We start from the raw sequence: 57671 nt of genomic DNA, 5'->3' as shown, positions 1-57671 counted from the left end.
GGTGCCGCGAACGAGGGAACGACGCCGAGGAGCATCCCCACCAGAGGGAACAGGGGCAGCTGCGGCCATCGCAGCGGCTGCACCGATGGATGGAGCGCTTGTGGATCGGTCGACGACGCCACCACGAGCGCGGCAGCCACCGCGACCCCCACTGCGGCGACCAGCCACTCCGGTCGGGCCCACGGATCGGGTCGGTAGCGGGTCCGCCGGACCCGGCGGTTGCCGAGCACGAACCCACCCGTGGAGAAGACCAACCCGAACCCCAGCATCGACGGACCCATCGCGGTTGGAGCGGTGCCGTCCAACAGCCCGTAGGTGCCGACCGCCGCACCCAGCAGCCCGGCGAGCACCAATCCCGTGGTCGTCCGGCGGAGCGCCGGCGCGACCGCTGCCGTACGGCCGTAGCCACGAGCGTCCATCGACGCCGCGAGGAACAGCGAACGGTCGAGGGCGTCGGCCAGCACCGGTACGGCCCGCGACGGAGCGAACCGAACCGACCGTTGCTGGCCCCCTCAGCGCGGTGGCCCGGCGTACCCTCGCCACGCTCTCCACCAGCTGGGGTGCCACCGAGAGCGTCACCGTGAGAGCGACCCCGAGCTCGTGCAGCGCGCCCGGCACCGCCTTGAGGAGCCTCCTGGGATCCGCGAGCAGGTTCGCCGCCCCGAGGCATATGAGGAGCGTCGCCAGCCGTAGTCCGTCGTAGAAGGCCGCGAGCAGGCCTTCGGCCGACACCGGACCACCGATGCGTATGCCACGCGCTGCCTCCGGCAGCGGAAGCTCGGGCAACGTGACGAGCACGTGCTCTCCGTGCTGGCCGTCGAGCAGGGACCGGAACACCACCCGCACGCCGATGATCACCAGCCCGAGGATCAGGTAGCCACGAAAGCCGCGTGCCCACGTGTCCTCGCTCCGACGCGCCGCCACGACCAGCACGACCACAGCCAGGACGACCAGCAACAGCAGCGGGTTGGTGGTGCGGCTCGCCGCCACCGCCATCCCGACCGCCCAACACCACCACGCCACCGGGTGCAGTGGCCGGGGAAGCATCCGTCGGCGACTCGCTGCGCTCCGGCCGTCAGGTGGACGCACGACGCTCGACCCCCGGTGCGTCGGTTCTGTGCCCCAACCGGCGGCGAGAGACGGTGAAGCCGACCAAGCCGAGTGCGGCGAGGATCACCACGGCAGCGATCAGCGGTACCGGTGACCCCGAGGAACTGCCGTCGCTGCTCAGGTCGACCGTTCCCGCCACGTCCGAACCGGGTGATTCCTGCCCGGCAGCGTCGGCCGGTCCAGCTCCGGTGTCGGCGCCCGACGCGGCCGGAACGGTCGAGCTCGGCTGCGCCTCGGAATCCTCGCCGGTGTCCGGGGCGGTGTCCCCTTCGGCCTGTGGCGCCGACCCCGAGCCTCCTCCATGTGGCGGGAGCGATGTTCCGCTGACGCCGCCGTCGGGGCCGAGGGATCCGTCAGGGTCTGGCGCGGGCGCGGGCTCTGTCGATCCGACGGTCGGGGCCGGGGCGGGAGCCGGTTGCGGGACGGTGGCGACGGGCCCTTCGGACGGGGTGGTGCACTGGTTGGCGGGGATCGGGTTCGCCTGGCCACCAGGGAACGGTGCCGGCACTGCGAATCGTGGTGGTGGAGTGGACCGGCCCGATCGGTGCAGCGAGAACGACCAGCCCTCGATCGATCCCGGCGGCGGAGTGCGTGAGCCTGCTCCGAGGTTGCTGTAGCACCATGTGCCTCCACGGCCTGCGATCCAATAGGACCAGTAGGCCGAGGCCGGCGAGGCCACGTGGCACGGGTCGTCGGCTGGGAGCCCGGCGATCCGGCACACGAACCCCGGCGATCGAAGGGCTGTCTGGTAGCTGATGCCGGCACGGTCGAGGGCGTCCAGCCCGGAACCGACCGCTCCCGGGGCGCACCGCACGTTCACACCACCGCCCAGGTCCTGGAAGTCGATCACCACGGTCACGCCGTCGGGCGTCGAGCACGCCTCGTTCGCTGCTGCCCGCCCGGCGCCCTCCGCAGCTCCGGATGTCGCCGGTGCGCTCCGGCGCACCGGCGACGCACCCAACGGTGACGCCACAACTGCGACCAGCAAGGCAAGGGTCATCAGACATGACGCCGCGAAGTTCGGACGCGGTGCGCGCAGCGCCATCGACGGGATCCCGAGCGCGATGTCGGAGGTCCTGGAGGGAGCGTTCCTCATCGGCCAGTTCTGATGCGGTACCGCTTCGTCGAGATCACCGCGAACCCTGTGGCCAGCACGATGACACCGAAGGCGGCCGTGGTGGTCGTCGTCGCGCCGGTCCTGGCGAGGGAGCGACCGCCCGTGCGGTTGCCGCTCGCTGCGCCCGACCCGGGGCGGCCGGAACCATCCGGTCCTCCCCCGGTCGATCCGTCGGCGGGGACGTCGACCTTGCCCACGACAGCACCCATCGACGGCAGACCGAGTCCGAGCACGGCCTGTGTAGTGGAACGGGTCCACTGGTCTCGTTCCATCGGAGCGATGCCCTCGGCCTGCGCGGCCGCGAAGCTCGCAGGGTTGTACGCGATGGCGCCGGCATCGGCTCCCTGCGCACGTGCGACGAACGGGTCGGCGAGTTGCATCGTCACCAGCCAGGCTGCCGCAGCGTCGGCCTCGGCGGTGCGCCCGGCACCGCGTAGCGCCTGCGCCCCGAGGCCGGTGCTGTTCGCGTTGAGTGCGGCGGTCACCCCGGTGCCACCAAAGCCGCCGGAGGGATCCTGACGGCCCACCAGCCAGGCGATCGCTCGGGCCCGGGCCTGGACCACATCGGCGGTCAGATCAGGACCGGCTGCGCCCCCCGACACCGCCTCCAACGCCTGGATCGTCACCGCAGTCGCGTCGAAGTCGGCAGCCGCGTCATCTGTGCATCCGCCCGAAGCGCTGTAGTCGATCCTGAAACCGCCTGCCGGGCACTGCTGTTCGAGCACGAAGGAGATGGCCGGGAGGGGGACGCCCCTCGTGCGAGCGAGAGCGACGACCGACAGCGCCTGCGTTTAGCCGTTCGACGTGTCGCCGATCTGTCCCGAGTCGCTGAACCGGCCGGTGTCGACACCGCTGCTCTGCATCGAACCCTCGAGCCGGGCTGCGTACACGTCGACGTCCAGGGACGGCTGCGCTCCAGCCGAGGTGGACAGGGCCAGGACCGTCTTGGCGAGCGGGCCGGCGAAGTACGAGTCGGGCTCACCCCAGTCGACGCCCGACGTGTAGCGCTGCACCTGGGAGCTGAACCGGCGCCAGGCCTCGTCGACCTCCGGCACGTCACTTCGGCCCCCGAGTCCCAGAGCCACCAACGCGTCGAGCGTGAGACCCCAGTCCGGCTCCGAGCCCACAGGAGCCGGCAGGGCTCCACCCTCGCGGCCGAGCTCGGCCTGCAGCCAGTCGAGTGCCGCGTCTGCCGATCGGGAGACGGGGTTAGCAGGGTCGATCGGGGTCGGGCCACCCTGGGAAGGAACGGTCGAGGTCGTCGAGGAGCTCGGCGTGGTGGACGTCGAGGTGGTCGCCTGCGGAGCCTCGGTCGTCGTCGTCGTCGACGGGGCGGTGGTGGGTGGCGGCGCCGTCGTCTCGTCGCCCGCCGGCGCCTGGGACCGGAAGTCCTGGGCCCAGTACCAGCCCTCGACGCTGTCGACCGGAATCGGGCCAGCAGTGGCACCTGCGCGACTGAACGCCCACGCCTCGCCCCAGCTCCCCTTCTTCCAGTACGACCAGAAACCCCCTGTGGTCCAGCAGTACGGGTAACCCTCGGCAGGCACTCCGTCGAGGGTGCACACGGTTCCGGCACCCGCACCGGCACCGACCGAGAACCCGGCGGCTGCCAGCACATCGAGGCCGCTCGCCTGCTGGCCGGGGGCACAGCCGACCTGCACGCCGCCTCGCGAACCGAAGTCGACCACCACGGTCACGCCTTCGCCTGGAGCGCACCCGTAGCCGGCGCCCGCAGCCGACGCCGATCCCACGTAGACGGGACCGACGACGATGATCATGCCGAGTGCGACCACCGCCATGGCAGCGATCACCGCAACGACGCGGTGCAGGAGATGGGCAGGGAGCGGCGGGCGACCGCCAGCGGCTCCAGGCGATCCACCCTCGACCGCCGCCCGCCCAACCACCGGTTCGAGATCGCCCTCGCCGCGTTGAGGGGCAGGCGGGACGGGGGCGGGACGCATCGACTTCTCCTGGACATCTGAGGTCGGCGGTCGACCTCCGAGGCGATGATCCACGTCTGCTTCACCCCCGCCAAGGGGCGCCTTTCGGCGCTAAAGCCGTCCTTCCAGCGGCCCGGGACTCCGTCGGACTTCGCGCCAAATGACCCTCCTTCCCGGACGGGGTTGCACACGTGTAGTTACAAGGACGACATCCGACATCTGGTGTCGGCGGATCCGCTTCATCGTCGAACAGTCGAGGCAGCGGGAGCTGGGTCCACCGGTCGGGGAACCACTGGGGCGCGCGTCCGGTCATGGCGGGGACCTCCCGAGGGTCACGCCTCCACCACCACGGCGAAGGACACCTGCAGACCACCAGCGCCCGTCATCACGGGCACCACGCCACGCCCGAATGCCGCCACCGTCGCCGTGCCAAACCCGGTCGACCCACCGCGCGCCGTCACGCGGCCGTCGTCGGGAGGGTGGGTTCTAGGTTGCGGCTCGCCGTGGGTCGATGCCCATTTTCTGGTGTCGGAGGGGGGACTTGAACGCCGCAGTTTCGGGTGACAATGCGTGCCGATGCGTCCCTATCCGTGCAGGTCAGAGCGGGTTTTCGTCTGGGTCTCGTACCAGCCCGTATCGCTGAGAACCCCCGTTTGTCATCACGTTTGGTGACAAGTCTGATGACAAGTCGGACTGCGGAGTTGCGATCCTTCGCCCGTCGCGACCAGCCGTGACGGCCCGCTCCCCCGCCCGACTCGCCCACCTTTTCATCACTTGTCATCAGCACGCCGGCGCCGAGCAGTCGGGTGTGTCGCGCAACTCCCCTGTCCGACGATGCGGCGAGCGCTCAGGGTTCGTCGCCCTCCGTCGAGGCTGCTCGCAGAGCTTCGAGCTCGGGCAGTGCGTCGTGATCTTTCTCCCGATCGGCGAATCGCTTCGAGTCGATGATGTCGCCGAGACCGGCGAGGCGGATCTCAACGTCGTTGGTGGAGATCGCGATCGAGCGCTGTTCGAGCTCCACGTACGAGCGCCGCCCTCCGTCGAGATCTCGAAGCGAGCGGAGCACATCGAGGTCGCCGGCAGTCGTCCGCCAGGTCGAGACTTCCATCCCTCGCAAGGTCGCCCCGTCGAGTTGGACTGGGAGCGCCCTGGCTTCGTCGTCGCTCAGGCCACCGACCCGAAGGAACGCGCCCAACTCGGTGAGGGCCGCTCCAAGGCGACGTAGGTTCTCGTCGTCGTCAGCAGGCAGCACGTCGACGTCCTCGGTAAGCCGCGTTGCGCCGTGGAGGCGAGCCGCTACGCCACCGACGAGCAGATACCGCACGCGGTGCCGATCCAAGATCTCCACGATCCGGTTGACGTCGAGCGGCGGATGGTCGCCCACCAGATCAGGCCGAACGCTCGGCGGCTTCCCGCTCTTGCCGAAGGTCCTCGAGGAACTCGAGAACGGCCTCGGCGCTGTCCAGCCGACGACCGTCGTTGGTGATCGAGACATCGTCGTCGGTCGCGGGACCTCCGCCAGCAACGAAGGCCGCCAGCTCACCTGGGCCATAGACACGCTTCACCGGAGCCATGGGATCAACGCTATCTGCCTGCAGTCGACGGTCGATCTCGTGGAGCCCTTCGCAGGAGGATCTCTTCCTGATCAGCGAACGACCTGGAGGTGGGCGTTCACGAGCGCGAGGTCGAACGCTGCGGGATCGACCGGGCCGCCGACCCACTGGCTCAGGTGCTCGTGCTCCTCGTGGGTGGGGTCCGCAAGCACGGTGAGGAGGTGCTCGTAACCCCACGAGCCGCCGACATCCTCGGGCGGGCATGCGTTCGCGCCGTCGAGGCAGACGGCGAACTTCAGGCCCTTCGGCATCCGCCACACGCGGTGGACGGTGATCTCGTGCTCCCACGAGTCGCCGAAGTCGTACTCGTAGGTGAAGCGCTCGTTCGCGCCGACCGCGGTGACGACGGTGAAGCCCTTCTCCAGCAGCTCACCGTCGGGGTACTCGTCGAACTGCATCCCGTAGCGCTCGCCGCCGATCTCGAACGCGTGGAGGTGGCAGTCCTCCCACCCCATCGCCGCTTGGAACATCCGGTGCAGCTTGTCGAGCGAACGCTCCCCGGGACGAGCAGCCGGCGCCAGACGCGCGGCTCGACCTCACGCAGCTCGATGGTGCAGTCGACGACGGGTTGACCGGGCGGCGTCGGCATGGCTCCGACGCTAGACGGCCCCAAGGATCGGACGACGGGGCCAACGACACCTGTGGCTGCGGTGACTCAGCTGCGAAGTGGAGTCGTGACCGGGCTCGGCCTGTAGTCCCAAGAAGGCCATTCTTGGGACTGGGCAGCCTCGATTGCAGCAGCACTCGCTTGGCCACCGATCGGCTCGCCATCCGCCCCGAGGACGGCGAGTGGGTACGCCATGGAGTCCGCGTCCACCACGACCGTCACGACCTCGCCGTCATCCGAGACCTCGGCCCAGATGTCGGCTCGGTAGTGGACGAACACCGGCGCGGTCACCAGCCCGGCACCCATCCGGGCCACATCTCGGACTCGGCGATTCGAATCGCCTCCTGGCGCACCTCGGATGGCGGGTTACCGCCATCGGCAGTGACCGCCAGTGGACCCTCGATGGCTTCGTCGTCGAGGTGGACCGCGACCACCTCGCCGGCCGCCACCTCGATCTCGGCGACCAGCGGCACGTTGTAGTGGACGTAGATCGACATCGCTACCTCCAGGATCGATCGGTTCACCGATCATCGCTCGAGACGACCAGCTCCTCGAGCGACCATCGAGACATGGATCCTTCGCTTCGCCGATACCGGTTCACCATCACGGTCGACGTGGAACCCGACCACCCTGCGTACGACGACCCCGAGTGGGTCGCCGACGCCGCCTGGGGTTCGCTCACCAACGAGTACAGCCTTCGAGCCACGTACGAATCGATCGAGGAGCTCGCCGTCGACGATCGGATCTGATCCATCACAGGCCGAACTCCCACACTGGCCACGAAGCCTCATCGGCGACCGCGGCGCCTCGGGCGAGCAGCTCGGCCAGATCCTCGCCCTCAGCTCCGGCGACGACCTCGACGGGTCCCTCCGCGCGCTCGTCGTCGACCTTGACCGAGAGCACGGCACGGGCGACCTCGTCGACCTCGACGTGGACTGGGACCTTGAACACCAGCGTCATCGCCATGCCCCCATCATGACCAACCGGTGTGACGACGAGGTCGGGACCGGCATTCAGCGCGTCGTCGCGATCAGTACCCGAACAGGCACAGCCCTCGGACGTTCGTGTAGTTGCCTTCCTCGAAGAAGGTCCGCAATCGGCGCTCGACGGTCAAGTACTCCCGCCGGGGCGACATCGTCGGGTTCTGGCGTAGCTCCTGCGGCACCATCAGGAACAGGTAGTCCGCGTGGGCGCAGATGTGACACTTCCAGAAGTCCAAGAGGTCCATGTTGTTGATCGTCGTCTTGCCGCGCTCGACCTCCAGGATGATGCCCGTCCCCGCGATCGGCATGAAGTAGTCGGGCCGAAGGGCGCTCGTGTACTCGCGGAATAGACCCTTCGACTCGTCTCTGAAACCCAACTCGCGCGCCTGAGCCAGGAAGACGTTCTGGACCTCTGCGCTCGATCGCCCGGGCTGGTTCGCCAAAAGGATGCTGGACATCACGTCCGGCTCTCGGAGGTGAGCGAGCAGCCGATCAGCGATGTCGACGACGGCGTCGTGCTCGGGCGTGCCGGCGTATCCGGCCTGAAAGAAGTCGACCCGCTCCACTCACGGGAGCTCAGCCGATCGAACATGAGCTCGCAACTCAGGCGCGGAAGTCCCTCGAGCCAATTGGCAGCTCCTGCGTACCCATGTAGGCGTCACCGGTGAGGTCGACGAGAAGGTCAAGCAGCTCAGTACCAATCTCGTGAAGGGCGTCCTCGACGGCGGGCTCGGCTCCAGTTTCGACGTCGTAGAGAACCTCGCCGGCCGCGGAACGCACCGACCGAATGCGGAGGACCTTCAACCAGTCCTCGTTCATCCAGCCGTGGACCTCGACGGCCTCAGCGCCAGGCAGCACGGCCTTCACCTCACCCAGAGCAAGTCGCTCGGTGAGCTCTGCCAGACGTTCGGCATCCTCGGCATAACGGGCCAGGGCCACGTCGAACTGTGGTCGTAGGCCTGTTTCGTCCAGTTGATCATCCATCCGGTCCTCCTCGGTCGCCGGCCCGCGTGTGTTGGGGCCGCTCGTTCGGATCATCCCCAGGACATGTGACATCGAAAGCGAACCCGGTCGGTCCGCGGCGCCAGCGCGACGGTCCGAGACGGGCCTGCCGGTGCCACGCCTGCTGGTCTCAGGAGATGCAGGCGGGGCACCGAGTTGGTTTGCGGCCCCGAACGCGCTCCCGCTGCCAGACCCGACCGCAGCTCGTGCAGGTGAGCAGTTCCTGTGGTGGAACGGCTCCACCGCCGAACTGGGCCGGGGTTGGCGGTGGAGGCGGCAGCGAGGACTGCAGCGCAGGCGGCACCTGCTCCGCCTGGTGCTGGCTCCCGGCGAGTGGCGATCCGACCTCGGTCGTCCCTGGATCTGGACGAGACCGTGAGATCGTGGCGCAGTCGGTGCAGCGCTTGGACCGTTGCTCGGACGATGTCGCGGTCACGGTCCAGGTCGTGAAGCAGTCGGGGCAGGTGATCACCTTCAATTCGGCGACGGTCTTGCCGGCGCCTTCGAGGGTGTCACCAGCTCGCATCGAGGCGAACCGCTCAGCTCCGATCACGGGGATGCCGTAGCGGCGTGCCTTGGCGGCCTTGCCGCTGTTGCTCTCCGGGTCGGCTGCGACGAGTAGATCGGTCTTCTTCGTCACTCCGCTCTGGACCTCGAGACCGAGAGATCCGGCGTGGGCGACGAGGTCCGAGCGCTCGAACCTGGGGTGGTCACCGGTGAACACGACGCGAAGTCCGGCTTCAACCGAGACAGACGAAGTGGTGGCCCGGAGGTCACGTGTGCGTTGCTCCACGACCTGTTGGTCGACCCCGAGCGCCGCCGCGGCACGGACGAGCGTCTCGTACTCATCCGACGTGATCTCGTGATCGTCCAGTGCCGCGTCGATGAGCTCGTTCACGAACCTGCGATGCGCCAACGCGATGTGACCCTCGTCGAGGCCGAGACCGCGGGCGAGCTCGCTGAGCTGCCATCGCTCCTCGGGGTCGAGGTGGAGGTCCGCGATGCAGCGGTCCACCAGTTCGAGGTAGGCGAGAACGCTGACTTCAACGCCCCGGTGCGATAGGCGCGAGGCGAGGTAGGCGATGAGCGGTGGATCCGGCACGACGACCGGAGCCGAGTCCTCCCGCCGGAACACACGGCCCTGACGGGGCAACGGCGCTGCCAAGGCAGTGGGTCCTCCTGGCTCGCAGGTGCCGCGCACCTTGAGCAGCAGGTTCGCCGCCGCTGTCGCATCGGCGAGAGCACGGTGAGCATCGCTGAGGGCGATCTGGTGCTGGGCGCAGGCGTCGATGAGTCGGGATCGGGTCGCTCGCAGGGTGTCGATGCCCTTCGGGATCGACACGTCGATGCCGACTCGGTCGAACTCACCGCAGACCATCCGCGCGTCGAAGGGAAGGTTGTGGGCGGCGACGCACGCTCCTTCCAGGCGGACTGCGATGTCGCCCGCGACATCACCAAAGGTCGGCGCGCTGGCGACCATCGACGGCGTGATGCCGTGGATGTGGGTCGCCCCTACGTCGCGCTCCGGTTGGACCAGGGTGTCCCAAACGTCCAAGACCGCACCGTCGAGCGACAGCGTGATCAGCGCTATCTCCACGATCCGATCGGTCGGATAGACGCCCGTCGTCTCGGTGTCGACGACCACGATCCGGTCGGCCCCGCCCACGATCCCGCGCAGGTCGCACCGCGGCGCCTTCAAGAGTTGATCCACGGTTCCTCCCCCGCTGCCTTCCCTCGACCGATGGTACGTCGGCGCCGCGACCGGAAAGCTAAACCCCTCCCACCAGGTCAGAGCGACAGGCCCGGGGCCTCGCGCTCGATGCCTCGACGGGGGATGCCGATGGTGTTGTCGAGGTCGTGGATGGCTTGGTTGGCGGCGTAGAAGGTGAGGCGGTAGTCCTCGTCGTTGTCGAAGTTGGGCATGTGGCCGACGAACGTCGGCCCGGCGGGCTCGCCCCAGAGGGCGTGGTGCTGGGCTACGCGACCAGCGGTCTCCACCCATCGCTCACGTGCCTCAGGGCTGCTCGGGATCGGGCCGAGGTGGTCCAGGTATCGGGGGTTGGGGTCGGCTGCGATCTGTTCGCCTCGGGTGCGGGCGTCATCGCCGAGGGTGGCTTCGGTCTTGTCGATTTCGTAGTCGTCGGGCCGGGCCTTTGCAGCGGCGATCGTTCGGCGCTGTGCCTTCTTCTCGCGGTCGTACCTCGTGTCGAGGTCGGTCAGCTCCTGGCTGAGCTCGCTGAGATTGCGGGGCAATATGGCGACGTCGTGCTTGGACTGGCGGATCTGGGCACGGTGCTGGCGCCGATGAAGCGGCCGATCGTGCTCGGCGAGGGTGCGCCTCGCGTCGGCGAGTTGCTTCTCGGCGCTGCGGTACTCACGGTCGGTCTCACGAGCCCAGCGGGCGAGGTTCGAGAGGTTCTGTTTGTGGTCGTCGAGGGCGGCCTGGTGCTTGTCGGCGGCGGACTGTTGGCGGATGGCTCGTTGGACCAGGTCCCGCAGGTCGTCGACTGGTAGCGGCACCTGACCGCTGGCTGCCGGGCCGGCCGTCACGCCGTGGCCTTCTCCCCTGCCCGTGTCCGGTGGTGCCTGCAGGCGGTCGAGGCGGAGGGCGGTCGCGGGCTGGTCGATCCAGGTCCGAGCTACGCACTCCGCAACCACCTCGGCCGCGGTGCGGTCATCGCTCAAGACCACGAATGCTTCGTTGGTGGTGCGGCCTCGGGTGAGCGGGACGTAGATGCCTCGGGTGTCGGTGGGGCTGTCGAGGTAGAGGAAGGAGCGGTCGACGGTGCGGCCCTGGGTGGCGTGGCTGGTCTCGGCGTAAGCCAGCTCGACGTCCCCTGCGACGTAGTCGGCGGGCAGGGTCACCTGCCCCGTCGTGCCGGCCACGATGAGCGCCCCATCGGGGTGGACAGCCTCGATGGTCCAGTGGTCGCGGTTCTTGACCATCCGTCCTCGGTCGGTGAGCAGCGTCCGGTCGTTGCGGCGGGTGGCGATCAGGTCACCGACGTGGGCTCGGATCGGTCCGAGCTTCACCGATGGGCTGCTGGCATCGACCTCGCCGACAGCGAAGCGAAGCTTCTGGGCGATCTCGTTCAGCACCGCGACCGCCTCTCGGGTCGGGGCCATCATGGCGGCGCTCTCGCCACCCTCGATGGCGCGTCGCCAGGCGTGGACGGTGGCGATGGCCATCTGGCGGGAGGTGCCACCGTGGAGGCGGTCGTTGTGGTCGTAGAGGGCGACGACGTCGGTGTCGCCTCGGCGGAGCCGGAGGCTGGCGTCTCGCTCCCAGGACGCGTCGAACCGGTGGACCCGGTCCAGCTCGACGGCGCCGATGGTGTCGACGAGGTGGCCGAACATGCCGGAGCGGCCAACGGCGGAGAACTGCATCGGGTCACCGACCAACGCCAGCCGCCAGTCCCGCCGCTCGGCCAGGTCGATCAGCTCGGCCAATCGTGGGGTCGCCACCATCGCTGCTTCATCGACCACGACCGTCGCGCCGGTCGGGAGGTCGTAGCGATGCTGGGGTGGTCGGTCGAGGCGGTGCTCGATGAGGAGCTTGTCGAGGGTGTCGGCGTCGATGCCGGTGTCCACAGCAAGCACTTCGGCAGCCGTGGCTGACGGGGCGACACCGAAACATGGGCGGCCCTGGGCATGGAGGCGGGCGACGGCCGGCGCCATGGCGGTGGTCTTGCCGGTGCCCGCCGGCCCCACCACGAGCACGAGGCGTCGCTCTCCTGCGACAGCCCCAGCGGCGTGCTGCTGGACTGCGGTCAGTTCGCCGTCGGGATCGATGTCTTGGACGTCACTCCCGCCTTCAACGGCCCAGCGACGGGTGAGGTCGAGGATGTGCTCCTCCTCGTCGAGGATCGCCCGCGTGGTGAGGATCCGATCGAGGGCTCCTTCGGTGACCGGTCGCCCGTCCCGGCGGATCGGGACGTGGTCGGGCACGGGTCGGGAGATGTCGACGGTCAGTGTGTCCTCGACGTGCGACGCCAGTCGTTGCGCTCGTTCGACGGTGTCGGTGGCGGTACCGCCGAGCCGGGTGGGCAGGGCGGCGGCGATCTCTCGGGTGATCTCGGCGGGTCGCCACGTCGACTGGGTGTCTCGCAGCGAGGACAAGGCGTCGATGACGGCGTCGCGGTCGGTGGTGGCGTCAGGCTCGATCGGACGGGTACGCCCGATCACCTGGTCGAGGTAGTCGCCAGGGGTGTGGCCGAGGGCGTCGAGCTGGTCGAGCCACTGCTCGTGGAGGGTCTGGGCGTCTTTGCTGGTCTTGGACGCGCGGCTGTCGATGGCGGCTTCTCGTTCGATGCGCCACCGCTCCCGGGGCGTGGGCCGTCGTCCGAGCTGGTCGACGAACCGGTCGGTCTTCTCATCCAGGCGGCGGGCCATCTGGACGGTGCGCTGGGAGAAGGCGTCGAGGACCTCGCCCGGGGCGTCGGCCATCTCGGCCTGACCGTTCACGACGTCGTTCCACCGGACGCCGAGCCGGGAAGTCAGCTCGGCCCGCAGACCAGCCGCGTAGAGGGCCGAGATGGTGCGCTGGTCGTGCTTGAGGGTCCGGGCATCGAGCGCCAGCCACCGGCCGTCGGGGGCAATGACCCGGTTCGGGATCACGAGGTGAGTGTGGAGCTGGGGGTCGTGCGCCCGGCTGGTGTGCTGGCGGAACGCGGCCGCGACGAGGCTCCGGGTGTCGACGGTCCACACCTCGCCGTCGACCCGGTGGCGACAATGGGCGTGGTCCTCGATCCACCCGAACGCGGCAGCAACTGCCGCGTCGTGGGCTTCGAGGACCTCCTGGCGGACTCGGTCGTCGCCGATGGCGAACAGGACCGATACCGACTTCGGCGCTGAGCACGTGACGTCGAAGCCCCGCACGGTGCGCTCGTGGTGGCTCGTACCCAGCTACTCACCGGTCGTCGGGTCCCGGCCGTCCATCAACGACAGGAAGTCGTCGTCGTCCACCTCCCCGGCGAGGCCGAGCGCGGCGGCGCCACGACCGAGCCACCGGCCGGGCGGCTCGTCGCCGTCGAGGTAGTACCGGCCGGGGCCGTCGACGTAGTACGCGCCGGCGTCGGGGCCCTTGAGCGTGGTCACCCGGGCGGTCACGGCCGCCTCCCGCACGTCCGCGTGCACTCGTCTGTCTGTTGTTGCGACGCTTGCGCTCCGGTCGGGGTGGTCACGGGTCGCTCCTTCAGCCGGCGGGGTGGGTGACGGTGATGCCGGTGCCGCGGAGGTGGACCACGTAGGTGGGCCGGTCCATCGGTCCGGTCCGCGGGAGGCCTTCGAGGACTCCGGCTCGGCGGAGCTGGCGCAGCCGACGGTGGGCGCTGTCCTTGGACAAGAAACCGAGCCGTTCGGCAACGCCCCGAGTGCTCACCGCCACCACCAGCCGCCCGTCGACCGACTCGGCCTGGGCGACGAGGACCTGCAGCACCGCCACCGCATCGGGCCCGTGCTCGCGCAGGAACCCGAGGGCTTCGGGATAGCGGTGCTCGATCAGCACCTCCCCCGCCACCAGCTCCGCAGCGCTATCCGCCGCTGAGGGCTGGGCAGCTGCGGCTGGACGCGCCCGCGGGCGCGCAGGCTCGCGAACCGGCGCCTCCGGTTCGAGGTCCAGAAACGTGAGCTGCTCGGCTGCCATGGCGACCTCCGAACGGGCGCGAAGATCCCGTCACCTACGTAGGCCGATTTCGGAGCCAGATCCCGCGTAGAAATCCGCGATTCCTCCCGACTTCTTGTCCTCGATGTGCGACGCAACCGCCCGGTCGGGCGTGCGACTGGTCAGGTCGACCGTGCCGTGCGACGATGACAAGCGATCCTGCCCACACCGATCCGGAGCCGGCGGGCCCCTCGTGACGGTGGGAATCCGTCGCCTTCCAAACCGCTCCGACCTTGAGTCGGACGTGTCCACAGGAGAAGGCGATGACCACCGGCCGCAACAACATCCGCAAGCGCGGATCGACCTGGACCTACTACCTCTACGTCACCGAAGGCGACGGCACCCGCCGCCAGGTCTCCAAGGGCGGCTTCGCCACCCGCAAGGAGGCCGAGACCGCCCGGGCCGAAGCCCTCACCGCCATGGCCACCGGGAGCTGGGTGAAGCCAGACCGGCTCACCGTGGCCGAGTTCCTCACCGACGAGTGGCTACCGACCCAGCTGCCACCGACGCTCGAAGAGAGCACCTACGTCAGCTACTCCCGCAACATCGCGCTCCACGTCGTCCCCTACATCGGGGGCATCCGGCTCCAAGAGCTGACGCCGATGGACCTCAACGCCCTCTACCGAAAGCTCCTCGACTCCGGTCGACGACCGCCTGGCGTTCCTGCCCGCCACCACGACCCCGCCGTGCTCGACCTCATCGCCAAACTGAAGGCCGACGGCAACACCTGGCAGCAGGTCGCCGACGCCGTCGGCGAAGCATTCCCCGCTGAGGTCGGCATCACCCGAGACGCCGTGGCCGCCGCACATCGACGTGCCCAGCAGCCGAAGCCAGCCGAGAAGAGCGCGGGCCTGAGCAACCGGATGGTCCGCTACGTCCACACGATCATCCACGCCGCGCTGCGAGACGCGATGCGCTGGAACCGCGTGACCCGCAACGTCGCATCTGTCGCAACTCCCCCACCAGTCTCCTCGACACGCAAGGGCCGGCCACCTGCGTGGACCGACGAGCAGCTCGCCAGGTTCCTCGACTTCGTCGCCGACAGCCCCTACATGCCGGCCTGGATCTACCTCGCCACCTCTGGCTCCCGTCGAGGCGAGGTGCTCGGACTGAAGTGGGAGGACGTGAACCTCGACCGTGCCACGGCGATCATGTCCCGCCAGATCTGCATGGTCCGCCACCGCGTCGTGGTCAAGGACCTGCCGAAGACCAAGGCAGGCCACACGATCGCTCTCGACGTCGGCACCGTCCAGATGCTCCGCGACCTCCACGAGCGCCAGGCCGAGCTGAAGCGGATGCTCGGCGCCGGCTACCGCAACGAAGGCTGGATCTTCTGCCGGGCCGACGGCGTTCCTCTGCACCCCGAGCGGTTCAGCCGGGAGTTCCTCCGCAAGCAGGACGCCTACAACAAGGCCAACCCCGAGGATCCGCTACCGAGGCTGAAGCTCCACGGCCTCCGCCACACGTGGGCGACGCTCGCCTTGGAGGAGGGCATCGACATCCACGTCGTCAGCGACCGCCTCGACCACAGCAGCACCCACATCACCAGCGAGATCTACACCCACGTCCGTCGCCCCCTGCAGTCCGACGCCGCCGACCGCGTAGCAGCGAGGATCTTCCGCCGGGGTTGGAACGCCGACAGATGATCTCCTCCGCTCCGCGACCGGATCTGGCTGGCATGGCACGATCGAGCGACGCGAGCTGCCGGGGGTGAACACGTATCTCCAGAAGGTGACAATCGGCGGCGATCGGGCCGCGTGCGATCGCGAGTGGCGTCGCGTTGACGTGGCGCTCGACACCAACGCCCAGCAGGCCGTGCAGACCGGGCTCGACAGCTCCGACGAGAACCACCGCAAGATCTACGTGGGGTTGACGCGAGCGAGCCATGCCACCCGAGTCCGCGGCGCTTGAAGACCCTACGGTCAAAGCGGCGGACCTGTGGTTGCTGGGCCGCCACGTGGGCGGTGCCGTCTGACGCACCTGCGTAGGCTTCCGCCATGACGAAGACACGGAGGCGAACCGGTGACCCTGGCGTCTACCAGGCGATGCAGGTCGTGATCGACGAGGGCCTTCGACAGGACGGGTCCGCCTTCACGCCCGGACAGACCGTGTGGACTGCCGCCAACTTCGCGAGCCTTCGGCAGCACTTCATCGAACAGCCGGACCTTGGCAAGGAGCCTCCGAGAAGCTCGAAGGACAGTTGCGAGGTGCCGACGACGCGGTGATCCAGCTCATGGCGGAGCTCCACTACATCCACTTCCTCCTGCCGTCGACGGTGACCGGCAAGAAGAAGCTCCAGATCATGGCGGTGATCCTCTCGTTCATGGACAGTCCGGTCGAGGTGCCCGCAGCGCTACACGGTGCCCTCGACCACGGCTTCATCAACCCGGGGACCTTCTACTTGACCCGGCGCGACCTGCAACTGAGCTTCCTGATCGAGTTCGGCGAGGCATGGAAGGCCCTCTCCGGCGCTGAGCGGGACAAGAACCTGTCGGACCCATGGTCGTTCAAGAGCTTCCTCTTCGACCTGCCGATCCACAGCGCCTACGCGCAGCGCGAGGGCCTCCTCCACCTCGTCCACACCGAGGCGTTCGAGGCCATCGTTTCCCGAGAGCACAAGCAACTGATCGCGAAGCGATTCTCCTCACTCGCCGAAGGCGCCGGTCCGGACATCGATCGCCAGCTCGAAGCGATCCGTGTCGAGCTCACTCCGACGTACGGCGAGGAGTTCGACTTCTACGACGAGCGCTTGCGGCCGCAGTGGCAGGGCGGCGGTTCGGGCGCATGGGACCATTTCGTCAAGTGGACGAAGAAGTTCTACGAATCACCGACGTTCGATGCCGACGAGCGCGACTACAAGTTCAAGGCCGTTGAGCCGCTGGAGAAGGCAAAGGCAGCGCTCGCCGAGGGAAACGAGTGGCGGCCGTCGCTTCGTACCGGGTTCCAGAACTCGCACAACAACCTCACCGACTGGCGGGTCCACGATCGGTTCCTTACCTGGATCGACGCCGATGGCTCCTCCGAGGCCGCGCTGGCCGCAATCTGGGGTGAGGGGGACATCGCCCCCAGGATCGACGCCTTCCTCGACTTGGTCCCGGCGAGTGAGCTCGGCGCAGTCGGGGCCAAGCTCAACATTGCCTCGTACCTGTTGATGGCCGATGACGCGACTCAGTACCCGACCTACAAGCCCCAACCGTTCAAGCGGGCTCGCGATCTCGCCCAGATGCCCTCGCCCGCAGCAGGTGCATCACCGAGCGAGGTGTACCTCGGCGCGCTGGACTTCCTCGACCGCTTCATCGAGGAAGGGGCAACTCGGGGACTGGTCCTGCGCGACCGGCTCGACGCCCAGGGTCTCGTCTGGTGCGTCACCAAGTACCCGGCGCAGGACACCTGGTCAGACGAGGACAAGCTGGCCTTCGACCGCTGGCGGGGCGGCGAAACCCCCGAGGACGAGAGCACCCTCGATGAGCTGGCGCGCTCCCTCTACCTGGCCGAGGGCTCCGACTTCCTCGATCGCGTGACGCAGCTCCTGGGCCAGAAGCGGCAGATCATCTTCCACGGACCTCCAGGGACTGGAAAGACCTACGTCGCACGGAAGCTCGCCGAGCACCTCGCCGGGACGGACGGTTCGGTCGAGCTCGTCCAGTTCCATCCGTCGTACAGCTACGAGGACTTCGTACAGGGCTATCGCCCCTCAGACGGCGGCGGAGGCTTCAGCCTCCGGGACGGACCGCTGCTCTGAGCAGCTGAACGGGCGATCGAGAGCCCGCAGGGCACGCACGTCCTAATCATCGACGAGATCAACCGGAGCAACCTGGCCAAGGTCCTGGGCGAGCTGTACTTCCTCCTCGAGTACCGCAAGGAGGAGATCACGCTCCAGTACGCCGACGCACCCTTCCGCCTGCCGGAGAACCTCTGGGTGATCGGGACCATGAACACCGCCGACCGCTCGATCGCCATCGTCGACGGCGCGCTCCGCCGACGCTTCTACTTCGTGCCCTTCTTCCCGGATGAGCCACCCGTCGAGGGGCTGCTGCGCCGGTGGCTCGAATGAAATAAGCCCGACCTCGCGTGGATCGCCGACGTCATCGAGCGGGCGAACGCGCTGCTCGAGGACCGACACGCTGCAGTCGGCCCGAGCCACTTCATGCGTGATGACCTGGACGACGATTGGATCGACCTGATATGGGAGCACTCGGTGCTGCCGTACATCGCTGAGCAGCTGTTCGGCGAAGACGAACGGCTCGGGGAGTTCGCCCTCGACAATCTCAGCAGCACACCTACAGCTCCCGAGGACGCTGATGCTCCACAAGCCGCTGAAGCTGACTGAGTACGTACCGGCGAAGGCTGTCGATCTCACGCCGGATGAGGCAGGGAGTCTCCGCCGGCTGCTGCCGAGCATGTCCGTCTCGCCGTCGTGGGAGGCACCCGGGACCTACGACATCGTCCCGGGGTCGGAGGTCGGCGTGGTCGCCCTCGACTCGCGAGTGGTGATCGTGCGTCCGAAAGTGCCCGCGGATCGCGTGCTGTTCCTTCTCTCCTTTGCTCTGGACCCAATCCGATGGCAGGACCGCGAGGCGACGTACGCATCCGAAACCGACCTCGTCGAGGGCATGGCCGCTCTGTACGGGCGCGAACTGAACCGGGCGCTCAGGCGAGGAGTGCTGCAGGGCTACCGGGTCGAGGAGGACTCGTTGACCACGCTGCGGGGCCGGGTCCGCTTCGACGACCAGCTCCGCCGACGCTTCGGCATGAGCGCGCCCATCGAGGTTCGGTTCGACGACTACACGACCGACACGGACCTCAACCGCCTGCTCCTTTCCGCGCTGCGGCGGCTATCTCGCCTTCCGATCCGGTCACAACGCGTGCGCTCAACCTTGAGCTTCTGCTCCTCCGTCCTCGCTGAGGGTGTGACAGCGGTCGACTTCACGCCCGCCACCATGCCCGTGATCGCATGGAACCGCCTCAACCGGCACTTCAAGGTCGCGGCCGATCTCGCCGAACTCGTCATCCGATCGACCTCGATCGAAGTCGCCGAGGGGACCCGCCAAGGCGCAGGGCTCGTGGTGGACATGAACCAGGCGTTCGAGGACTTCCTACGGGTAGCCCTACGAGAGGCACTTGGCCTCAGCTCCTCGTCCTTCCCGGAAGGGAGGAAGGTTCGGTCAGCGCTCGATGTCCACGGAAAGATCAAGCTCGAACCGGACCTGTCGTGGTGGCAGAGCGGACGCTGTCGATTCGTCGGCGACGCGAAGTACAAGCGGATCAACGTGTCCGGGATCAAGCATCCAGACCTCTACCAGCTGCTGGCGTACGTCATCGGCCTGGACCTCCCCGCTGGCCTGCTCGTCTACGCGGCCGGTGAGGCCGAGGCCGTCGAGCACGTCATACCCCACGCCGGCAAGCGGCTGGAGGTCACCACGGTCGACCTCAGCGGCAAGCCGACCGCGATCCTCGGTCGCGTCGATCGCCTCGCCCGACGAGTGCGATCTCTCGCTGCGGAGGCGAACCCGACCGACCTCGCGGGAGCGCACCACACAGCAGTGATGACAAACCAATGACAAGAGCCCGATCCGGGCCGCCGCAACTCGCCCGAAAACTGCGCTGACCAGGGCGTTTGCCCTGGTCAGGTGGTGTCGGAGGGGGGACTCGTACCATTACCCCACGAGCCCCCGCAGCAGGAACGTTCCTGATAGCCGCATAGAAGCCGGGCAAGCTCCCTGGGTTGCTCCCCGAGCCACTCCCCCGACGGGCCCCTACTGGGCCGGTGATCGTGAGCAAGAGTTCGGCACCGCGCGGAAGTAGGTTCCCCGCATGCGGTTCGACCAAAGCGGTTCGCAGGTCACGCTGGTACCGGCCCGTGGCAGATCGGTGACCAGATGACTCCAGTGTCCACCCGATTGACAGTCGCCCTGATGATCGATGGGATCTACGCGGCCGTGCTGGCAGGGGTGGGCTGCACCTTTTCGCTACGGAGTCGTGGCCTCTGGCGTTCGGGCTCGACCTTTGGGGTGACCGACCCCACTCGTTCCCCAACGGCACGATCTTGACCCCGCTACTGGGCATCGCGATCATCGCAGCCGCAGGCGGGTTCGCTTTCGTTCTCAACCGCGCCGCAAAGCACGAACTGTGGGCTCATCGTCTCGGGGTGGCTTGCTTCATCGTCGCGGCGACCGCTGCAGGGGCTGTCGCCCACGAACTGAGCGACGAGCGCCGCTGTGCACGCGTGGAGTACTCCAACGTGGACAGTTGCATGACTCCGGTCGCGTCGGCATCGAGAGACTTCGTGATTCTTGGAATGCCCGCCGTGGTCGCAGCAGTTCTGCTCGCCCGCGAACCGACGGGTTGACGCAGCCAGAAGTCCGCGATGCTGCAGGTTCAGTGAGAGTCGACCGATCTGGCCAGGCGCTCAGCGGCGTGCGCCGTGTTGCACTGGATTCGGAACTGGTCCGACGTCGTCGGCCAGGTCTCCCAAGTGCTGCCGGCCTCGTCCCGCCACGATGTCGACTCGTCCCGAACGGCCGGGCAGATCCTCCATCGAGCGCCACGTGTTGGCTGCGGGGTTCCAAAGTGCGACGTCGGTCCCGTTCGCCACCACGACGCCGTCATCGACCGCGACCGTCCGACGATCGTGGTCCACCCCGACCTCGGTGATCGGTCCTGGACTCATCATCCGCCACGAGCCGGAGGCGACGTCGAATGCCGCACCGTCCGAGAACGTCCTGTTCTGGCCCGATACGCCCTGGTTGAACGCCTCGATGTCGCCACCCCACACGACGACCTCCCGGCCTGTCCACGCGATGGCAACATCTTGACGAAACTCCAATGGAACCTGGTCGAGTCCGGGCGTCGTGGGTTCTGTTGGAACGTCGGAGGACGTGGCCGAAGCAGGGGCGCTTGACGAGATGGTCGACGTCGACACTGCCTCCAAATTCTGCGAGTCGCGACCGTTCGACACGCGGATCCCCGTCGTCACGGCAATCACTCCCACGGAGCCAGCCGCTGCACCGATCATCAGGATGCGCCTACGCCGACGAAGCCACATTCGCCGTCTCGCCGCTCCGACTGAGTCGACGACCAACTCGGTGATGCCAGATGTTCGTCCGCCGCGTCACGCAGCAGGGCACCGATCAGCGCGTCCGTTCCTTCGGCGGCGAAGCCTGAATCATCACCCCCGCCTGACGAAGCGTCCGAGGAGTGACCGGGGGCGCTCGAGTCAGGGCGAAGAATTCGGGGTGGGCGACAGCCTAAGTGGCCGATCCGTCAAAAGGTAAGATCACATCGAACGTCGGTCTCAACGCCCATCTTTATCACCGTGGCCGTGCCATCACTCAGCCAACGGTATCGAGGGTTGTTCCTTCGCTGATAGTCGCCCGCAGTCTCGGGAACACTTGCGACGTAATCCTCAATGTCATATCCTCGGCAGTGCAAGTTAATCCGCCAGACATACTCTGCCCACTCGGTGTAGCCGTACTCTGCATTTCCGCAGTGCTCTCGAAGATCGTAGTGCGCTGTACCGACGACTAGGCTCCCGTACACCGCGCTGCTGGCGGACCCGTACGCAGGGTCACCATAGTAGCGCATGTGCCTCCAGTCGTAATTCAACCACGTGCAACGCCACGGCCCTTGGTCCTTCGAGCCGGTGCTTCCGTGCTTCCAAATGTCATCGTCTACCTGGTTGCCGATCATCCACATCTTGGACGTACCGGAACCCTCATTGCCCCCGCCGGCCTGTTCTAGGGCAGTCTTAACTGTGCCAAAGTTCGAGTATTGAAACAACATGGCATTGGGCCAATCAGCGTACTCGAATCCGTGGTCATCCTCGCTTATTGAGTCCCACGCACCTGTCCACATCCCGTAACTATCTGTCGGCATACAGGCTGCACACAATGCCAGTATAGCGAGAAACTGTACGCGGGCTACCCGCCGAACCGACACCACAGTGCGTCCTCCAATGGCATAATCCATACCGGCTCCGCTCGTTCCAGATCAACAACAATGTCCGCTGCGCCGGCACTGCGGAACAGGTCACGATCAGCTTCAGATTCGACTGGTCGCGTCTTGCGCACATCATCCTCGCTAAATACGCGCAACTCATCCCCGGGTTGATCTCCAGGAGGCAAGCCAAGGTCGTGTGGTAGTTCGACCGGGTCCGTGAAGACAAAATGCACTGTGACAGAACGCTGCAGCGCAGTAAAGGGTTCAATGAACACGATGCTTTCGACGCCGACCTGCAGTCCATGCGATTCGAGATGACGGGAAGAAATGTCAATCGCTTGATTGGCGTCGGCTAATGTGACCTCACGGGGTCTTGGTTCTAAACGGTTTGGGGGAGGGATCGCCCGGCGCCCAGACTCATCGAGATTCTCGTATGCATCGATCGTCATGCAACCGACTGCGGTTGTGGGGTCGATGATTTCCTCGACCGTCAATCCAACACTCGGCAACCTTCGTCCACCCTCGCCAGGGTCGTAAGTGGGAGCGGGTATGGTCTGAAAGGTGGGAGAGGGCGGACTACCCATCCGTAGGTCATCGCTCGGCGCGCCACAAGCGGCCAGCACCGCAGCTGAGCACAGGGCCGCCAATGCCTCGAATCCGGGTTTCAATCGCCGTGACATTTCTCGCCCTTGGTCGCCACACGTGCCGCCCGGAAGCTAACCTAGCCCTGACAGCCCGTCAAGGAAACGACCTGCCTCACCAGACTTTGAGCGCGTGATCCCGGGGTCAGTAGAAGGCTCGCCCGTGCATGGAGGCAGATCGACATGGCTGCTCGGCGTCAGGTGTGCGGGGCCATAGGGGTTCAGGCCCCCTCGTTCAGCTGAGGATCGGAACCGCCCGAAGACCCCGAGGGCGCTCCTAGGTGGAAGGGCTCGGGTCTTCGAGGTACTCGCTCCGGTGGTGCTGGAGTATTTCTGAGTGATGGAGCTAGCCGTCGACGAGGCGACGGTCCCAGGTCCGATATGTGTGCTGCGTTCCGCGCGTGCGAGAGCGATGAGGTAATCGGGCGCTTCGGATCTGAGGGGGAAGTGATCGGCGGCTGAGGGATCCCGGGCGCGGTACAGGGGTCCTGCGAATCTGGCGGTTCTCTACGCCAACCAGAGCCGAGGACCCCTGTGATTGTTGACCCTACGCGTATCTGTGAGCTCCTCGTAGGGCTGGGTGACGTGACCGTGCTCGGAGCTGACGACGAGCACGGTGGCCCGGTCCGGGTGCACGTCCAGACCCGCAGCGAGCGGCCGGTGTGTCCTGGTTGTGGCGGGCCGGTGTGGTCGAAGGACCAGCGGCCGGTGGAGCTGGTCGACATGGCGGCGTTCGGGCGACCGGCGCGGCTGGTGTGGCACAAGCACCGGTGGTCGTGTCCGGCCCCGGCGTGTGCGGTCGGGTCCTTCACCGAGACCGCCGGCCACATCGCGGCGCCCCGGTTGGTGATGACCGATCGAGCGGGGCGGTGGGTGACCGAGCAGGTCGGCCGGTTCCGTCGCAGCGTCAACGAACTCGCCGTCGAGCTCGGGTGTGATGGCACACGATCAACAACACCGTCATCGCCTATGGGACACCGCTGGTCGAGGACCCTGAGCGGATCGGCGAGGTCGAAGCCCTGGGCCTGCATGAGACGTTGTTCGCCCGGCTCGGACCGTGGCGCACCCAGCACTGGTCCACCTCGATCGTCGACGTCCGCCGAGGCCAGCTCCTCGACGTGATCCCCGGTCGCTCCTCGATCGGGGCCTGTGAGTGGCTGGCCGGCCGGGATCCGGCGTGGCTCGACGCGATTGACTGGGCAGTGCTGGACCTGTCAGGGCCGTGGCGGCTCGCGTTCACGACGATGCTCCCCGACGCGGTCCAGGTCGCGGATCCGTTCCATCTCGTGAAGCTGGCCAACACCCGCCTCGACGAGGTTCGCCGCCGCGTGCAGCACGACACCCTCGGCCACCGAGGCCACAAGAACGACCCGCTCTACCGATCGAGACGACTGCTCACCAAGGCCAGCGAACGCCTCGACGACAAGGGCAGGACAAGCTGATGGGCCTGCTCGAAGCCGGTGACCCACGAGGCGAGGTCCGCATGGCCTGGCACATGCTCCTATGTCAAACGGTCATGCCGCCGAGGCGGTTTCAGCGCTCTCGCGGTGGTCCAGATCGTCGCGGAGCCTGCGGAAGACCTCGTCGGAGATGCGGCGCTTGAGAGCGCGGATCGCGGATCGTTTCGGGTCACCGCCTTCGATCCGTCTTGCGATGTAGTCGTGCCCCGGGCCGTGGTCGCGCCACTGGCTGATCGCGATGCGATGGATCGCGGCGTTGGCTTGACGGTTGCCGCCGCGGCTGAGGCGGAACTTCTCGTTGCCGGTCCAGACCGGGATCGGTGCTGTCCCGTTCCATCGGGCGAACGCCGAGCGCGATCGGAACCGGTCGATGCCAGCGGCCTCAGCAACGAGCTTCGCAGCGCTGAGTGGCCCGCAGCCCTGGAGCGCGAGCAGCGTTGGCGCGAGATCGGTAACCATGGCGGTGATCTCGCGGGTGAGCTCGTTGATCCGCACCGTCAACTCCCGGGTGCGGTCCACCAGCTCGACAGCGATGGCGGCCACCGGGCCATCGAGCGCGTCAAGGCGGGCACGAACGTCCGCGAGAACGTGGAAGCGGTCCAGAGTCCGCAGCGCTACAGCATGCTCGGGCATCAACTCGTGCAGGTGCCAGCGAAGACGCGACTGGATGCGCGTCCTCTCTCCGACCAGGTCTTCTCGGTGATCGACCAGCAACTTCAAGTGCCGCTCTCGCCCGTCGAGACGAGCGTGAGGAAGCCCGGGTTCACGCAGCGCGGCACGGGCCACGGACATGGCATCGATGGGGTCGGACTTGCCGGGCTCACGGGCCGAGCGCCGGGCCCCGGCCATCAACTGAGTCGGGACGCGCAACACGCTGTCGCCGCCCCGCAACAGGTCGCCTTCGAGCCGGCGGGTGACCTGCCGGCAGTCCTCGAGCGCCCAGCGCCGGTCGGGCCACTGGCGAGCCCAGTCCAACGCGGCGAGATGGCCGTCGCTGGTCGCAGCGACGGTCGTCTCGGCGATCTGGCGTCCGAGATCGTCGACCGCGACGAACGTGTGCGTCCGCTTGTGTGAATCGCCTCCGATGGTGATCATGAACATGCCTCCTGGCCTCTCGATGATGGTTGGCGAGGCGCCAGGGACCGTCTGGTGGGCATGCGTCTGTTCGGGTTCTGATCAGGCTCCTATCAAGCCACGCCGGACGGTCCCGACGCGTCCCGCAGAGCCGCACATGTGCCAAGCGGCCACACCCGGAGGCAGGCAGCTAAAGAGGGAGCGAACCCTGCGGGACAACCCGACGATGACACAGACGCCAAGGAGGTCGTCCGGTCGATGTATGACCACCACGACCCCGACCTGGCCCTCGAGTTCGTCACCCAGCTTGGTGCGGATCTCCAAGACGAGTCCTGTCCTCCCGAGATCCGCCAGCTCGGCCGGACGATCACGAAGTGGCGGACCCAGATCGCAGCGTGGCATCAAGCCCACGTCTCCAACGGTCCCACCGAGGCAGCGAACAACCTGATCAAGGTCGTCAAGCGCATCGCCTACGGGTTCACATCGTTCCGGAACTACCGGATCCGCACCCTGCTCCACGCCGGCAAGCCGAACTGGGACCTACTCCCCACCATCACACCCACTTCCCCGTGAAATCCGAAGCGCCGGTAATCGTCGTCCGAGTCCCGGGTGGTCGGGCCGATCTCATCTGGGTCTTCGACTAGATCCGCTTCGGTTCCAAACCGGTCGAGCAGAGCTCGGGCATCGTCCAGGCTGATCCATCGACGTAGCTTCGGCCGCTCGGTCAAGACCTCGGCGACCTCGGGGCCAGCAGCTGAGGGCAGATAGTCAACTCGAACGGTCGGTGGGCCAACCAGGTCCTGAAGGATGCGATGCGGGGCGCCGTTTGCTGATCGCAGCGGACACGACCACGTTCGTGTCCGGCATCACACGCATCGAGCCGCGGGTCAGGAGGTGCGCCGACGACGACGGACCGCTCGAGACTCCTCCACCGCCAGCTTCATCGCTTCTTCCTCGGTCAATTCGGCGTTGGAGTCGACGTTGAGAGCCAGGCGGTCCCGCAGGTCGCGGTTGAAGTACTCCCAAGCAGCCTGGCGGGTGACACCGAGAGCCGCACCGATCCGATCCCACGACACACCGGCCTCGCGTGCAGCCCGGACCCGTTCCAGCCGCACCCGTTCCAGTTCAGCTTCACCACGGGTGAGTTCACGAAGCGCCTCAACCGGGTCCGCTGGAAGTTGGTCCAAAGCGATCACACTCACGATTGTCAGGATCTCTTGACAAACCATCCCTCGTCCAGCAACCGCCCCGCAGTGGCAGGCTGGACCCCTTGACCTGCTGGGCATGCGGCTACAGCACTCCGTCATCGGCGTGCGAGAACTGCGGAGTGTGGGTGATCGAGCTGGATCGTTCCGCCGTGCCAGCGTCGATCGCGCCCCTGCTCGATCTGGCGCGGACATGGGGCATTCCCGACGACGGCTACTGCAGCGATGTCGTGGCAGCAGCAGACCCCACCGCCGTACAGAACTTGCTCGATGCTGTCGGCCCAGCCCCACAATCACTGTGGGACTGGCTGGTAGACGAAGCAGCGACCGCCGAAAGCTCGAACGAATACGTGGCCCTCACCTGTCTCACAATGGCATTCGACGAAGCGCTAGTCCGTAAGCCACCGGTCCCCGACTGACAGTTCCCACTCATCCGGAATGTGTCAGCACTTGTGAGACAGGTCCCGCCGGGACCGTGGGGGTTCAAGTCGACCGAGAGAAAATGCCCTCTGACCTGCGATTCTGCACCATTTTCGTGTCGGAGGGGGGACTTGAACCCCCACGCCCCTAAGGGCACTAGCCCCTCAAGCTAGCGCGTCTGCCAATTCCGCCACTCCGACGTGGCCTCTCCGGGTGCGCCCGGTGAGGGTCGTCACTGTAGCGCGCGGCCCCACTCCCCCAGCAAAGGCATCCCCATGGTCCGCCACGACGACTGGTTAGTCGCTGGAAGTTCCAAGCTCAGGGGGTTCGGCCGATGAAGGCCAGGAGCTTCGTCTGAGCGGTGGCGTTCTCCGGCACATCCACCTTGGGGCCGTAATGGCCGCTCTGGCGCAACACGTCGTCCATGGGGAGCATGCCTTCGAGCATTCCTGCGCATCGGTCGGGGTCGAGGGTCTCGTCTTGGCCAGTGGCGCGGGCCAGATCCCATCGGTGCAGGAACACGTCGGGCGTGTAGATCATGTCGATGGCCTGGGCCAACGACATGGCACCGATGTGAGGGAACTCGTGGACCCGATCGGCCACCGCTGCGTCGTCCAGCAGAGCCTGGACCGCGTCGGCGTGCACCCGCCAGGCGCCAGCGGGGTCCTCGTCCACGCTGGGTCCGACCGGAAACCTGATGTCGGTCTGTGACTCCAGGAACGATGGCAACCACTCGACCAGGTGACGCACCACATCTCGGGCCAGCCACCCCTCCGGTGGCGCCGGGCGGTCCCAGATGTCGTGGTGTTGCTCGGCGTCGACCTCGATAGCTCGCACCGTGGCCGAGAATGCGGCCGCTATGTTGCGATGGTCGCCGGCCTGTGACGTGCTCACAGGTCACAGACCAGGGCGTCGAGCTTGGCGTAGCCCTCGTTCACGCCTGTTTCCATGCCGCTGGCCAGCAAGGCATCTCGGTCTTCGAAGCTGTCGACCAAAGACTGGGCGTGTAGTCGGGTGCGGCCGTCACCCAGGTCTTCGAAGGTGAGCGTCTCCAATGCCACGCCCTCGGGCATCCCTTCGTAGGTGAAGGTCTGGACGATCCGGCGCTCGCTCACCTCGTGGAAGCAGCCTCGGAAGCCGTACTCCTCGCCGTCACGGCCAGCGACGTAGCGCCAACGACCGCCGTCGGTGGCATCCCAGTCGAGGATGCGGGTATCCATGCCGTCGGGCCCGATCCAACGGGCGTAGACCTCGGGGTCGGTGTGGGCTTTGAGCAGTTGAGCAGGGGTGGCGTCGAAGTCGCGGGTGATCCGGATGACCGGGACCTCGGTGTCGGCCTCGATGGTGGCCTGATAGCGGGTCGGGGTGGTCATGATGCTTCTCCTTGTCTGGGTACGGTCACTTCAGGGTCCTCCGCGGCCGCCATCTCGGCCAGCACCGCGTCGAGTCGTTCGAATCGTGCCTGGGCCTGGCGTCGATAGCGCTCGATCCAGCGAGTCATGAGGTCGAACACCTCCGCTTCCAGATGGCAGGGGCGTTTCTGCGCATCTCGCCGCTGGGTGATCAGGCCGGCATCGACCAGGACCCGGATGTGTTTGGACACCGCCTGCACCGATATGTCGTAGGGCTCAGCCAGATCGTTGACGGTGGCATCGGCCACCGCCAAGCGGGCCACGATGTCTCGGCGGGTCGGATCGGCCAGCGCCGCGAACACCTTGGAGATCTGCGCTTCTTCCATCCCGACACATCACCTTCATCAACCGTTTGGTTGATGAAGACGGTATGCCCAGGGAGGCAGGTTGTCAACCAACCAGTTGAATAACGGTCCGGGCGCGGGCCACCGTTGCGCCGACCAGGTACCCGCCGAATTGTCGACCCCGAATGGTCAGGTGGGGGTGCTCATCATCAGGCCGAGAGCGAGCGAGGTGAAGCCGAAGGCCACCGCGAACGCCACGGTGATGCGATCCAGGTTCTTCTCCACCACGGTGGAGCCCTGCGCCGCGGCGCCCATGCCGCCGCCGAACATGTCCGAAAGGCCGCCGCCCTTACCGCTGTGCAACAACACCAACACCAGCAGGCCGATCGACACGATCACATGGATGACTACGAGAAACGGGACCACGATTGACCTTTCAGTGCGGTATCCCCGTTGCCAGGGACCGAAGCAGGATAGCTGGCTGCCCCCGCCCGACCGGCATCATCGTCGGCCGTACTGTGCCCCAGCACGAGCGGGGACGACGCTCCCGACCACCTCACCCCGGGGTTAGAGCAGACCGAGCTGGAGGCGGGCTTCCTCGGACATGCGGTCAACCGACCACGGCGGCTCCCACACCAGGGTCACATCGACCTCGTCCACGCCAGGTAGGGCAGCAACCGCACGGCCAGCATCGGCACGCAACACATCGCCCATGCCGCAGCCCGGGGCGGTCATGGACATGTCGATCTGGATGTGGCGCTTGCCGCCTGCATCGATCACCTCGTCACAGCGGTAGATGAGGCCGAGCTCCACGATGCTCACCGGGATCTCGGGGTCATAGACCGTGTGCAGCGCCTCGGTCACCTTGTCCATGTTGAACGGGCCACCCGACAGGATCTGAACCCGCCGCTCGGGAGCTTCGAGCCCCAAGGCGTCGCAGTCGGCGCCGTCTATCCGCAACAGGGTGCCCATCTCGGTACGCACCGTGAAGCTCCCGCCCAACGACTGGACCAACGTGACCAGACCGCCGGCCGACAGCGAGACGCGTTCGCCCTGGGGGACGGTGGTGGCCAGGCAGTCTCGGCGCAGGGCAACGCTCTTGCTACGTCCCTTCCCGTCGGATGGGGCGGGGTCTGACGCGGTCATTGTGTGCCTCCAGAGTGGGACCCGAGCTCGGGCAGGACGCTACGAAGGTGGTCACGGACCTCGACCTGATCCACCATCTCCACGATCTCACCGGTGAAGGCGTCGATCAGCAGTTCACGGGCAGTGAGCTCAGGGATTCCTCGACTGCGGAGGTAGAAGAGGGCGTCATCGTCGAGGCGTCCCACCGTGGCTCCATGGCTGGCCCGGACGTCGTCGGCAAGGATCTCCAGCCATGGGCGGGTGTCTGACCGGGCAGACGAATCGAGCAGAAGGCTGCGGTTGGACTGCTGGGCATCGGTACGGACCGTTCCCGGACGGACCACCACATGACCGGTGAAAGATCCTCTCCCACCCGCGCTCACCACGCCCTTGAACCGCTGGGAGCTGTTGCAGTGCGACGAGGCATGGTCGACGGTGACCAGATGGTCGTGATGGCGCCCAGCGGTGGGCAGGTAGAGGCCGTCTATCTCAGCGGTGGCGTGCTCTCCGGCCAGGCGCACCAGGGTGGCGGCTCGGGCCAGGGTGGCGCCGGCGGTGAAGCTGGTCGAGCGCAGGCTGGACCCGGCCGCCAGGTCGAACTCGGTGCGACCCAGGTGGGTGGTGGCGGTGTCGTCCAGTTCTATGCGGTGGTGGTGGAGGGTGGCTCCCTCCCCCACCGACACCGAGGTCGAGGCATTGACCAGCAACTCCCCTGGCCCGCTCAAGTAGGTCTCGATCACCGTGGCATGGCTTCCCGCCCCCACCCTCACCGCGGTCCGGGGGCTGGCCGCCCCGGGGGAACCCGTGCCATCGGGCACCTCGCCGATGGTGATGTGGACCACCTGGATCGGATCGGCCACCACACCGTCGTCGACCGCAACCGCGATGACAGTCGGTGCGTGCAACCGGTTGAGGGCCTCGAAGCCGTCGGCTGGCTCAGCGGCACCGGCACCGGTCAAGCCCGCCGCCACGCCTGGATCGCCGCTCCACGTCAGGCCCGACTGGGTGGCCGAACGTGACAACGCTTCACAGATGACCCCGTTGATCGTTACCACTCGCGGACCGTCCAGGTCAGCGACCAATCGCCCGATCAGGTCCGCGGCCACCCGTTGGTGGGCATCGGTCGAACCCTGACCCCCAACCGCCTCGTAGGGAACGCGGGTGATCGAAGGCACCGACACGTAGTGCCAAGGCTCGTCTCTCTTGGACGGCAACGCCGGGGCGTCGTCCCAGATGGTCACGACACACCAGCCGAACGGGAGCTGTCTGCCACCGTGGCGGCGTAGCCCTCGTCTTCCAGTTCGTAGGCCAGCTCCGGTCCGCCACTGCGCACGATCCGACCCGCACTGAGCACATGGACCCGATCGGGCTTCACGTACTCCAACAGCCGGGGGTAGTGGGTGATGATCAGCATGGATCGCTCCGGGGAACGCATCCTCTGAACGCCTTCGGCCACCACCCGCAAGGCGTCGATGTCCAGGCCCGAGTCTGTCTCGTCGAGGATGGCCAGCCGCGGTTCCAGCATGGACATCTGGAGGACCTCGTTGCGCTTCTTCTCGCCACCGGAGAAACCCAGGTTCACCGAACGGCTGAGGAAGGCCGGGTCCATCTCCAGCTCGGCCATCAGGGCCCGGGCCGCGGTCAGGAAGTTGCGGGCGTCGTAGAGCTCTTGGCCGCGAGCCTCGCGCACCGCGTTGACCGCAGTGCGAAGGAAGTACATGTTTCCCACCCCGGGGATCTCGACGGGGTACTGGAAGGCCAGGAATACCCCGGCCGCGGCCCGTTCCTCGGGGCTGAGTCCGAGCAGGTCGGCGCCGTCGAGGGTGGCCGATCCGCTGACCTCGTAGCCGTCACGGCCGGCCAACACCTGGGCCAGCGTGCTCTTCCCGGCGCCGTTCGGCCCCATCACGGCGTGGACCTCTCCGGCCGGGATGTGTAGATCCAAACCGTTGAGGATTTGTCGGTCCTCGACCGACGCCTTCAAACCTGCGATGTCGAGCATCAGCCGACGCTCCCTTCGAGGCTCACCCGCATGAGGGCCTGGGCCTCCACGGCGAACTCCATCGGGAGCTCGTCGAACACCTCGCGGCAGAACCCGTTGACGATCATGGAAGTGGCGTCCTCCTCGGTGAGACCCCGTTGGCGGCAGTAGAAGAGCTGGTCCTCGTCGATCTTGGACGTGGACGCCTCGTGCTCGACCTGTGCGCTGTCGTTCTTGACCTCCACGTAGGGGAAGGTGTGGGCACCGCACTCCGAACCGATCAGCAGCGAGTCGCACTGGGTGTGGTTGCGGGCCCCGGTGGCCGACCGCAGCACCTTGACCTGGCCCCGGTAGGTGTTCTGGGCCTTACCGGCCGAGATGCCCTTGGACAAGATGGTGCTGGTGGTGTTGCGGCCGATGTGGATCATCTTGGTGCCGGTGTCGGCCTGCTGGTGGTTGGTGGTGACCGCCACCGAGTGGAACTCGCCCACCGAGTCGTCTCCCTGGAGCACCACGCTCGGGTACTTCCAGGTGACGGCCGAGCCGGTTTCCACCTGGGTCCAGGAGATCTTGGAGCGCGGTCCCTTGCACAGACCTCGCTTGGTGACCAGGTTGTAGATGCCGCCGTTTCCGTCGGCATCACCGGGGTACCAGTTCTGCACGGTCGAGTACTTGATCGAGGCGTCGTCGAGCGCAACCAGCTCGACCACGGCGGCGTGAAGCTGGTTCTCGTCCCGACGGGGAGCGGTACAACCTTCCAGGTAGCTGACCGATGCGCCCTCTTCGGCGATTATCAACGTCCGTTCGAACTGGCCGGTTTCGGCCGCGTTGATGCGGAAGTAGGTGGATAGCTCCATCGGGCACTTCACACCCTTGGGGACGAATGCGAATGAGCCGTCGGAGAACACCGCCGAGTTGAGGGTGGCGAAGAAGTTGTCTCGGACCGGCACCACCGACCCCAGGTACTTGCGCACCAGGTCGGGGTGTTCGCGCACGGCCTCGGAGAACGAGCAGAAGATGACTCCGACAGCGGCCAGCTTGTCCTTGAAGGTGGTGGCCACCGACACCGAGTCGACGATGGCGTCCACCGCCACGCCCGACAGCCGTTCCTGTTCGGCCAGGGAGATGCCCAACTTGTCGAACATGGCCCGGACCTCGGGGTCGATGTCGTCGAGGCTTTCGGGGGCCGGACCCTTGGGCTTGGGCGCCGCCCAGTAGTACATGTCCTGATAGTCGATCGGGTTCATGTTCACGTAGGCCCAGTTGGGCTCTTCCATAGTCAAGAAGTGCCGGAAGGCGGTGAGCCTCCATTCCAGGAGCCACTCGGGCTCTTCCTTCTTGGCCGAAATGAACCGGATCACATCTTCGTTGAGCCCCTTGGGCGCGAGGTCGGTGTCCAGATCGGTGTGGAACCCGTAGGCGTAGTCCCGGCTCACCACGTCGGCGATCAGTTCGGCTTCGGATCCTCCCGAGCCCGCCGGTGCGTCGATCACCTCGAACAGGTCGTCGACTCCTGTCACCCGGTTGTCCTCCTGAGCCAGATCAATGCTGGTTGGAACTGGGTCGTTCATGGGTCACTTGACCTCTGTGGATGAGCCCTTGGCGGGGCATCGCTCGGCAGCTTCGATCACTTGTTCCTCAACGCTCTCATGCACCCGTGCCATTCCCTGGGCGCAGTCCGGGTCCACATTGTCGTCGAAGCATTCATCCTCGCCCCACAACGGTGTGAGCCTACCGGCTCGCTTCCGCCGAACCATATATCCGACCAGGACTAGAAAAATTCATTTCGATCCGCAAATCCAAGCCAAATAGGACCACCGCAACCGGCCCGGACGGTGGCCTCGGTGCCGCTCAGTCGGCGGCGTGGTGCTGAACGATGGCGGCGAAATCCTCGGCCACCAGAGCGGCCCCGCCCACCAGCGCACCGTCGATGTCGGGTTGGGCCATCAGCTCGACCGCGTTGGAACCCTTCACCGAGCCCCCGTACTGGATGCGAACTGCAGCCGCCGCCTCCGCGCCGGCCACCTCGGCCACCGTGGCCCGCACCAGGGCACAGACGGTCTGGGCGTCCTCTGCGCTGGCGGTGCGGCCGGTGCCGATGGCCCAGATCGGCTCGTAGGCGATCACCAGGGCGGCGACCTGCTCGGGCTTGATGCCGGCCAGAGCGGCCCGCACCTGACCGGCCACCTTCTCCTCGGTGCCGCCCGCTTCACGCTCATCGAGGGTCTCGCCGCAGCAGATGATCGGGGTCATGCCCCACTTGAGGATGGCCTTGGCCTTCTTGTTGACCATGTCATCGGTCTCACCGAATAGCTCTCGACGCTCGGAATGGCCGACGATCACGTAGCTCACGTTCAGCTTGGCCAGGAACGCCGGCGACACCTCACCGGTGAACGCCCCCTTCTCCTCCCAGTGGCAGTGCTGGGCCCCGAGGGCCACCGGGATCTCGTCGGCCTCGAGCACGGTCTGCACCGAGCGCAGGTCGGTGAAGGGCGGGTGCACCGACACGTCGACCGCCTCGTAGTCGTCCTTGGTGAGGAGGTAGGCCAGCTTCTGGACCGTGGAGATGGCCTCGAAGTGGTTGTGGTGCATCTTCCAGTTGCCGGAGATGAGCGGCTTGCGGGTCACCTTGGCCATTTGGGCTCCGGGGTTGGGCTTCCAGGGCCGAGCCCGGGAGGTCCCCCTGCTCCAGCAGTTCGAGCGACGCACCGCCACCCGTCGAAAGGTGGTCGACCTCGTTGGCCAACCCGAACTTGGCCAGCGCTGCGGCGCTGTCGCCGCCGCCGACCACGGTGAAGCCACGGGCGTCGGCCACGGCCTCGGCCACCGTGCGGGTGCCGGCCTCGAAGCGGGGGTCCTCGAACACGCCCATGGGGCCGTTCCAGAGCACCTGGCGGGCCTCGCCGATGACGTCGGAGAACTCGGCGGCGGTGCCGGGGCCGATGTCGAGGCCCATCCAGCCGTCGGGCAGGTCTCGCCCGAACTGGCGGACCTCGCCGCCGGCCGACGGATCGCCGATCTTGCCGCCCGGGCCGAGGGCCGTGATGTCCGAGGGCAGGTGGATGACGGCGCCGCTGTCGAGCAGACCGACGACACGTGTCTATCTGGTCCGACTCCAGCAGCGACGACCCCACATGATGTCCCTGGGCGGCCAGGAAGGTGAAGCACATGCCGCCGCCGATGACCAGGCCGTCGACCACCTCGAGCAGGGCGTTGATCACGCCCAGCTTGTCGGACACCTTGGAGCCGCCGAGGATCGAGATGAAGGGCCGGCGGGGCTCGTTGCGACAGCCCAGCAGGACCTCGACCTCCTGGTCCAGCAGGCGCCCGGCGGCCGACGGCAGGAACTGCGGGCGGCCCCACGATGGAGGCGTGCGCCCGGTGCGACGCCCCGAAGGCGTCGTTGACGTAGGCGTCCTGACCGGCCACCAGCTTCTGCCACGAAGGCCGGGTCGTTGCCGGTCTCGCCGGGCGAGAACCGCAGGTTCTCGAGCAGCTCGACCCCCGGTGCGAGCTCCGCCAGGCGGCCCGGACCGGGTCCATCGAGAACGCCGGGTCGGGCGTTCCCTTGGGCCGACCCAGGTGGCTGCACGCCGTGACCGTCGCCCCCCGTTCCTGGAGCCAGCGCAGGGTGGGCAGCGCGGCCCGGATTCGAAGGTCGTCGGTGATGACGCCATCTCGGATCGGCACGTTGAAGTCACAACGCACCAGGACCCGCTTACCGGCGACATCGCCGAGGTCTTCCAGTTGGGGAACGCCGTTGATCATGGGTGGCCGCCGTACTACTTGTTGGCGGCGCCGACGATCTTCACCAGATCGACGAGGCGGTTGGAGTAGCCCCACTCGTTGTCGTACCAGCCGAGGATCTTGACCAGGTTGCCCTGGGACATGGTCAGTCCGGAGTCGAAGGTGACCGAGTACGGGGTACCCACGATGTCAGAGGACACCAGAGGCTCCTCCGAGTAGGCCAGGATGCCCTTGAGGCGACCCTCGGATGCGGCGGCCTTGAACGCCTCGTTGATCTGGTCGACGGTGGCCTCGGTCTTGAGCAGGCCGGTGAAGTCGGTGACCGAGCCGGTGGGCACCGGGACACGCAGCGAGGTGCCGTCGAGCTTGCCCTGCATGGCCTGGAGCACCAGGCCGGTGGCCCGGGCGGCGCCGGTGGAGGTGGGCACGATGTTGATGGCGGCGCTGCGGGCCCGGCGCAGGTCGGAGTGGGGGCCGTCGACCAGCTGCTGGTCACCGGTGTAGGCGTGGATCGTGTTCATGAGGCCCTTCTCGACGCCGAAGGCGTCGTCGAGGACCTTGATCATGGGCACGAAGCAGTTGGTGGTGCAGGAGGCGTTGGACACCACGATGTGGTTCGCGGCGTCGAAGGTGTCGTCGTTGACGCCCACCACGAAGGTGGCGTCGGCGTTGGTGGCCGGGGCCGACACGATCACGCGGGGGGCGCCGGCGTCCACGTGAGCGGCGGCCTTGGCCCGGTCGGTGAAGAAGCCGGTGGATTCGATCACCACGTCTACGCCCAGGTCACCCCAGGGCAGCTTGGCGGGGTCGCGCTCGGCCAGGATCTTGATGACGTCACCGTCGACCTCGATGCCGTCTTCGTGGACCTTCACATCGCCGTCGAAGCGGCCCATCACCGAGTCGTTCTTGAGCAGGTGGGCCATGGTGGCCACCGAGCCCAGGTCGTTGGCGGCGACGAAGTCGATGTCGGCGCCCTGCTGCTTGACGGCCCGGAAGAAGTTGCGGCCGATGCGGCCGAACCCGTTGATGCCGACACGGATGGTCATGGCTGAAGTACCCCTCATGGATGGTCTCGAGACGCCGGGTCCGGGGCCGCAGGCGACCCGCCCGGCTCAGGCTGGAACCTAGTTGACACCCCGAACCCCGACGAAAGCCCGACGCGCCCGCCGCCGAGCCATCCCTGGCCAAACCAGCCAGCCAACCAACCCGGCGAGGCCCGGCCATCCCGTGCCGTCGCTCAGCTCCGGTCGACGTCGCGGTGGGCTACCCCCGCCACCAGACCATGACCGGCCAGGCGCCGCGCCATCTCCTCGGCGATCGCCACCGACCGGTGCTTTCCCCCAGTACACCCGAAGGCAACCGTCAGATATGCCTTGCCTTCGGCCTCGTACGCCGGAGCCAGCATGGCCAACAGCGACTCGACGCGGCCGAGGAAGTCCCCGGCGATTGCACTTCCCAACACGTAGGTGCTCACCGCATCGTCTCGTCCGTCCATCGGCCTGAGCTCCTCCACCCAGTGGGGGTTGGGCAAGAACCGGCAGTCGAAGACCAGGTCCACGTCTACGGGGATGCCGTGTTTGTAGCCGAACGAGGTGACGGTGACCTGCATCCCGGGTGCATCGGTGGAATCGTCGAAGATCTCCCCCACCCGTCGGCTCAACTGGTGCACGTTGAGGTCGCTGGTGTCGATGATGGCGTCCGCTTCGGCCCGGATCGTCTGGAGCTGCTCGCGTTCACGCTCGATGGCGGCCTCCAACAGGGCACCGGCGCTGATCGGATGGCGCCGCCTGGTGCTCTCGAAGCGACGGACCAGGACGTCGGTGCGGGCGTCCAGGAACAACGTCCTGACCCGGGCGCCGCTGGCCCGCAGCGAAGCCAGCATCGAGGAGAGTTCGTAGGGATCCGACGACGCCCCGACCACCAAGGCCACGCGGCTGTCACCGCTGGTGGACACCGGGACCAAGCCAGCCACGTCGGGAATCAAGGCAACGGGCAGGTTGTCGATGACGAACCAGCCCTGGTCCTCCAACACGTCGGCCGCGGTCGACCGACCAGCCCCCGACAGGCCACTGATGATCGCGTACTCGTTCACCCCGGTCCCCCGATGGTCGTGGTCCGCTCTGACGCCTCGGCCAGGGCGCCCCGCTGCCGACGCACCCCTCCGATCACCGCCGCAGAAAGGCATGCCGCGGTGTAAACCGCCACCACCGACCACACCAGCGGATCGGTGAAGTCGCCCAAGTAGCGCACGTAGCCCACACCCGCTGCCACCGCACCCATCGCCGACAAGGTGACCTGGCGCTTCGGCCGGTAGGAGACCACCCCGAGGTTGTCGAGCACGAACTCGACCACGCCCGGTAGCGGGAACAACCAGAGCACCCATGGGTCCCAGGCCCCGTCCCACCAGTCTCCGATGGTCACCACGACACCGGCCACCAGCGCCAACGGGTACAGCACCAGGCACCGCCGACAGACATGCAGACCGGCCACGGTCGCGCAGCGCTCGTAGTCACGGGGCGGATGGTGCGACAACCACATCGGGGTGTCGGCCACCCCTGGGTCACCCCCGACGTCTTGGTGCAGGGTCGACGTCGGGTCCTCGTCACCTACCCGATCCCCCGGCGGGTCGCCGATGAGTCCGAGGGCACGCAGCCGGGAATCATCGGGCCGATCTTCTGTTTGCGAGTTGGCTGCCACCGAGTCGGCTTCGTCGGGGCCGACATCGTCACCGGATCCCGGCCCGGCACCCTGTAGCGCCCCGTCCGACGGCGACGATGTCAAACCCGCTCCTCACGCTCTGCCACCAGCACCAGAAGCCGAGGGATGGAAGACGCTTCGGCGTACTCGGCGGCTCGCGCCAGGAAGCCCGGAGGGGGGGCGGGTTCGAGCATCCGACGAAGGGTGAGCCCGGCGTCGGCCATGGCGTTCACGTAACGGCTCATGGGTCGGTGGATGAAGGGGATGAACACGTCCTTCTCCACCTCCTCGACCGAACTGTCCTCCACCAGATAGGGCCCGATGCGCCAGTACTGCTCAGGCGGATCCAGCACCTGATCGTCGATCCAGCCGCTGCCGGGGGTCTGGAGCAGAGGGTGGTTCAGGAAGAAGGCGAACCGTCCGCCCGGTGACAGCACCCGCGCCACCTCGCCGATCGCGTCGTCGACCGCCTCGATGTGTTCGAACACCAGACATGCGATCACCGCGTCGAAGCTGGCATCGGCGAACGGCAACGCATCGGCACCGCTGCGGGCGTAGCTGGGACCACCACCACGTCGGGCAGCCTCCGCCACCTGGTTGGCGGTCGGGTCGATGCCCACCACCAACTCGGCACCACCATCCACGGCAAGGCGGGCAACCTGGCCCTCTCCGGTGCCGACGTCCAGAACCCGGCTGTAACCGGCCAACAGGTCAGAGGCCAACGGCAGGATCTGTTCGGTGTACTCGGGGTCTGCCCCGTCGGTGAAGCCGTCCTGCCACCAGCCGGCATGAGCTTCCCAGAGGTCGATGTCGTCGGCCATGGGTTCCACGCTAGGCGTCGATCCAGCCTCCGCCGATGCAAGCCGCCGCCACGGTTCCGGCCAGCTCGGCTCGGACGATTCGGAGGCGAGCGGATCGGGACTCGACCAGTCAGTGCGACATGGCTGGCGATCACCCGCCGTGGAAACGAGCGTGAACCGCCTCCCCAACGGCGTCAGGCAGCCAAGTCAACGCTTTGAGCTGTTCCAGCGACGCCGTCTTGACCGCCTTCACCCCGCCCAGCTCCTTGGTGAGACGGGTCCGCCGGGCCTGGCCCAGACCGGGAATGCCGTCCAACGCCGACGAGGTCATCCTCTTGCCGCGCAGTTCACGGTGGAACGTGATGGCGAACCGGTGGGACTCGTCTCTCAGACGTTGGAGCAGGTACAGGGCTTCTGACTGGCGGGGGATCCGCACCGGATCCGGGGAACCAGGCAGGTACACCTCCTCGAACCGCTTGGCCAGCGACGCCACCGGGATCTCCTCGTCCAGCCCCAGCTCCTCGAGGACCCGCACGGCCACCCCCAGCTGTCCCTTGCCCCCGTCGACCACCAGGAGCTGGGGCGGATAGGAGAAGCGCCCTCGCTCCGATGCCGGCTTGTCCCGATCGGCCAGGTAGGCGGTGAACCGTCGAGTTAGTACCTCCTCCATGGCCCGGAAGTCGTCATTACCTTGACCGCTACGGATCTTGAAGCGCCGGTATTCGGACTTGCGAGGTAGGCCGTCTTCCACCACCACCATCGAACCCACGTAGTCGGTCCCTTGAAGGTGGCTCATGTCGAAGCACTCGATGCGCAACGGTGACTCGGGTAGGTCGAGCATCTCCTGAAGCTCGTTCAACGCTCGGGCTCGGCTGTTGTGGTCGGTGGCCCGCTTCAGGCGGTGGCGGACCAGCTCCTCGCGGGCGTTGTGGGCCACCGTCTCTTGCAGGGTCCGCTTGTCTCCTCGTTGGGGAACCCGGATCGTGACCGCGGAACCCCTCAGCCCGCTCAGCCAGCGCTCGTACACGTCGACGTCGTCGGGAGCACGCTGAACCAGGATCTGTCTGGGCATCCCGATGGGAGGAGGTTCGTCGTAGAACGCCTCCAAGATGCGAGCACCGAGCTCGGCGGGGCTGAGATCTTCGACCTTGTCGATCACGAAGCCCTTGCGTCCCACGACCCGGCCCCGACGCACGTGGAACACCTGGACGGCAGCCTCCAGATCGTCCTCGGCCACCCCGAACACGTCGAGGTCCTCGTTGCGGTCGGCGACCATCTGTTGACGTTCGATGGCCTTGGACACCGCACTCAGGCGGTCCCGCAACCGGGCTGCCCTCTCGAACTCCAGATCCGTGGCGGCAGCATGCATCTCGTCTTCCAGTCGGGCCACGACCTCGTCGGTGTCACCCTCCAGGAATCGCAGGAGCTCCTCCACATGACGCTGGTAGGTGGCCGCGTCGACCTCACCGACGCAGGGGCCCGAGCACTTCTCGATGTGGAACAAGAGGCACGGCCGGCCGAGCCGCTCATGGTGAGCGAACTTGTTGTCCGAACAGGTTCGCACCGGGAAGGTCCGCAACAGCAGATCCAAGGTCTCGCGTATGGCGTAGGCATGACCGTAGGGGCCGAAGTACCGCACTCCCTTGCGACGAGCACCCCTCATGACCATGGGCCTGGGCCACTCGTCTCCGACGGTGACGGCCAGATACGGGTAGCTCTTGTCGTCGATCAGGCGGATGTTGAACCGAGGACGGTGGGCCTTGATGAGGCTGTACTCGAGGAGCAGGGCCTCGACGTCGTTGCGGACCTGGATCCACTCCACCGTCTCGGCTGTGGCCACCATCTGGGCGGTGCGAGGCGGAAGGTTGGCCTGGAAGTAGTTGGAAAGGCGAGATCGCAGCGACTTCGCCTTACCCACGTAGATGACTCGCCCCTCACCGTCTTTGAACTGGTAGGAACCGGGAGAGTCCGGGATCGAACCGGCCGGGGGACGTTGCACCACCCCCACAGGTTGCCGGATGACGAGGCCACCTCCCACCCCGCGGACCGGTCGCCCTCTCCTGGTCCAGTACAGGCGAAGGTTCATTGGCCCGGTCGGCGGCTCCCGACCGATAGAGTCCGCAGTGCCGGCCTGGTATCCGGCGCCATATCCGATCCTGTGGCCGACATCCCCGTGGGCGAGGCGACCAGGCTGTCCCCACCGGCCACCGAGCAGGATCTCCCACGGAGGTTCAACCACCCAATGCTCAGGCTCCAGACCCCACTCCCCGAGCGGTACCGAGACGCCAGCCCAGACGAGCTGGAATCCATGATCAGCACCGCCAAGGCCACCCTCGGCGACCGGCTGTTCATCCTCGGTCACCACTACCAGCGAGACGAGATCATGAAATGGGCCGACGCCCGAGGTGACTCGTACCGCCTGTCGGTCCTGGCCCAGGAACGCCCCGATGCCGAATACATCGTGTTCTGCGGGGTGCACTTCATGGCCGAGTCCGCCGACATCCTCACCGCCGACCACCAGTCGGTGATACTCCCCGACCTCAACGCCGGCTGTTCCATGGCTGACATGGCCGACCTCGACGAGGTCACCGAAGCATGGGACGCGCTGGCAGAGATCATCGACGTGTCCGAGCTGATCCCGATCACCTACATGAACTCGTCAGCCGCGCTCAAGGCCTTCGTCGGTGAACACGGCGGAGCGGTGTGCACCTCCACCAACGCCAGAGCAGTGCTGGAGTGGGCCTTCACCCAAGGGCGCAAGGTGCTGTTCTTCCCCGACCAGCACCTGGGTCGCAACACCGGCATCGCTATGGGGTACACCCACGACGACATGGTGGTGTGGAACCCCCGCCAAGAGCTCGGTGGGCTCGCCGAGCAAGACATCCAAGCGGCCACCTTCTTGTTGTGGAAGGGGCACTGCTCGGTACACCAACGCTTCAGCCCGACCCACGTCGCCGCGTTCCGCGCCGAGAACCCCGACGGCATCGTGATCGCTCACCCCGAATGCGCCCACGAGGTGTGCAGCATCGCCGATCAGGTGGGATCCACCGACTTCATCATCAAGGCCGTCGCCGCCGCGCCCGCTGGAGCCACCATCGCCATCGGCACCGAGATCCACCTCGTCAACCGTCTGGCACAGGAGACCCCAGACAAGAAGGTGGTCTCGCTAGACCCGCTGGTGTGCCCGTGCTCGACCATGTTTCGCATCGACGCACCCCACCTGGCATGGGTCTTGGAGAACCTCGTCGAGGGCCGGGTGCTCAACCAGATCGAGGTCGACGCTGTCACCACCGAGTGGGCCAAGGTGTCACTCCAGCGGATGCTCGACATCACCCAGGGCAACCCGGTGTCGGGCGCCCGGCCCGTTCCGGCCTGATCCTGCTCCGCTGCCAGGAGCCAGGAGTCAGGAGCCAGGAGTCAGGAGCCAGGAATCAGGAGTCAGGCCAGCGAGGACACCGACACCACCGCTTCCACCGGGATGGCCCCGTAGATGTGGGGGAACGGCTGACCCACAGCGGCGGTGTCCTCCTCGACCAGAGCGACCTTCCCCAGTCCGGCCGGATCGACCTCGAGCACCGTCAGTCCGGAACCGTTACCGAAGTGGCGGGCCACCGTTCCTGCCACCTGATAACCCCACGAGCAGTGCACGAACCCCTCGACCTCGAGCGACGGGGGCGCCACCAGACCAGATCGCTGCGCAACCACCCAGTCGGCCCCGCTGATCAGGTGGTACAAGCCGTCCGGCCGGAGGGGTGGGCCGTCCGCCACAGGGGCAAGATCGTTCGTGGTCATGGCCGGAAACTAGTGGTGCGCCGACATCTCCCCGTCGGTCCGCCTCCCAACCTCCAACAGCACGAGCGGCAACAGCGCCGACACCAGAACCAGGTAGTTGACCTGGAACGTCCTGGCCGGGATCAAGACCGCCAGCAACGCCAGACCCGCCGAGGCACCCGCCGTCCACACCGAAGGCCACCGTCGAACCGCCATCAGCGGCACCACCAGGGCCACAACCAACCCCAACGCGGTGATCAACGCCAGGGCCGGCCCGTCCAACCCGGGTGCTACCGCGGGAAGGCCGAGCCCAGAGGTGGGCATGCGGGGCTCGACGCGGCCCAGGTTGAACCACACCGCGTCGTCGAGGAAGCTCCGATGGTCCACAACCAGCGCTGGAAGGATGGTCGCCGTCATCACCGCCGGAAAGGTCCACCAACGCCGCAAGGCTGCCCAGCCTCCGGACATCCAAGCCACCAGTGCCAGAGGGGGCAGCAGCACCGCCAACAGCAGCTTGGCCGACACCGCAACGGCCAGGGCCACTCCCGCCCACCCCGGGCTCCGGTCAGCCACGGCCAACGCGGTCACGGCCAGCGCTACAGCGAAGGCGTCGTTGGTCCCCCACGACAGGTAGATGACGGCGAACGCCGATCCGACCCCTAGAACCGCTCCGAGTCGTGCCCACGCTGGCTCGGGCCTGCGGGCCAGGGCGACGCTCGCTCCAACCACTGAGACCCAACCGAGAACCCGAGGATCCCAGGCCCGCTCGAACACCTCGGCCACGGCCACGAACGGAACGTTCACCAGTGCCGCCGCCGGAAGGTAGGGGAAGTGGCTCCCGACAGGGTTGTCGACCAACTCGCCATCGGCTCCCTGCACCTTTCGCCACGATGCCGGCAACACCGGCGCGAAGTCAGCGGTGTAGGGGTTACGTCCGTGCAACAACTCAACAGCGGCCGCCCGGGTGACGATCACTCCCCCGTCGTGTTCACGGTCGCGCTGGGGCATATCACTGGTGGCGCGAGCGACAGCCGCCATGGCCGCCAAGACCGCCACCAAGACGAGAGCTACGGGCAGAAGTCGCCGAGCCAGGCCCGGAGAGTCCGCCAGCACCATGGGTATTCCGAACGCTCCGGCAGTGCTGAAGCCCGCCAGCACGAGCCACTGGGGAGATCCGGTGATCACCGTCACCAGCAATCCCCCAGTCACCAGGACCAGCCCAGCCGGTCTCCAATACCGGGATCGGGGCTCGGGCAGCGGCTTGGCGGGTGTGGTCACGCACCAATGATGGCGGGTCAAACGTACGCCACACCGAAATGCCGTGAGGACAATCGCCGCCGGCGGCAGATGCCGGGCCGATTCCACCCAATCCCGTCAATCAGGGACCGATTATGCCGATCAAATGATCCGTTACATGCCGATCAGGTGAACAGCCTTGCGTCGCCTCCACCGAGGGAACCCCACGAATGACCTCCGAGGTCGTCACCACCAGCAGTCCGAACACCCGTCGTTTAGACGCCGTTGCGCCATGGCGTGATCGAAGGACCATCGGATACATCGTGGCGGCCACGGCTGTCTCCGCATTACTGGCTGTGTGGTCTCGTCCGCACGAGTACTGGCTCGACGAGGCCTACAGCCTGGCCGCTGCCCCTCGACCCTGGACCTCGATCAGAGGCGAGCACGGCACGATGAGTGCCTTTTACGTGATGATCGCGGGATGGACTCGCGTCTCCACCAGCCCGTGGTGGATCAGGGCACTCCCCATCGTGACCATGGCCACCGCCCTGATCACCTTCACCCTTCTCACCGTTCGCCAGTTCGGGCGTGCCGTTGGGGCCCGCGCCGGGATCCTTGCCGCTAGCGCGTACATAGTCGTCGACCTAGGGAACGAGATTCGCAGCTATGCCTTGGTCTGCCTGATCGTGGTGACGTCGTGGGCTGCTCTCGATCATGGAATCGACCGTCCGACCCAGCGCCGCTGGTGGGTCCTGCACACCGGCTGCTGTGTCCTCCTGCCCTTCACTCACGGCCTGGCCATGATGCAACTCGGCGCCCAAGCACTGGCGCTGCTGGCATCTCGGCCCGGCAGACCCTGCATCCAGCGCGCGCTTGCCGGCTATGGGGCGGGAGGTGCTGTACTGCTCGCTCTCGTTGCCAACGGCCTCGGGAAGGAAGGCCCTGCCAACTGGGATCCGCCTCCCAAGTGGAGTGATCTGCCCGCCGTACTGTCTGAGTACTCAAGCCCAGTTCCAATACTGGCCCTGATCATGGCCACCATGATGATCATCGGGGCCGTAATCGCTACCCGCTCAGCGAGTGCCGCCTCCACTCCCTTGGAGCGTTTCCGTCACCTCCAGCCCTTGGCGTGGGGGGTTGTGTCGTTCTCGGCCCTGCTCGCCTTCAGCCTCGTTCACAACCACCTGATCCCTCGCTACACCACCGCAAGTGCATTCGGCTTCTCCCTACTGCTGGCCATCGGCGCCGAGCGGCTTGACCGTCCGATGCCTCGCATCCCCCTCGCGACGATCGCACTCCTCATCACGTCGCTGATCGGCATTGCGATCCTCGCTGAGCGAGAACCCAGGGCCTGGACCAACGCCATCACCTATCTGGAAGCGGAGTCCGCTCCGGGAGACGCGATCATCTTCCCCACCGATGACGTCCGCCTCCCGTTCGAGGCCAACTGGAACCGCGACGACCGAGCGACGGAGTTGGAGTTGCTCGGCACCGGTGAACAACTTGGCACCCTGAGGCGCTACGGACCGCCGCGGACCATCGATGACCTGGTTGCCGCTACCGCTGACGCCGACCGCATCTGGGTGGTCAACCAGGGCTACGCCCACGTACCGGACCAGACCCCCGCGTTCCTGGCCGCCATGGCTCCGGAGTTCGAGGCCGTCACCGATGAGAGCTTCGGTCGCGGTGTGTCCATCACCCTGCTTCAACGGTCCGATCTCGGGACACATCGCTCCTGACCGGGAACACGCTTCAAGAGTCGAGCCCCAACAACGGTCTCAGGAACCGGCCGGTGTGAGACTCGGGGTTCTCGGCCACCTGCTCTGGGGTGCCCTCGGCCACCACCGTGCCTCCGCCGGATCCGCCTTCGGGACCGAGGTCGATCAGCCAGTCGGCGGTCTTGATCACGTCCAGGTTGTGTTCGATCACCAGCACCGTGTTGCCCTGGTCGACGAGGCGTCCAAGGACGGTGAGCAGCTTGCGGATGTCTTCGAAGTGGAGGCCGGTGGTGGGCTCGTCGAGCAAATAGATGGTGTGACCGGTGGATCGCTTGCACAGCTCCGACGCCAGCTTGATCCTCTGAGCCTCTCCACCCGACAGGGTGGGCGCGGGTTGACCCAGGCGCACGTACCCAAGCCCGACGTCGACCAGGGTCTGCATGTGGCGGGCGATCACCGGCTGGTTGGCGAAGAACTCCAGCGCCTCCTCACACGGCATGTCGAGCACCTCGGCGATGGACCGACCCTTGAACTCGATGTCGAGCGTGTCTCGGTTGTACCGGGCGCCCTTGCACACCTCACAAGGCACGTACACGTCGGGAAGGAAGTGCATCTCGATCTTGATGGTGCCGTCGCCAGCGCAGTTCTCGCACCGCCCACCCTTCACGTTGAAGCTGAACCGGCCCGGCATGTAGCCCCGGACCTTGGCTTCGGTGGTCTGGGCGAACAGCTTGCGGATGTGATCGAACACCCCGGTATAGGTGGCGGGGTTGGACCTGGGCGTGCGGCCGATCGGTGACTGGTCGATGTCGATCACCTTGTCGAGGTGTTCGATCCCGGTGACCTTCTTGTGCAGGCCCGGCGGCGTCTTGGATCGGTAGATCTTCTGCATCAATGCCCGCAAGAGGATGTCGTTGACCAGGGTGCTCTTACCCGACCCGGAAACGCCGGTGACGGCCACGAACTGACCGAGCGGAAACGAGACGTCGATGCTGTTCAAGTTGTGCTCGCGGGCTCCGACCACCCGCAACTCGGTACCGGTGGTCGGTCGACGGCTGGATGGGACCGGGATCGACCGTTTGCCGGCCAGGTACTGACCGGTAACCGACTCCTTGTTCTTGAGGAGTTGCTTGAACGTGCCGGCGTGCACGATGGCACCGCCGTGCTCTCCGGCGCCGGGGCCGATGTCGACCACGTAATCAGCGACGGCGATGGTGTCCTCGTCGTGCTCCACCACCAACACGGTGTTGCCGAGATCTCGGAGCCTCTGAAGGGTGTCGATGAGCCGGCGGTTATCCCGTTGGTGAAGGCCGATCGAGGGCTCGTCGAGCACGTACAGCACACCGACGAGTCCCGAGCCGATCTGGCTGGCCAACCTGATCCGTTGGGCCTCGCCACCAGCCAGCGTGGCCGACGAACGATGGAGAGACAGGTAGTCGAGCCCGACGTCGAGCAGGAACCCGAGCCGGGCGTTTACCTCCTTGAGGATCGGATCAGCGACTATCCGATCCCGATCCGAGATCGTCATCGCCGAGAAGGCGGCGGCAACCTCACGAATGGACATGGAGGAGAGCTGGTTGATGTTGTGGCCGTCGACGGTGACCGCCAGCGTGAAGGGCTTGAGCCTGGCCCCATCGCAGGCAGGGCACGGAACCTCCCGCATGTAGCCCTCGAACTGCTCACGCTGACTCTCGCTCTCGGTGTCTGCATGGCGGCGCTAGATCCATGTGACCGCACCCTCGAAGGTGGCGTTGTAGGAGCGGGCCCGGCCGAATCGGTTCTTGTACCGAACCTCGACCTTGCTCCCGCCGGTACCGAACATGAGCAACTTCTGCTGCTTGGCGGTCAGCGATGACCACGAGACGTCCATGGGGATGTCTCGTTCTGCACACAACGACTCCAACAACCGTTGGTGGTACTGGAGGTGACCACCAGCCCACGGGGCGATCGCCCCATCGGCCAGGGTCTGGTCTGGGTCGGGGACGACCAGGTCGACATCTACCTCGAACTGGGTGCCGAGGCCGTCACAGCGAGGACAGGCTCCATATGGCGAGTTGAACGAGAAGTTGCGGGGTGCCAACTCGTCGTAGCTGACGCCATCGACCGGGCAGGCCAGGTGTTGGGAAAAGGTGAGACGTTCGCCAGGTCCGTCTCCGTCCCGAGGTACCAGTTCCACCTCGGCCACACCATCGGCCAGCGCCAGTGCAGCCTCCAACGAGTCGGTGAGGCGACGTTCCATGCCGTCGCGCCGAACCAATCGGTCAATGACCACCTCGATGTGGTGGACCTCGTAGCGGGCCAACTCGACCTCGGCGGGTAGCTCGTGGACCTCGCCGTCGATCCGCACCCGGGCATAGCCCTGAGCTGCCAGGTCGGCGAGGAGGGTCTCGTAGTTGCCCTTGCGGCCGCGAACCACCGGAGCCAGGACCTGAAATCGGGTGCCCTCGGGAAGGTCCAGCACGCGGTCGACGATCTGCTGGGGCGTCTGGCGGGAGATGACCACCCCGTGCTCTGGGCAGTGGGGAACGCCGATCCGGGCGAATAGGAGCCGCAGGTAGTCGTAGATCTCGGTGACCGTGCCCACGGTGGAGCGAGGGTTCCGGCTGGCCGACTTCTGGTCGATCGAGATCGCCGGCGACAGACCCTCGATGAAATCGACATCGGGCTTGTCCATCTGGCCTAGGAACTGGCGGGCATATGACGACAACGACTCCACATAGCGACGTTGGCCTTCGGCGTAAATCGTGTCGAAGGCCAGGGATGACTTGCCCGAGCCCGATAACCCGGTGAACACGATGAGCTTGTCTCGTGGCAGGTCCAAGTCGACGTTGCGCAGGTTGTGCTCTCGGGCACCACGGATCACCAATGAGTCGGACACGGCGTCAGAGCCTATCGGCCCGACGACCAGGTGAACCGAACACACGTTCCATCAACGAGGGGCCGGACTCTGCCGACAGGCACGAGATGCCCGCCACCGGCTCCGCGCCCCCGCGGCAGCGTTCCACACAAGACGGTCACGCCGTCGTGTTGCTGGCCGTTCTCGGAGCGCTCTTATTGGGCTACGGCGCCTACCGCAACGCCTTCATACCTGGAGTCCACCCCGCCAACGTGGTGAACCCCGGCGCTCAAGGGCCGTCGGCGCGCGCCATCCTTCACGACTTTCCCGACGATCCGCTACCTCCGGGTCTCGGTCACGACGGCCAGCAGTACTACGCCGTGGCTCGAGACCCGTTCCATCTCGATCGGGTGGCCGAGCACCTGGACCGCCCTCGCTATCGGCTCCAGCGGATGGCCTTCCCGCTGACCGCTTGGGCCCTCCACCCCGGGGGTGGTGGTGACGGCCTCGTCCTGGCCATCTTCATCACCGGCGTCGTGGCGGTCCTGGCCGGCGCTATGGCCACCGGCCACCTGTCCCTGGCCCTGGGGGAGGGCCCCTTCCCGCCCTCGCCTTCGTGCTGGCCCCCGGAGCGTGGATGGCCCTTCGCTTCACCCTCGCCGACTCCTACGCCCTGGCCGCCGCGCTAACCGCGCTGGCCCTTTCGGTCCGAGGCCGTCACCGGTGGGCCGTGGTGGCCGCGGTGGTCGCGGTTCTGGCCAAGGAGTCTCTGATCCTGTTGCCGCTCGGACTGCTCATCCACTATCGGGATCGACCCCGGATGTGGCTGGTTGCCGGACCCGGGGCGGTGGCCACGGCTTGGTGGATCGCGCTCCACTTCCTGGTTACCGACCACAGCGCGGGAGTCATCGAGTTCACCTACCCGTTCGGCGGCTTGGCCAGCGCCGCTCGGGCGTGGACGGAGGGGAAGGCCCCGATCGCGATGATCACCGTGATCGGCACCCTGGCCTTTGCCCTGTGGGTGCTCTACCGGAGTGGGTTCGATCATCCTCTGGCCCCGTCCATCGCCCTCCAGGTCGCCTTCCTGACCGTTCTGGGCCACGACGTGCTCGCTCTGGATGCCAACGGGACCCGCATGACCATGCCGGTGCTGGTGCTTGCCGTGGTCACTCGGGCCACCCAGCGCTATCACCAGCCCTCGACCGACCCGGCGACACCACCGGCCGAGCCCGCCGTCGCGTCTTGAGCCACCGCTCGGCCTGGTCCTCCGGGAACCGGATTCAGAGGCATCAGGTCAACGTCGGTTGGTCTGGATAGCGAGGGTCCTTACCCAGGAGTGCCAGTAGGGCGCCCCGACCCCAACGCTTCGGGCCTCACGGGCCGGTCCAGGCAGGCCAGCAGCCCGACCAGGGATAACGGAAGCAACACGCGGGCATAGCCGACCCACGTGTACCAGACGACAGCTCCGAAGGTGGCCGACAACCCGAGGTGGACCACGATCAGCGAACGCCACTCCAGGCTTCGACTGCGGACCAGTCCGACCGTGGCCGGCAGCAGTATCAAGACCGCAGACAGCACCTCGCCGATCCGCCAGTGCGCGGCGACTTCGATCAACCCTCCGAACGGAACCGAAGACATCCGCTCCCCCGTCAGTTCCTGGCCACCACCCGAGCCCTGGGCCCAGGCACCGACCCAGATCCTCAGCACCAGCACCCACCACAAGGTAGGGAACGGCACTCGCAAACGGCCATCCCCACCTCCCGAACCAGGCTGGCCCCGCGTTCGAGCGATCGCAACGGGCCTGCCACCACCACACCACTCCGAGCACGAACGGAACGACGAGGAACGACTCACGGGTCAGGCCCGCCAGCGCGAACATACCCAGGGCCAACATCCGTCGACGCGAGCTCAGCCGTCGGTGGTCGACGCCCCACGGACCGATCCGCCATGCCGGCGCCAACGTCACCAGAGACAGGCCGAGCAGCGCCGTTCCCAACGCCTCGGGGCCGCACCTCAACAGGTCGACGTGGACCCCGGGAAACCCGAGGACCGCGATGCCCCACATCGGGCTGCGGCCCAACCGGGTGGCCATCGCTGCCATTACCGCCGCCAGCAGCGCCACGGAGGCAACGGTGAGCCCGATCATCACCATTGCGGCGCGGGCCGAGTCACCGAGGGTGAAGACCCATCCCAACCAGCCGAACAGAGGACGCTGGAGCCGATAGGCCTGCTCGGCCGACCCTCCCTGAATGCGCTCGGGCTGGCGGATGAAGGGGTCCTGAGCCATGTGGACGAAGAACTGCCCATCCCCCTGGTTGTGGAACAGCTCGACCTTGTTCGTCGGCGGATCGAAGGTAGAGGTCACCAGCCGGCCCTCCTCCCACGTCGTCGGGTCTGGGATCAACAGACGACGGTTGAACCAGCTGAACACGACCGCTCCGGCCACCACTGCGGCCACGACGGCGACCAGCACGATCTGAACGGCCTGCTCTCGACGCCCACCGGGACCGAGCTGGCCGCCGCCGGAGACCTCGACGATCAACCCCGAAGACCGGTCAGCCACGAGAGGACCATTCCCGGTCGAAGCATGGCGGTGCAGGCCGGTCAGGACCGTTCGAGCCGTCGGGCGGAAGACCGAACCGGTAGACGAGAACGCTGCCTCCAGCCAACGTCCCAACTGGGCAGTAGGCACGTAGCCAGCTCAGCTCGGCCCTCCACGTGTCTCGGAGCGCGGTGACACCCACGGCAACCCATCCGGTCACGTCGGCGGGGTCCGCTGCCACCAGTTCTCGAGTGCGCTCACCGACCACGAGTCCCCGCGTGGCACCGTAGGCCACAAAGGCACCCTCATGAGTCGAGGCCCATCGTCGCAGTTCGTAGAGGGCCTGACCGGCGTCGACGTTGGAGTCGCTCACCCACCGATAGGCGGGTCGAAACGGCGGTGGATTCCAAGCCAGGGAATGCGGGTGGGCGGCGACCATGGCCATGGCCTGAGATCCGACCACGACCAGAACGGCCGTCACCGCCACCACGCGGGTGAGCTGATGGCCGTTGTTCAGTCCGCCGCGGGCCCGTCGTTCGAGGATGGACCTGATCGGACCCACCACGGCACCGATCCCGACCAAGCCGAGGGCGATCGACGGCAGCACCACCCGTAGACCCAGGTTGAGCGGCTGCATGACCACGAGGAGCCATAGTGCCAGTGCCGGAGTGATCACGACCGCTACCAGGCGCTTCCGATGTGAATGCCGAACGGACAGGACCCAGCCAACCACGACCGCGACCAGGAGCCCGACGGGGAGCTTGAGCGCCGCGGCAACCGGGAAGTACCACCACTTACCGCCGTACCAGCTCTGACCCACGAGCGAGGCCGGACGGTTCATCCCGGCCTGGTCCAGGTAGGCAAAGCCGGCCTGCCATTCCAACGGGAGCGGCATCGCCCCCACAAGGGAGACCGTCACCGACGAAGCCTGGGCCGCGATCAGTCCCTCGAACCTCGCTGCAACCTGTGGAGGCGGACCCGACGGCGACAGACCCCGGTAGACCGCCCACAAGCACAACATCGCCACCGCCCCCACGACCATTACCTCCTTCAGAGCATCGAAGGGACGTCTCCGCAACTTGATCACCATGACCACGGTCACCCACATCGCCAGCACCAGAGCGGTGTGCCGGGTCGCAAGGGCCAGCCCCAGGACCACCCCGACCGCCAGAGTCCGGGTGCCACCTCGATGGTCCAACCAGCGCAGGGTGACCATCGCCATGGCCAAAGTGACCAGGGTGAAGGGAACGTCCAGCATCGCAAAGTGACCGAACCCGACGAAGAACGGCGTGGTCAGCCACGCGGCTGCTACCACCAGTCCTCCGTCCGGTCCGTGGAACCGACGCGTCAGCGCGTACAACAGAGCGGCAATTGCCACTCCTTCGGCCAGAACCACCATCCGTGCCCAAAAGAACGTGGGGTCGAGCCGACCGGCCTGGGCGTTGGCGGACACGAAGTCGTCGGACCAGTTGAACCACTCCCCTTCCTCCCAGGTCTCGGACTCGGGGACCACCGGATCAGCCAGCAACGCCGGCAATGCGGCCACGGCTTTGGGTAGCGCCGGGTGTTCTGGAACCATTCGAAGATCGCGGTGGACCAGCGCGGCCACCCCCGACGAGACGTCGACCCCTTCATCGACGGCCGGGGCATCCAGTCGGGCCTGTTGGATGCCGATGCCCACGAACAACAAGGTCAGGACGCCGAGCACGATCCAGCGGATCTGAGCGGGGATCCACGGGTTGATGCCGCCAGCAACACTTGATCCACCATCAACTGATGCCAGCTCGCCGTCGGCTGAGGCCGCGGATCTGACCACTGTTGCTCTCCCGGGCGTCGTAGCCACGCGACATATTGACACCGACGACACCGGCCCAGCTGCCATGCGCTCCAAGCCCGGCTAGACCCACCACCGCCAAGGAGGTGAGCCTCGGCATAACGATGCCGTGCTTATGGGTCGGCTCGCCTAACCGCTCGCCTCCTTAGCCTGGATCCACCGATCGAGCTTGGGTTGTGCTCGATTGTCCTTGGTCACCCAGGAGAATCGGGTTCTCTGTGCCACCGTTAGTGCTCGGCTGTCTGACGAGCTGAAGTCACAGGACTGGGCGGGGGTTTGGGGGCAGATCCCTTCGTGGCGGAGCCCCCGACCTGCGGAGATCGGCTTTGCCGGTCGTAGCAGCGAAGACGTCGGCCTCAGGCCGGCTACCGAACTCCGCCGGAAGGCTCTGCCTTTCGGTGGATCCAGGGCCCCTAGGCTCATCTAGCCCGTGTACCTACCGATGGTCGACAGATGCCTGCCCCAGACGAGTCAACACCGGGTGCCCTTCCGGTGGCCGCAGACGCTGGCGGCCCGATCGTGGGTTTGCCTGTGACCGGTTGGCGGGCAGAGCTCCTGGTCGGGTTGGCAATGGTGGCGATCTCGGCGCTTTTCGTCGGTGTTCGACTCTCGAACCACGACTTCGACCCGACGGTGTTCATCCTGGCCGGCGAGGAGGTGACCGATCCGGCCGTCAACCCCGACATGTTCATCGTCGAGGGGGCGTTCGGCTACGACGGACAGCGCTACTACCGCCTGTCGCGCAACCCGTTCACCTCCGAGGTCGAGGAGTTCGGTATCACCTTCGATCGGCCCGCCTACTGGCAGAAGCGGATCGGCTACCCGTTCATCGTCTGGTTGGTGTCCGGGTTCGGCCGCGCCGAGGTGGTCCCGTGGATGATGATCGCCGTGAACGTGGTCGCCGTCGGCGTGATCGGGACGGTGGCGGCACGCTTGGCCCGCATGCACGAGCGGTCACCGTGGCTCGGACTCATCCCTGCCGCCTGGGGTGGCTATGTGGTGGCCATCTCCCAGAACCTCACCGAAGCGGTGGTCGGAGCGTTCCTCATCGCGTCGCTTTTGGCTCTCCGCCGACAACGCTGGGCCCTGGCCGCCGCGGGACTGGTGGCAGCGGCTCTCACCCGGGAAACATCGCTCATCTTCTCGGTCGCGCTCCTAGCCACGTCGTTCTCTCCGCTCGTGCGGCGTCTCGCTGCTGCCAAGGCTGACGACGGTTCGCCGGCGCGTGGCCCGAGGGTTCCGGTATGGGTGCCAGCGATCCCCATCGCCACCTATGTGGCATGGAGAGCCGTCATCAACAGTCGTTGGGTCGGAGCCATAGAGGGAGGGACCGAAAGCGATGCCCTGCTGGCGCCACCGTTCGTGCGCTTGGTCGAGTATCTGGCGACCGTCATCAGAGATCCGGGTGCAGCGAGCATCGTGAACCTGGCACAACTGGGGCTCACCATCGCCGCCGCCGCACTGCTGACGCTGGCCTGGCGTGACCGGCGCAGTGGTCTTCCACATGAACGTCTGGCCCTAGCGTTGCTCCTGGTCCTGTTCGTGAGCTTGCCGGTCTGGCAACGGGGGCAGGCCTATCTGCGATGGGCGTGCGAACCGGTGATGATCGGCTGGCTGGTGGCCCTTGGGGCCCGTTCGAATCGGGTGCGCGGCCTAGCAGTGGTCGTGGCCTTGCTCTGGACCGTCACTGCGGTGGATCTGGTCACGTTTCCCGGTCTCGACCTCGGTGTCGACCGAGCCCTAAGCCACCTGCCCTTGGTCGGGCCGGGAATCAACGCACCTGTTGGAGTTCCCTCCGCAGGTCCTTGATCTCATCGCGAAGCCGGGCCGCGTATTCGAAGCGGAGCTCGGCCGAAGCGTCGGCCATCTCCTCTTCGAGGGTGCGAATCAACCGTTCCAGCTCATCGCCGGGCAACTCGGCCAGGTTCTTTCTCCGCTGACGATCCGCCTCGGAGTCCCGGCGCCGATCACGGCCGGGCACGGGTGCAGTCTGGCTGGGACGGAGGTACTCCAAGATGTCGGTGACGGCTCGCCGCACCGTCTGCGGGTTGATCCCATGCTCTTCGTTGTAGGCCTCTTGGAGGCCACGCCGACGATTGGTCTCCGAGATGGCCCGTTCCATCGACGGCGTCACCACATCGGCGTACATGATCACCTGGCCGTCGACGTTTCGCGCCGCCCGGCCGATCGTCTGGATCAAGGACGTCTCGCTCCGCAGGAAGCCTTCTTTGTCTGCGTCGAGGATGGCGACCAGTGACACCTCGGGCAGGTCGAGTCCCTCACGGAGAAGGTTGATGCCGACCAGGACGTCGAACTCTCCGAGCCTCAGGTCCCGGAGGATCTCGATCCGCTGAACCGTGTCCACCTCTGAGTGGAGGTAGCGGACCTTGACACCGAGCTCGAGCAGGTAGTCGGTGAGGTCCTCTGCCATCTTCTTGGTGAGAGTGGTGACCAAGACCCGGTCCCCTCGCCCGACGCGATCGTTGATCTGGTCGATCAGGTCGTCTATCTGGCCCTTCGTCGGCTTCACGATCACTTCTGGATCTATGAGGCCCGTGGGTCTCACGATCTGCTCCACCACGTTGGTGGAGACCTCGAGCTCGTAGTTGCCGGGCGTGGCCGACAAGAAGATGGTCTGGCCGATGCGATCCATGACCTCCTCGAAACGAAGGGGACGGTTGTCGGCCGCCGACGGCAGCCGGAAGCCGTGTTCGATCAACTGCTCCTTGCGAGACCTATCACCTTCGTACTGGCCGTGGAGCTGGGGAACGGTGACGTGGCTCTCGTCCATGACCACCACGAAATCTCGGGGGAAGAAGTCGATGAGGGTTCCCGGAGGCTCACCCGGGCTTCGACCATCGATGGGAGCCGAGTAGTTCTCGATCCCGTTGCAATACCCGACCTCCTGCATCATCTCCAGGTCGTATTGGGTTCTCATCCTGAGCCGCTGGGCCTCTAGCAGCTTGCCTTCAGCCTCGAATGTCGCCAATCGCTCCTGAAGTTCCTTCTCGATCCTCACGATGGCCTCGGTCATGCGTTCCTGGCTGGCGACGTAATGGGTGGCCGGCAAGAACACGAACTCTCGCTCAGACCGGACCTGTTCTCCGGTGAGCGGGTCGACCACGAGGATCCGTTCGATCTCGTCACCGAACAGCTCGATCCGGACCGCGGTCTCGTCATAAGCGGGGTGGATCTCGATCACGTCTCCCCGGACCCGGAATTTTCCTCGGGTCAGGTTGGCGTCGTTGCGGTCGTACTGCATGTCGACCAGACGTCGCAGAAGGCCCCGGTGGTCGATCTCTTGACCGACCTCGATGTGGAGCATCTGATCGCGGTATTCCTCCCGGGAACCGAGCCCGTAGATGCACGACACCGAGGCCACCACGATCACGTCTCGCCTGGTCAGCAAGGCGGCGGTGGCCGAATGGCGAAGTCGGTCGATCTCGTCGTTGATCGACGAGTCCTTCTCTATGTAGGTATCCGACGCGGCCATGTAGGCCTCGGGCTGGTAGTAGTCGTAGTAGCTGACGAAGTACTCGACCCGGTTGTTGGGGAAGAACTCGCGGAACTCTCCGGCGAGCTGAGCCGCCAACGACTTGTTGGGGGCCAGGACCAGCACCGGGCGTTGAAGCCGTTCGATGGTCCAGGCGATCGTGGCGCTCTTGCCCGAACCGGTGATGCCCAACAGGGTCTGGAAGCGTTCACCACCCTCCACCCCTTCCACGAGCTGGTCGATAGCAGCGGGCTGATCTCCGGCCGGGCCGAACGGAGAGACAACTTCGAAGCGCGGTCCCTCCGAGTCGCTCTGCATCACCGACGATTCGTTTTGCCCAGCGGAAGCCATGACCGAGGAGGCCAGGTCCGAGTCGGCGGGTTGCTCGGGATCGTGCATCTGATCAGCCTACGGACGTCCACCGACAATGGATCCAGGACTGGGAGGCGAGCCAATCGGTGAGCCGAGCGACAACGACGGGACCTATCGGCTAGGAGCCTTTGAGGTTGACCGATTCCTCCGCCAGGTCCTGGATCCAATTCCACAACCGCTCCACCTCGCGGTCCAGGTCCTGCTCGGTCCCCGAGTTGTCGACCACGAAGTCGGCCAGGCTGAGTCGTTGGGAACGCGTGGCCTGACGGGCCATGCGGGAACGGGCATCGGGCTCCCTGATCCCCCGGAACTTCACCAGGCGCTCCACCGCCACCTCGGGGTCCACGTCGACCACCACTAGAGCCGCCATGTCACTTCGACCGGACTCGACCAGCAGCGGAACATCGAGGATCACCACGTCATCTGATGCGGCCGCCGTTTCGAGACGTTGGGCGATCTCGGCGCCTACTGCGGGGTGGACGATCGCGTTCAGGTCGGCCAAGGCCCGCGGGTCGTCGAACACCACATCGGCCACAGCCTGGCGGTTGAGCGACCCGTCCGAGGCAACGATCTCGGGTCCGAACCGCTCGACCATCGCGTCGAAGACCGCCTGGCCGGGCTGTTGCAGGGAACGGGTGATGGCATCGGCATCGACGACCACCGCACCGAGCGCCGCGAGGCGAGCAGAAACCGAGCTCTTTCCTGAACCCATTCCGCCGGTGAGACCGATGAGAAGCATCTCGCCACCGTAGGCGCACTAACACCCACATCGCGCGGCCCCAGCGTCGTAGCCTCTCGTTTGATGGCCGCCATCTCCGGGGACAAGACGATCTCAGAGGAACTACTCGCCTCCTTCGAGCCTGCCACCGTTACCTCCGGTTCGGCCCTCGACCGGGTAGCAGGCTTCAAGCCAGCGATCCTGGCCATCCGCGGTGGCACCACGGTTATGTCCATCGTTCTGGCTGCCCCCGCTTTCGTCGAGCGGGATTGGCGGATCGTCGCCTGGACCGGGCTGATCGCCGTGTACAACATCGTCCGGCTCGCCTTCCCC

At 66.6% G+C, this 57671-nt stretch carries 58 protein-coding genes, 1 tRNA gene and 2 pseudogenes (2 of these 61 cut by a window edge); 18 read left to right on the top strand and 43 right to left on the bottom strand.

Translation table 11 applies throughout. From position 1 onward, the window contains the following. From IPG97_09215 to IPG97_09175, 9 genes are all read right to left on the bottom strand, one after another. Positions 1-464: the 5' portion of a hypothetical protein gene (locus IPG97_09215; protein MBK6856705.1), read on the bottom strand. 34 nt of this gene lie to the left of the window's left edge; only the first 464 of its 498 coding nucleotides appear in the window; its start codon is at positions 462-464; the stop codon falls past the left edge of the window. 611 nt (positions 465-1075) lie between these two features. After that, entirely contained in the window at positions 1076-2206 is a 1131-nt protein-coding gene (locus IPG97_09210) for a hypothetical protein (protein MBK6856704.1), read from the bottom strand. Continuing rightward, positions 2203-2952, bottom strand: coding sequence for a hypothetical protein (locus tag IPG97_09205; protein MBK6856703.1), 750 nt, complete (start codon positions 2950-2952; stop codon positions 2203-2205). The genes IPG97_09210 and IPG97_09205 overlap by 4 nt, the downstream gene beginning before the upstream one ends. 66 nt (positions 2953-3018) lie before the next feature. Next, entirely contained in the window at positions 3019-4188 is a 1170-nt protein-coding gene (locus IPG97_09200) for a hypothetical protein (GenBank protein MBK6856702.1), read from the bottom strand. Between the two features lie 826 nt (positions 4189-5014). Beyond that, a complete protein-coding gene (locus IPG97_09195) occupies positions 5015-5551 on the bottom strand; it encodes a hypothetical protein (protein ID MBK6856701.1) in 537 nt (178 codons plus the stop codon). Between the two features lie 4 nt (positions 5552-5555). Continuing rightward, positions 5556-5741, bottom strand: coding sequence for a hypothetical protein (locus tag IPG97_09190; GenBank protein MBK6856700.1), 186 nt, complete (start codon positions 5739-5741; stop codon positions 5556-5558). Between the two features lie 71 nt (positions 5742-5812). Next, positions 5813-6250, bottom strand: coding sequence for a plasmid pRiA4b ORF-3 family protein (locus IPG97_09185; protein ID MBK6856699.1), 438 nt, complete (start codon positions 6248-6250; stop codon positions 5813-5815). 185 nt (positions 6251-6435) lie between these two features. Continuing rightward, entirely contained in the window at positions 6436-6678 is a 243-nt protein-coding gene (locus tag IPG97_09180) for a hypothetical protein (protein ID MBK6856698.1), read from the bottom strand. Beyond that, a complete protein-coding gene (locus IPG97_09175; GenBank protein MBK6856697.1) occupies positions 6675-6911 on the bottom strand; it encodes a hypothetical protein in 237 nt (78 codons plus the stop codon). Before IPG97_09175 ends, IPG97_09180 begins: the two co-directional genes overlap by 4 nt. 45 nt (positions 6912-6956) lie before the next feature. Here IPG97_09175 and IPG97_09170 point away from each other — a divergent pair, with 45 nt between their 5' ends. Further along, the gene (locus tag IPG97_09170) at positions 6957-7136 is read left to right on the top strand and encodes a hypothetical protein (GenBank protein MBK6856696.1); all 180 of its coding nucleotides are present in this window, start codon (positions 6957-6959) and stop codon (positions 7134-7136) included. A 4-nt stretch (positions 7137-7140) separates the two neighbouring features. Here IPG97_09170 and IPG97_09165 read toward each other — a convergent pair whose 3' ends face one another. From IPG97_09165 to IPG97_09135, 7 genes are all read right to left on the bottom strand, one after another. Further along, positions 7141-7353: a hypothetical protein gene (locus tag IPG97_09165; GenBank protein MBK6856695.1), complete on the bottom strand. Its 213-nt coding sequence runs from the start codon at positions 7351-7353 to the stop codon at positions 7141-7143. Positions 7354-7417: 64 nt separating this feature from the next. Next, positions 7418-7936, bottom strand: coding sequence for a hypothetical protein (locus IPG97_09160; GenBank protein MBK6856694.1), 519 nt, complete (start codon positions 7934-7936; stop codon positions 7418-7420). 37 nt (positions 7937-7973) lie between these two features. Beyond that, positions 7974-8354, bottom strand: coding sequence for a hypothetical protein (locus tag IPG97_09155; protein MBK6856693.1), 381 nt, complete (start codon positions 8352-8354; stop codon positions 7974-7976). Between the two features lie 148 nt (positions 8355-8502). Continuing rightward, entirely contained in the window at positions 8503-10083 is a 1581-nt protein-coding gene (locus IPG97_09150) for a hypothetical protein (GenBank protein MBK6856692.1), read from the bottom strand. 77 nt (positions 10084-10160) lie between these two features. Then, positions 10161-13250 carry a relaxase domain-containing protein gene (locus IPG97_09145; GenBank protein MBK6856691.1) on the bottom strand — a complete coding sequence of 1030 codons (3090 nt, stop codon included), beginning with the start codon at positions 13248-13250 and terminating at the stop codon, positions 10161-10163. Positions 13251-13277: 27 nt separating this feature from the next. After that, on the bottom strand, positions 13278-13481 hold the full coding sequence (locus tag IPG97_09140; GenBank protein ID MBK6856690.1) for a relaxase domain-containing protein: 204 nt from the start codon (positions 13479-13481) through the stop codon (positions 13278-13280). 85 nt (positions 13482-13566) lie between these two features. Then, a complete protein-coding gene (locus tag IPG97_09135) occupies positions 13567-14016 on the bottom strand; it encodes a hypothetical protein (protein MBK6856689.1) in 450 nt (149 codons plus the stop codon). 281 nt (positions 14017-14297) lie between these two features. Between IPG97_09135 and IPG97_09130 the strand changes: the two genes are divergently transcribed. The 7 genes from IPG97_09130 (at position 14298) to IPG97_09100 (ending at position 20383) form a co-directional block, all read left to right on the top strand. Continuing rightward, the gene (locus tag IPG97_09130; protein ID MBK6856688.1) at positions 14298-15680 is read left to right on the top strand and encodes a site-specific integrase; all 1383 of its coding nucleotides are present in this window, start codon (positions 14298-14300) and stop codon (positions 15678-15680) included. A gap of 64 nt (positions 15681-15744) precedes the next feature. Continuing rightward, positions 15745-15945, top strand: coding sequence for a hypothetical protein (locus IPG97_09125; GenBank protein ID MBK6856687.1), 201 nt, complete (start codon positions 15745-15747; stop codon positions 15943-15945). 289 nt (positions 15946-16234) lie between these two features. After that, positions 16235-17776 (top strand): AAA family ATPase, encoded by a 1542-nt coding sequence (locus IPG97_09120; GenBank protein ID MBK6856686.1) that lies wholly within the window; start codon positions 16235-16237, stop codon positions 17774-17776. A gap of 15 nt (positions 17777-17791) precedes the next feature. Further along, positions 17792-18088 (top strand): AAA family ATPase, encoded by a 297-nt coding sequence (locus IPG97_09115; protein ID MBK6856685.1) that lies wholly within the window; start codon positions 17792-17794, stop codon positions 18086-18088. A 93-nt stretch (positions 18089-18181) separates the two neighbouring features. After that, a complete protein-coding gene (locus IPG97_09110) occupies positions 18182-18364 on the top strand; it encodes a hypothetical protein (GenBank protein MBK6856684.1) in 183 nt (60 codons plus the stop codon). A 70-nt stretch (positions 18365-18434) separates the two neighbouring features. Continuing rightward, positions 18435-19595, top strand: coding sequence for a restriction endonuclease (locus IPG97_09105; protein MBK6856683.1), 1161 nt, complete (start codon positions 18435-18437; stop codon positions 19593-19595). A 485-nt stretch (positions 19596-20080) separates the two neighbouring features. Further along, entirely contained in the window at positions 20081-20383 is a 303-nt protein-coding gene (locus IPG97_09100) for a hypothetical protein (protein MBK6856682.1), read from the top strand. A 60-nt stretch (positions 20384-20443) separates the two neighbouring features. Here IPG97_09100 and IPG97_09095 read toward each other — a convergent pair whose 3' ends face one another. Continuing rightward, positions 20444-20860, bottom strand: coding sequence for a hypothetical protein (locus IPG97_09095; protein ID MBK6856681.1), 417 nt, complete (start codon positions 20858-20860; stop codon positions 20444-20446). Between the two features lie 1093 nt (positions 20861-21953). After that, positions 21954-22466 carry a hypothetical protein gene (locus tag IPG97_09090; GenBank protein ID MBK6856680.1) on the bottom strand — a complete coding sequence of 171 codons (513 nt, stop codon included), beginning with the start codon at positions 22464-22466 and terminating at the stop codon, positions 21954-21956. A 732-nt stretch (positions 22467-23198) separates the two neighbouring features. On the opposite strand from IPG97_09090, the gene IPG97_09085 reads away from it, so the two are divergent. Together IPG97_09085 and IPG97_09080 are read left to right on the top strand one after the other, a co-directional pair. Continuing rightward, a complete protein-coding gene (locus IPG97_09085; protein ID MBK6856679.1) occupies positions 23199-23735 on the top strand; it encodes a transposase family protein in 537 nt (178 codons plus the stop codon). Then, positions 23651-24055 carry a transposase gene (locus IPG97_09080; protein MBK6856678.1) on the top strand — a complete coding sequence of 135 codons (405 nt, stop codon included), beginning with the start codon at positions 23651-23653 and terminating at the stop codon, positions 24053-24055. The genes IPG97_09085 and IPG97_09080 overlap by 85 nt, the downstream gene beginning before the upstream one ends. A 72-nt stretch (positions 24056-24127) precedes the next feature. Here IPG97_09080 and IPG97_09075 read toward each other — a convergent pair whose 3' ends face one another. Further along, the gene (locus IPG97_09075; GenBank protein MBK6856677.1) at positions 24128-25168 is read right to left on the bottom strand and encodes an IS110 family transposase; all 1041 of its coding nucleotides are present in this window, start codon (positions 25166-25168) and stop codon (positions 24128-24130) included. Between the two features lie 237 nt (positions 25169-25405). On the opposite strand from IPG97_09075, the gene IPG97_09070 reads away from it, so the two are divergent. Continuing rightward, positions 25406-25720: a transposase gene (locus tag IPG97_09070; protein ID MBK6856676.1), complete on the top strand. Its 315-nt coding sequence runs from the start codon at positions 25406-25408 to the stop codon at positions 25718-25720. A 314-nt stretch (positions 25721-26034) separates the two neighbouring features. On the opposite strand, the gene IPG97_09065 is transcribed toward IPG97_09070, so the two are convergent. Continuing rightward, the gene (locus tag IPG97_09065; GenBank protein ID MBK6856675.1) at positions 26035-26349 is read right to left on the bottom strand and encodes a hypothetical protein; all 315 of its coding nucleotides are present in this window, start codon (positions 26347-26349) and stop codon (positions 26035-26037) included. 68 nt (positions 26350-26417) lie between these two features. Here IPG97_09065 and IPG97_09060 point away from each other — a divergent pair, with 68 nt between their 5' ends. Then, entirely contained in the window at positions 26418-26771 is a 354-nt protein-coding gene (locus IPG97_09060; GenBank protein ID MBK6856674.1) for a hypothetical protein, read from the top strand. Positions 26772-26888: 117 nt separating this feature from the next. Here IPG97_09060 and IPG97_09055 read toward each other — a convergent pair. The 16 genes and pseudogenes from IPG97_09055 to uvrC form a co-directional block, all read right to left on the bottom strand. Further along, positions 26889-26972: transfer RNA gene (locus tag IPG97_09055), tRNA-Leu, on the bottom strand. Between the two features lie 118 nt (positions 26973-27090). Next, entirely contained in the window at positions 27091-27666 is a 576-nt protein-coding gene (locus IPG97_09050; protein ID MBK6856673.1) for a TIGR03086 family protein, read from the bottom strand. Continuing rightward, positions 27663-28145: an SRPBCC family protein gene (locus IPG97_09045; GenBank protein MBK6856672.1), complete on the bottom strand. Its 483-nt coding sequence runs from the start codon at positions 28143-28145 to the stop codon at positions 27663-27665. The genes IPG97_09050 and IPG97_09045 overlap by 4 nt, the downstream gene beginning before the upstream one ends. Next, entirely contained in the window at positions 28142-28510 is a 369-nt protein-coding gene (locus IPG97_09040) for a winged helix-turn-helix transcriptional regulator (GenBank protein ID MBK6856671.1), read from the bottom strand. The genes IPG97_09045 and IPG97_09040 overlap by 4 nt, the downstream gene beginning before the upstream one ends. 147 nt (positions 28511-28657) lie before the next feature. Further along, positions 28658-28897, bottom strand: coding sequence for a preprotein translocase subunit SecG (gene secG, locus IPG97_09035; GenBank protein ID MBK6856670.1), 240 nt, complete (start codon positions 28895-28897; stop codon positions 28658-28660). A gap of 138 nt (positions 28898-29035) precedes the next feature. Next, positions 29036-29614: a putative Fe-S cluster assembly protein SufT gene (gene sufT / locus IPG97_09030; GenBank protein MBK6856669.1), complete on the bottom strand. Its 579-nt coding sequence runs from the start codon at positions 29612-29614 to the stop codon at positions 29036-29038. Beyond that, positions 29611-30834 carry a Fe-S cluster assembly protein SufD gene (gene sufD / locus IPG97_09025; protein MBK6856668.1) on the bottom strand — a complete coding sequence of 408 codons (1224 nt, stop codon included), beginning with the start codon at positions 30832-30834 and terminating at the stop codon, positions 29611-29613. The genes sufT and sufD overlap by 4 nt, the downstream gene beginning before the upstream one ends. Then, complete coding sequence (gene sufC, locus IPG97_09020) at positions 30831-31595, bottom strand: Fe-S cluster assembly ATPase SufC (GenBank protein ID MBK6856667.1); 765 nt, start codon at positions 31593-31595, stop codon at positions 30831-30833. Before sufC ends, sufD begins: the two co-directional genes overlap by 4 nt. Further along, on the bottom strand, positions 31595-33145 hold the full coding sequence (gene sufB / locus IPG97_09015) for a Fe-S cluster assembly protein SufB (GenBank protein ID MBK6856666.1): 1551 nt from the start codon (positions 33143-33145) through the stop codon (positions 31595-31597). Before sufB ends, sufC begins: the two co-directional genes overlap by 1 nt. A gap of 280 nt (positions 33146-33425) precedes the next feature. Further along, positions 33426-34202, bottom strand: a complete 777-nt coding sequence (locus IPG97_09010) for a triose-phosphate isomerase (protein ID MBK6856665.1) — start codon at positions 34200-34202, stop codon at positions 33426-33428. After that, positions 34199-35342 (bottom strand): annotated as a pseudogene (locus IPG97_09005) (phosphoglycerate kinase). Before IPG97_09005 ends, IPG97_09010 begins: the two are co-directional and overlap by 4 nt. Positions 35343-35356: 14 nt before the next feature. After that, the gene (gene gap, locus IPG97_09000; protein ID MBK6856664.1) at positions 35357-36367 is read right to left on the bottom strand and encodes a type I glyceraldehyde-3-phosphate dehydrogenase; all 1011 of its coding nucleotides are present in this window, start codon (positions 36365-36367) and stop codon (positions 35357-35359) included. 191 nt (positions 36368-36558) lie between these two features. Then, on the bottom strand, positions 36559-37506 hold the full coding sequence (rapZ, locus tag IPG97_08995; GenBank protein ID MBK6856663.1) for an RNase adapter RapZ: 948 nt from the start codon (positions 37504-37506) through the stop codon (positions 36559-36561). Beyond that, on the bottom strand, positions 37410-38102 hold the full coding sequence (locus tag IPG97_08990) for a hypothetical protein (protein ID MBK6856662.1): 693 nt from the start codon (positions 38100-38102) through the stop codon (positions 37410-37412). The genes rapZ and IPG97_08990 overlap by 97 nt, the downstream gene beginning before the upstream one ends. Next, entirely contained in the window at positions 38099-38839 is a 741-nt protein-coding gene (locus IPG97_08985) for a class I SAM-dependent methyltransferase (protein MBK6856661.1), read from the bottom strand. The genes IPG97_08990 and IPG97_08985 overlap by 4 nt, the downstream gene beginning before the upstream one ends. A 130-nt stretch (positions 38840-38969) precedes the next feature. Continuing rightward, positions 38970-40817, bottom strand: coding sequence for an excinuclease ABC subunit UvrC (uvrC, locus tag IPG97_08980; GenBank protein ID MBK6856660.1), 1848 nt, complete (start codon positions 40815-40817; stop codon positions 38970-38972). A 243-nt stretch (positions 40818-41060) separates the two neighbouring features. Here uvrC and nadA point away from each other — a divergent pair, with 243 nt between their 5' ends. Next, positions 41061-42194 carry a quinolinate synthase NadA gene (gene nadA, locus IPG97_08975; protein ID MBK6856659.1) on the top strand — a complete coding sequence of 378 codons (1134 nt, stop codon included), beginning with the start codon at positions 41061-41063 and terminating at the stop codon, positions 42192-42194. 62 nt (positions 42195-42256) lie between these two features. Here the strand turns inward: nadA and IPG97_08970 are convergent, their stop codons facing one another. After that, a complete protein-coding gene (locus tag IPG97_08970; GenBank protein MBK6856658.1) occupies positions 42257-42610 on the bottom strand; it encodes a DUF952 domain-containing protein in 354 nt (117 codons plus the stop codon). Between the two features lie 9 nt (positions 42611-42619). After that, positions 42620-43867 carry a hypothetical protein gene (locus tag IPG97_08965; protein MBK6856657.1) on the bottom strand — a complete coding sequence of 416 codons (1248 nt, stop codon included), beginning with the start codon at positions 43865-43867 and terminating at the stop codon, positions 42620-42622. Between the two features lie 188 nt (positions 43868-44055). Here IPG97_08965 and IPG97_08960 point away from each other — a divergent pair, with 188 nt between their 5' ends. Beyond that, entirely contained in the window at positions 44056-45564 is a 1509-nt protein-coding gene (locus tag IPG97_08960) for a hypothetical protein (protein MBK6856656.1), read from the top strand. Between the two features lie 13 nt (positions 45565-45577). On the opposite strand, the pseudogene uvrA reads toward IPG97_08960, so the two are convergent. Then, positions 45578-48421 (bottom strand): annotated as a pseudogene (gene uvrA / locus IPG97_08955) (excinuclease ABC subunit UvrA). Between the two features lie 86 nt (positions 48422-48507). On the opposite strand from uvrA, the gene IPG97_08950 reads away from it, so the two are divergent. Together IPG97_08950 and IPG97_08945 are read left to right on the top strand one after the other, a co-directional pair. Next, positions 48508-49068 (top strand): hypothetical protein, encoded by a 561-nt coding sequence (locus IPG97_08950; GenBank protein ID MBK6856655.1) that lies wholly within the window; start codon positions 48508-48510, stop codon positions 49066-49068. Beyond that, positions 49017-49625, top strand: a complete 609-nt coding sequence (locus IPG97_08945) for a hypothetical protein (protein ID MBK6856654.1) — start codon at positions 49017-49019, stop codon at positions 49623-49625. The genes IPG97_08950 and IPG97_08945 overlap by 52 nt, the downstream gene beginning before the upstream one ends. Positions 49626-49673: 48 nt before the next feature. Here IPG97_08945 and IPG97_08940 read toward each other — a convergent pair whose 3' ends face one another. Then, on the bottom strand, positions 49674-50942 hold the full coding sequence (locus IPG97_08940; protein ID MBK6856653.1) for a hypothetical protein: 1269 nt from the start codon (positions 50940-50942) through the stop codon (positions 49674-49676). Next, positions 50935-52737: a glycosyltransferase family 39 protein gene (locus tag IPG97_08935; GenBank protein MBK6856652.1), complete on the bottom strand. Its 1803-nt coding sequence runs from the start codon at positions 52735-52737 to the stop codon at positions 50935-50937. Before IPG97_08935 ends, IPG97_08940 begins: the two co-directional genes overlap by 8 nt. A gap of 471 nt (positions 52738-53208) precedes the next feature. Here IPG97_08935 and IPG97_08930 point away from each other — a divergent pair, with 471 nt between their 5' ends. Beyond that, complete coding sequence (locus IPG97_08930; protein MBK6856651.1) at positions 53209-54564, top strand: hypothetical protein; 1356 nt, start codon at positions 53209-53211, stop codon at positions 54562-54564. Here the strand turns inward: IPG97_08930 and uvrB are convergent. After that, positions 54527-56599 (bottom strand): excinuclease ABC subunit UvrB, encoded by a 2073-nt coding sequence (gene uvrB, locus IPG97_08925; GenBank protein MBK6856650.1) that lies wholly within the window; start codon positions 56597-56599, stop codon positions 54527-54529. The genes IPG97_08930 and uvrB overlap by 38 nt on opposite strands. A 139-nt stretch (positions 56600-56738) precedes the next feature. After that, positions 56739-57359, bottom strand: coding sequence for a dephospho-CoA kinase (locus IPG97_08920; protein ID MBK6856649.1), 621 nt, complete (start codon positions 57357-57359; stop codon positions 56739-56741). A gap of 63 nt (positions 57360-57422) precedes the next feature. Between IPG97_08920 and IPG97_08915 the strand changes: the two genes are divergently transcribed. Then, positions 57423-57671 carry the beginning of a GAF domain-containing sensor histidine kinase gene (locus IPG97_08915; protein MBK6856648.1) on the top strand. 1461 nt of this gene lie beyond the right edge of the window, so only the first 249 of its 1710 coding nucleotides appear in the window; the start codon lies at positions 57423-57425; the stop codon falls past the right edge of the window.

This window comes from Microthrixaceae bacterium (genome assembly GCA_016702505.1).
In the GTDB taxonomy this organism is placed as follows: domain Bacteria; phylum Actinomycetota; class Acidimicrobiia; order Acidimicrobiales; family Iamiaceae; genus Aquihabitans.
This window is presented reverse-complemented; position numbering and strand designations above follow the sequence as displayed.

What these genes read in the sequence shown, in the direction of transcription:
- sufT (MBK6856669.1), bottom strand. Translation starts at nt 29,614, where the DNA reads ATGACCGCGTCAGACCCCGCCCCATCCGACGGGAAGGGACGTAGCAAG.
- IPG97_08950 (MBK6856655.1), top strand. Translation starts at nt 48,508, where the DNA reads ATGCCCGCCACCGGCTCCGCGCCCCCGCGGCAGCGTTCCACACAAGAC.
- IPG97_08945 (MBK6856654.1), top strand. Translation starts at nt 49,017, where the DNA reads ATGGCCCTTCGCTTCACCCTCGCCGACTCCTACGCCCTGGCCGCCGCG.
- IPG97_09210 (MBK6856704.1), bottom strand. Translation starts at nt 2,206, where the DNA reads ATGAGGAACGCTCCCTCCAGGACCTCCGACATCGCGCTCGGGATCCCG.
- sufB (MBK6856666.1), bottom strand. Translation starts at nt 33,145, where the DNA reads ATGAACGACCCAGTTCCAACCAGCATTGATCTGGCTCAGGAGGACAAC.
- IPG97_08970 (MBK6856658.1), bottom strand. Translation starts at nt 42,610, where the DNA reads ATGACCACGAACGATCTTGCCCCTGTGGCGGACGGCCCACCCCTCCGG.
- IPG97_09105 (MBK6856683.1), top strand. Translation starts at nt 18,435, where the DNA reads ATGTCCGTCTCGCCGTCGTGGGAGGCACCCGGGACCTACGACATCGTC.
- gap (MBK6856664.1), bottom strand. Translation starts at nt 36,367, where the DNA reads ATGACCATCCGTGTCGGCATCAACGGGTTCGGCCGCATCGGCCGCAAC.
- IPG97_08930 (MBK6856651.1), top strand. Translation starts at nt 53,209, where the DNA reads ATGCCTGCCCCAGACGAGTCAACACCGGGTGCCCTTCCGGTGGCCGCA.
- uvrB (MBK6856650.1), bottom strand. Translation starts at nt 56,599, where the DNA reads ATGGCTTCCGCTGGGCAAAACGAATCGTCGGTGATGCAGAGCGACTCG.
- IPG97_09070 (MBK6856676.1), top strand. Translation starts at nt 25,406, where the DNA reads ATGTATGACCACCACGACCCCGACCTGGCCCTCGAGTTCGTCACCCAG.
- IPG97_09170 (MBK6856696.1), top strand. Translation starts at nt 6,957, where the DNA reads ATGGATCCTTCGCTTCGCCGATACCGGTTCACCATCACGGTCGACGTG.
- IPG97_09200 (MBK6856702.1), bottom strand. Translation starts at nt 4,188, where the DNA reads ATGCGTCCCGCCCCCGTCCCGCCTGCCCCTCAACGCGGCGAGGGCGAT.
- sufC (MBK6856667.1), bottom strand. Translation starts at nt 31,595, where the DNA reads ATGCTCGACATCGCAGGTTTGAAGGCGTCGGTCGAGGACCGACAAATC.
- IPG97_09165 (MBK6856695.1), bottom strand. Translation starts at nt 7,353, where the DNA reads ATGGCGATGACGCTGGTGTTCAAGGTCCCAGTCCACGTCGAGGTCGAC.
- rapZ (MBK6856663.1), bottom strand. Translation starts at nt 37,506, where the DNA reads ATGCCTTTCTGCGGCGGTGATCGGAGGGGTGCGTCGGCAGCGGGGCGC.
- IPG97_09040 (MBK6856671.1), bottom strand. Translation starts at nt 28,510, where the DNA reads ATGGAAGAAGCGCAGATCTCCAAGGTGTTCGCGGCGCTGGCCGATCCG.
- IPG97_08920 (MBK6856649.1), bottom strand. Translation starts at nt 57,359, where the DNA reads ATGCTTCTCATCGGTCTCACCGGCGGAATGGGTTCAGGAAAGAGCTCG.
- IPG97_09045 (MBK6856672.1), bottom strand. Translation starts at nt 28,145, where the DNA reads ATGACCACCCCGACCCGCTATCAGGCCACCATCGAGGCCGACACCGAG.
- IPG97_09110 (MBK6856684.1), top strand. Translation starts at nt 18,182, where the DNA reads ATGCGTGATGACCTGGACGACGATTGGATCGACCTGATATGGGAGCAC.
- IPG97_09135 (MBK6856689.1), bottom strand. Translation starts at nt 14,016, where the DNA reads ATGGCAGCCGAGCAGCTCACGTTTCTGGACCTCGAACCGGAGGCGCCG.
- IPG97_09155 (MBK6856693.1), bottom strand. Translation starts at nt 8,354, where the DNA reads ATGGATGATCAACTGGACGAAACAGGCCTACGACCACAGTTCGACGTG.
- IPG97_09185 (MBK6856699.1), bottom strand. Translation starts at nt 6,250, where the DNA reads ATGTTCCAAGCGGCGATGGGGTGGGAGGACTGCCACCTCCACGCGTTC.
- IPG97_08985 (MBK6856661.1), bottom strand. Translation starts at nt 38,839, where the DNA reads ATGGCCGACGACATCGACCTCTGGGAAGCTCATGCCGGCTGGTGGCAG.
- IPG97_08960 (MBK6856656.1), top strand. Translation starts at nt 44,056, where the DNA reads ATGACCTCCGAGGTCGTCACCACCAGCAGTCCGAACACCCGTCGTTTA.
- nadA (MBK6856659.1), top strand. Translation starts at nt 41,061, where the DNA reads ATGCTCAGGCTCCAGACCCCACTCCCCGAGCGGTACCGAGACGCCAGC.
- IPG97_09075 (MBK6856677.1), bottom strand. Translation starts at nt 25,168, where the DNA reads ATGATCACCATCGGAGGCGATTCACACAAGCGGACGCACACGTTCGTC.
- IPG97_09190 (MBK6856700.1), bottom strand. Translation starts at nt 5,741, where the DNA reads ATGGCTCCGGTGAAGCGTGTCTATGGCCCAGGTGAGCTGGCGGCCTTC.
- IPG97_09130 (MBK6856688.1), top strand. Translation starts at nt 14,298, where the DNA reads ATGACCACCGGCCGCAACAACATCCGCAAGCGCGGATCGACCTGGACC.